Genomic DNA, 55,999 nt, shown 5'->3' on the forward strand with positions numbered 1-55,999 from the left:
CTCGCAGTCGGGCTACGGCCACCACGGCTGCGAGATCGACGTTGCAGAGCCAGCAGACCCACCGCGACGAACTCCGGGACATTCAGTTCGAACCGGCGCCGGTAAGCAACTGCTCCTGCGTGCATCGGCCCAGCCCGTCGACCGCGACCAGCACCGCCCCCGAAGACGCGCGGCCCGTCTCCCCAATGACGGGCCGCGCCTTCGACGTCGGCTACACGGTGAGCCGGAGGTGGTCGAGGTTGAAGCCGCCGGTCTCGCAGAACACGGTCAGCGGTCGGCCTCCCGCTGGCAGCGTCACCGGCACGTGCACGGACGGGAAGGTGGCCCAGCCGCCGGTCCGCACATTGGGAAGATCAGTCCCGGGGACTAGAAGCGATCAAGGCCGTGACCGGCATTTCGGCTGGTCACGGCCTTGATCGTGCTGCGCGCCCGAAGGGACTCGAACCCCTAACCTTCTGATCCGTAGTCAGATGCTCTATCCGTTGAGCTACGGGCGCTCGGTGCTCGGCCTAGTGTACACACCAGGTTTTGCGCGGAGGCTCCGGGATTCGAACCCGGGATGGGCTTTAAGACCCAAACCGCATTAGCAGTGCGGCGCCATAGACCGAACTAGGCGAAGCCTCCAGCAGCCCCCGTCACCGGGGACCGCCGTCCGAGGATACAGGCACCCCGCGCCGACCAGCAAAGCGGGTATGCGCCCGGGCGCGCCGCGGGGTGCGGGACCGGCCCCGCGCAGCACGGGTGCTCAGGGCCGTTGGCCATTACGCTCGTGCAATGGGAGAGGACGCGACTCCGCCGGGGCGTCGGAAACCGACAAAATCCACAAACCCGGAAGCGGTACCGCCAAAGGCTCGCCCCACCCGGGCCAAGGCGCTCGGCGACACGGCGCTGCGGTTCGAGCCGCCCCCGCAGGACGCGCCGGCCGACGACGCGCCGCAGGGGCCGCCCCGCCCGCCGACGCCCGCGCCGACCACCCCGTTCGCGCCGGCCCAGCCCACGGTGGCGTCCACCCCGTTGCGCGACGGGCAGCCCCCGGAGCGTTCGACGCAGCCGACGGAGCGACCGACACGGCCCGCGGAGCTGCCGAAACAACCGGCAGAGCAGGCGACACAACCCGCGAAGCCGCCGAAACAACCCGCGGAGCAGACACCCGCAGAACGGCCGACACGGCCCGCGGGGCAGGCGAGGCAGCCCGCGGAGGTGCCGGAGCAGCGGCCGGAACCCGACGAGGCGCCGCCGGTCATGGCCGCCCCCGCAAAGAACGCGAAGAAGGCGGCCCCGGTCAAGAAGACGACCCCGGCGAAGAAGGCGAGTCCGATAAAGAAGGCCGCGACGGACGCTGCCAGCACGGCGAAGGCCGCCGCCAAGAAGGCCGGCGCCGCGAAGAAGGCGACCGCAGCGAAGCCGGTCGCAGTGACGAACGCCACTCCGCCGGAATCCGAAGGAGTCGTGGCGGCCACCGAGCCCGAGCCGGAGCCGATCGTCGCGCCGTCCGTGGGTGGCGAATCGCCCGATGATTCACCCAGGGCACAAACAGACAAACCGGATGCGTCACCCGAGGTCAGCGATATCAGGTTCAATCCGGGCACCATCAATCCGGCGTTCCTTCCGGAGATGCTCGCGCTCGCGGCCGTCGAGCGGTTCGGGGGCGAGGCGCGGCGGCGCGTCGAGTGGTACCGGGTCACCTATCCGGGCGCGGACGGCGACGCCGTGTCGCGGGCCATTGCCCGGGAGTTCGTCCGGCGGGCGCGCCGGCAGGGCTTCGCGGCCGGCCTCGCGGGGTCGGCGGGGCTCATCGTCGAGGCGGCCGGCCTCGGCTGGCTGCAGGCGAAGCTGGTGCTGCACCTGGCCGCCGCATACGGCCATGACCCCGAAGACCGGCGGCGGGCGGCCGAACTGCTGGTCCTGCAGCGCGTCCACGGCACGGTCGAGACCGCTGAGGCGGCGGTGCGCGCGGCCGAAATGGACGGCGCCCGGCGGGCGGACCGGCGGGCTCGCGCCTCGCGCATGACAGCGCCGCTGGCCCGGGTGGTCGGCGCCGGGATCGTGCGGGCGGCGACGGCCCGGCTCGTGCGGCGGGTCGTCCCGGGTGCCGGGGCGATCGTGGGATATGTCACGGCCGAGCGCAGCACCGAACAACTCGCGGCGCGCGCGATGCGGTTTTACCGCAACATCCGACGCTGAAACCCCGCTTTGTGGACCCGGGGTAGAACTGGGTGCACAGGGAGTGAGGAGCGTAACCATGTCCGGGGCGAAATACAGGGCCTGTATAGCACCCGGAAACGAAATGGCAACGTCTAGGACTCGGATGATTACAACGAGGTGCAACCTGGAGGACAGCGATGTGAACTGGGCTTATGTATAGTGTCCGCCTGTGTCGCTCTCCCCTGACGCAATCGAATCACGCACCGTTGACGCGGACCACATCGACGTCGACGCATTCGACGAGGGACGGGTAGCGGTGACCGGAACGGTCGGTCAGCAGCCCGCCACAACGACGGACACGACAGTCAAATCGCCGGACAAAGCCGTCAAGACATCGACATCCAACAGAACGATCACAGCACCTAAAAAGCGATCATGGTTACGGCCATGGATGAGGCCGTGGATCCGGTCGGCGCGCGTCGCGGCGGTCATCTGGGTCGCGGCGGGGCTCGCGTACTTCATGGCGAGCATGTACGTCTGGCGCATCGCTGAACCCCAGCGGACGCTGCCGCACTTCACGGAACTGATCGGCACCTGGAACCGGTTCGACACGATCTACTACGTCCGGATCGCCCAGGACGGCTATCTCTTCAGCGAGTACGCCCCCGCGTTCTACCCCCTGTATCCCTTCCTCATCAAGATCACGGATCTGATCCTGCCCGGGCACGGGCTGGTCGCGGCGATGGCCATCAGCATCTTCTTCGCGTTCGTCGCACTGGTGATGCTGCACCGCCTCGTCGACGAGGAGTTCGGCGAGAAGATCGCCAGCCGCACGGTCTTCTACCTGGCCGCCTTCCCCACCGGATTCTTCCTGTTCGCGGCCTACAACGAGTCGCTGTACATCACGCTGGCGATCATCTCGCTGTACGCCGCACGCAAGGGCCACTTCTGGATCGCGAGCGCGGCGGCCGCCCTGGCCGGCTCGACGCGGCTCTTCGGCGTGCTGCTCGCGGCGCCGCTGGTGTACGAGTACATGCGGCAGCGCGGCTGGAGCTTCCGCAAGATCCGCTGGAACGCGGTCAGCTTCCTGTTCATCCCGAGCGGCGTGATCGCGTTCTCGATCTTCTGCAAGATCAAGCTGAACGACTGGCTCGCGTTCAGCCACGCACAGGAGGGGTGGCAGCGCAGGTACGGCTGGCCGGGCGAGCCGATCTGGAAGACCATCAAAATCATGAACGGGTCGCCGTTCCTCGAGAACTGGCGCCTGCTGGGTCTGTTCGAGCTCGTCACGATGCTGGGCGCGGTCGGCCTGCTGATCCTGGCATTCCGGGGCCCGTTCAAGTTCCGCCGCGACCAGTACTACCTGCTGGTCTACACCGCCGTGCCGATCTTCCTCTTCAGCTGCACCATGGCGGGCTGGCCGCACTATCTGATGTCGGCCCCGCGGATCGCGCTGGAGTGGTTCCCACTGTTCGCCGTGCTCGGCATGATGGGGGCGAGCCGCAGCTTCGAGCGGATATATCTGTTCATCGCCCTGATGGCCCAGGCGTTGATGCTCGCGCCGATCCTCCTGAAGATCCAGTTCGTAGCCTGAACACAAAGAACTGAAATTTCGGATAAGTCCGGACACGGAGTGTCCGGACTTATCCGCAACAAGGGACTTATCCACAACAAGGGCCGCGGCCCCCGACCACCACCGTCGTCCAGGCGCGCGCCGCCGCGCCGTTGCCGAACTCGATCATGCCGAGGTAGCGCTTCGCCGGGTCCAGGCCCTGCCAGGTCACGTCGAAGCTCCTCGGCTGGCCGGGCGAGACCGGGCGGAGTTTCGGGGTCACCGTGAGGTTGCCGGTCGGCGGGCTGCCGACCAGGAACAGGTGCGCCTTCACGACCTGCTCGGTGAGCGACTGCGGCAGCGAGGACTGCACGACGTACACCTGATAGGTCCCGGAACCGCCCGTGAGCGGCACCTCCTCGGTAGACGTACAGGTCGAGATCGGTACCGGGGGCGTGGTCGGCGTCGAAGGTCGAGAGCCGAGCGAGCTTGGTCGCGGGCGGCAGCGTGAACTCGAACGAGAAGATGGCAGAAGGCGGTGTCGATGTCGGCGATGATCATTCCCTCGCCGGCGCGGGCCGGGTCGCCGAACTGCGTCGGCCATCCGCCGTTGGCGCCGGCCAGGCCGAGGAACGACGGCGTGGAGATGGTGTCGACGGTGCGCCGCTCGTTCTTCCAGATCCGCAGGACGCCGGGCGTGCGCGCGACGCGCTCGCGCTGCCCGGGGTCAGCGCCGCGGCGAAGCCGTTGAAGACCGTCTCGTAGTCGCGGACGGTCCGCGAGACGCCGGCTGTTCGCAGTACGACATCCCGGTTTGCCCGAATGGCCGCCCGGGCGCTCTCGGTCCGCAGGGCGGGGCGCGCGGCGAGCTGCACGATGTAGAGCGCCGTGTCGGCCTTCGCAAGAGCCGGCGGCGGTACGGCGAAGGTGCCGGTCAGGGCGAGGGTGACGGCGAGGAGGATGCGACGCACATCGTCAGGGTAATTATCCGGATTTGTCCTAACTCAGGAATCCAAGATGATCCTTGAGCAGCGCATATCCGACGAACGAGACGATGTCGAGGATCGAGTGCGCGACGACGAGCGGCATGACCCGCCCGGTGCGCCGGAAGAAGTAGCCGAAGACCAGCCCCATCACGAAGTTGCCGATGAAGCCGCCGAAGCCCTGGTAGAGATGGTACGAGCCGCGGATGGCGGCGCTGGCGACGATCGCCGGCCGCGCGCCCCAGCCCAGGTCGCGCAGCCGGGTCAGCAGGTAGCCGACCATGACGATCTCCTCGAGCACGCCGTTCTCGACGGCCGAGAGGATCAGCACCGGCACCGACCACCAGTGCGTGCCGAGGGCCTCGGGCACGATCTGGGCGCTGATGCCGAGCTGCCGCGCCGCCCAGACCAGGCCGAGCCCGGGCAGGCCGATCAGCGCCGCCAGCGCCGCGCCGCGACCCAGGTCGGAGACGGGCCGGGCGGCGTCGAGGCCGATGTCCAGCGACTCGTGGGCACGGCGCAGCAGGTGTACGGCGAGGATCGCCGGCACCACCCCGAGCCCGATCCCGGCGATCTGGTACAGCAGGTCAAGCCACGGGCGATCCGCCACGACGGTCGGGTTGAGCGTGGCGGTCTGCTCGGACAGCGGTTTGACGTACGTGAGCCGGTTGACGATGTTGAGGATCGCGTATATCGCCGAGCTGCCCAGCGACACGCCGAGCACGAGCAGCACCTCGGCCCGCACGGCCCGCCTGTCGATCACCGCGCCAGCGTACTTCCGAACGCGGGCGGGCCGTCACCGCACATTCGACGGCCCGCCCGCGCTCAGCAGTCACCGAAGGCGTCGTACTTGATCCGGATCGCCGGGACCTGCATCTCGGCGAGGGAGCGCAGGGTCGCGCGGACCATCGTCGGCGAGCCCGACACGAAGAAGTCGTGGTTGTGCCACGGTCCGTAGCGGGTCACGATGTCGGAGATGTTGCCATGCTCGCCGGGGAAGTCCGGGTCGTCGCTCGTGGCCGCCACCACCGACAGCCACGGGTAGCCGGCCGCCAGGCGGTTGAGGCAGGCGAGGTCGTAGAGGTCGTCGCGGTCGCGGGCGCCGAAGAAGACGTGCACCCAGCGGGTGCGGTTGGCGCGGGTCATCTCCTCGATGAGCGCCTTGATCGGGGCGAGGCCGGTGCCGCCCGCGACGCAGACGATGTCGCGCGTCGAGCGGCGGTCCAGCGTCATCTGGCCCATCGGGGCGCCCAGGCGGATCGTGTCGCCCGGCCCGACGCGGCGTACCAGAGCGGAGGAGACCCAGCCGGCGCCCAGCGCGCGGACGTGGAAGTCGAGCGAGCCGTCCTTGCGGGGCGCGTTCGCGACGGAGTAGGCGCGCCACAGCCGCGGCTGGTACCTGGTCTCGACGCTGACGTACTGGCCGGCCTGATACTCCAGCGGCTGCATCGGCCGGCAGGTGAGCACGGCGATGTCGCGGCTGCGCCGCTCGTGGTGGAGGACCTCGGCGTGCCAGTAGGGCGGGTTGCGGGAGTCGGCGTCGGCACCCTCGATCATCTTGGCCGCGATGACGGCGTAGGCGTCCCGCCAGGCCTGGTCGAACTCGAGCGTCCACTGGTCGCCGGCCTGCGTGCGCAGGGCCTCCAACAGCGCGGCGCCGACGGCGTCGTAGTGCTCCGCTTGCACGTGGAACTTGCGGTGGTCCCGGCCGAGCGACTGAAGGTACTCCCCGAACCTGTCCGGGTCGTCGACCGTCTGCACGGCCGTGACGATGGCGCCCAGCAGCCGGGAGCGCTGGACATCCATCTGCACCGGAAACAGGTCCCGCAGCTGGGGGTTGTCGAGGAACATGCGCGCGTAGAAGTAGCTGGCGAGCTTGTCCTGCTGTTCCTCGACGAGGGTCCAACTCTCCTTCAGTAATCGCGACAGATTGCTCATCGGTGCCCTTCGCGGTCAAACGTAGGTGCCGTCTGCGAATCAGCGTCACCACCTGCGATGACCACGCATCGCACTGGATGTGCGACGAGGCGTGTCCGGGGCCGATATTCCACGTGCCGCGCCGGCGCCGGGGCCTGGACAGTCCGCCGGACGCCCCGCCTGACGGCGGGCGGCGCACAGGTTGTGCGGCTACCCCCCGCCACCGTGATACGACCGTGAGTGGCAGGCGTTCGCAGCATCCGGAGGTGCACCCCGAGCCGGACGACGAGCACGACTGCGGGAGGCATAACCTGTCGGCCGCCGGCGAACTGGGCTGACCGCCGCGCACTAAACGCGCTCTAAGCCGAAAAGAATCGCACACATTCATTCACGTTCAACGAGGCCTAAAGGGGTTCACACCCGGCTCACCGCCGCTCACACTGGGTGGATGGCTGTGAGCCGGGCCGTCGCATTTCCGTTTCTTCGCACCGTACGATTCTTCGCGCCGCGGTCCCGCCAGGCCGCGGCTTTTTGCACGCCTGGCTCGCGCCCTTTCACGTGGCGATTCGGCAACCCGCCCCTGAGGAGCAGCGATGACCAGTGACGTGGCCAGCGACCGAAAGATGGACCGGACGACGGACCGCAAGACCGCGCCGAATCAGGGTTTCGGCGCCCGCCGGCCGAGCGAGGTGATGGCGGCGCTCGGGATCGTGCAGCTGGGCGACCCGGTTCTCACGACGGCCACTCGCCCGTTCGTGCTGCCGGACGAGCGCGACGAGGTCCTGCGCATCCTGGACCGGCTCACGGCGATCGCCGACGCGGTCGAGCGGGTGCACGACTTCACCACCGGCGCGATGGGGCTGGCGGCGCCGCAGATCGGCGAGCCGCGCTCGATCGCGATCTTCCGGGCCGCGGGGGCGCCGCAGCTCGTGCTCATCAACCCGCAGGTCGTCGAGGTCGGCCCGGCCAGCACGCTGGACTGGGAGGAGACGACCGAGGGCTGCCTGAGCTTCTTCGACTTCCGCTGCGTGCTGCGCCGGCCGCGCACCGCGGTGATCAGCTACCGCACCCCGGCCGGCGACGGGGCGATCGCCACCTTCGACCGCGGCCGGCTGGCCCGTGACGTGCTACACGAGGTGGACCACCTCAGCGGCGTGCTGTGCGTCGATCACGTCGAGCCCGGCACCCCGGCGGTTTCGCTGGCGTAGCGCGCGGCGGATCTGCCCCACGCCCACCCGCTCCAGCGACGGCGCCCAGGCGTGCGCGAGATCGGAGCGCACCACCGGCGCCACGTTGAGCACCGCGCAGCCGGCCGCGTGCGCGCTCGCCACGCCGAGCGCCGAATCCTCCACGGCCACGCAGTCGGCGGGGCGCAGGCCCAGGGCGTCGGCGGCGGCGAGGTAGGGCGCCGGATCCGGCTTCGGGCGGTGCCCGTCGTCGCCGCAGATCACCGCGTCGAACGCGCCCGGGCCGGCCTCCGCGAGCACGTACTGCACGAGCTCGCGGTACGTCGAGGTGACCAGCGCGGTGTGCAGGCCGGCGGCGCGCGCCTCGGCCAGCAGCTCGCGGGCGCCGGGCAGCCAGTGCACGCCGCGCGCGTACGCCTCGCGGACCTGCCGCTGCACGAAGGCCACGTCGTCCAGGACGTCGTAGCCGGACCAGCCCAGCTGCCGGTGGATGTGGCGCATCGCGAGCGTCGCGTCCAGCCCACTCAGGCTGCGCAGCAGCTCATCGGTGACCTCGGCGCGGCGGGATCGCACCAGGCCGGTGTTCGCCGCGCCCCAGATCGGCTCGCTGTCGATGAGCGTGCCGTCGAGGTCGAACAGGACCGCAACCGCCACGCGGGCCATCGTAGCGACGGCCAGTGACATGCCTCGGACCGCCTCGGTTGCGGTCCTCACGCGGACAGTTGGTGGCCCACGTCGTGCGCGCCGGGCGACCCGTACGGCGGGTCGGCCCAGTCCTCCGGCTCCTCCACCGCACCCTCCGGCCGGCTGCCGCGGAAGCGCCACTCCAGCCGGTAGTAGTCGTGCAGCGTCGCCGCCTCGGTGTGCCAGGAGAAGACCGCGCGCCCGTCCTCCGACAGCTCCTGCGTGATCGGGGTGCGCAGCGGTACCTCCTCGGCCGACAGCGACGTCTGCACGCCCCAGACCACCGGGCGCATCCGGGCCGGGAACTCGACCTCGACGGTGAGGTGGCGGGTCGGCAGGCGGATCGCCCGCTCGAACCAGTTGCCCCACTTGTCGATGCCGATGTGCCAGGAGTACGCGATGGTGGTCCGCTGCCCTGGGTACAGCGGGAAGCGGCCCTGCGCGTTCTCGAAGAGCAGCCACAGCTCCTTGAGCGTGTCGCGGTCGGTCTTGGCCCGCCACTCCATCGGCTCGCCGGCGCACGAGGCCACCAGCGACAGCTCGTCGAGCGACAGCGGGTGGTCGTGGTGGTGGCGGTTGGAGCGCGCCGGGTCGTCCGGGTAGCGGTCGACCGAGATCCGGACGAGGTACCGCGTGATCGGCTCCGTGCCGGCGTTGTACAGCGCACGGCGGACCGTGCACCGGTACTTGCCGTCGACGTAGGAGAGCCGGGCGGTCTCCCGCTCGACTACGAGCCCCGTTCCGGGCGGCAGCCACTGATCCGGCACCGGCGGGTCACGCCCGGGCACGCCGACCCGGCTGCGCGCCGTGGCCCGCAGCTCGTCGTACTCCTTGTAGCGCTGCCAGACCGCGCCGCCGCTCTGCAGGATCGCCTCGGCGCGGCGCGCGAAGTCCTCGGTCGGGCGGTGCCGGCCGGCCTCGACGTGGCTGACATACGAGGCGTCGAAGCCCATCGCGGCGGCGAGCTGCTTCTTGGACATGCCGCGCTCCACGCGCCACCGCGCGAACTCCGCAACGAACGTCTCCGACGCCCGCTGCACGGGAGAAGGGTCGCTCGTGGTCATGTCCGGTCCAGCCCTACAGGGAGACGGCCCCTGTCCGATTAGTGTCCACGAGTCCGGCTGTCGACCAGGTCGGCCGGACAGATTCCTGACAAAGTGGTTGACAACACCGCCTCATCGGCATTGATCAACGTGCTTCGGTCACCACCCGCCTCCAGTACGTGACACAACGTCACGACGGCAAGATCGCGATGCCCGGCAACGGTAGGGTGGTTAGCCTTACCTAATAGCTGTATCGTGGGCGCTTGGCATGCACATCTGGGGGTACGCAACGGTGGTGAGCACCAACCGCACGCACAGGACGCGCACCGCGACGCGGTGCCGCCTCGTCGTGCCCCCGGCCCGCATCGGCGACCCAACGTGACCGCGCTCATCAGCCGCGAGGGCGTCGAGCCGCTCGCACCGGTGGTCGCGACGCTCGGCGCGCTGCGGACCAGGCACGGTGAAGATTCACTCCAGGGGCTGGTGCCCGGCCTGGTCGGCCCGGGCGGGCCGCAGTGGCGGCCGGCCGCCGAGCTCGACGTCACCGACCTGCTCGACACGGCGGCGCGCCGCTGGAGCGCCCAGCCGCACGCCGCGGCGGCGCTGGCCTGGAAGTGCTACTCGTACTGGCTGACCCTCCCGGCGGTGCTGGGCTTCGCCGCGTCCCGGCGGGTGCCGCTGATGACGCCGGATCACGTGCTGGTGCGGTACACCGACCGCCAGCCGTTCCTCACCCTCGCGCTGCGCGCCCCGGTGACGGCGGTGGTGGCCACCGACCCGATCGTGGCGACGGACGCCCCCGGCCTGCTCATCGTCGAGGACGAGGCGGAGCTGCTGGGCGTGCTGCGCCGGTCGCTGGTCGACGCGCACCTCGACCCGCTGCTGGAGGAGTTCCGCAAGCGGGCCCGCATCGGCCGGCGGACACTGTGGGGCTCGGTCGCCTCGGGCGTGGCGTACGGCCTGTCGCGCGCCGCCGACTCCCTCCCCGGCCCGACGATGGACATCGCCGACCGGCTGCTGAGGGCGCTCGACGCGGACGACCTGGTGGACCTGAGCCCGCGCCCGGGCGGCGGCCTCGACATCCAGCGGCGGACCTGCTGCCTGGCCTTCACGCTGCCGACGCCGAAGGTCTGCACCAGCTGCTGCATCCGCTCGCACTGACGCGGAGCGTCCTGGCTTGTCCGAGCGGTGTTTCACGGACCGCACGCCCTGGGTACAGCACGTGGGTTGAAGCACATCGGTGACGCGATCTCCACCACGCACCCCGGGCGCATCCGCCTGGGCGTCGAAGCGTGGCTCGGCCCGCGCGGCATCGACGGTGCGCTCGAGCCCTCGGACGAGTCGCCGTGACGCTGATCCACCAGGCCCTGCTGTTCGACTCGCCGTCCGTGTTCCTCGCGGCGGCGGTCCCGTTCGTGACCGAGGGGGTGCGCCGCGGCGACACCGTGCTCGCCGTCACCTCCGCGGAGCACGAGGAGCTGCTGCGCGAGCACCTCGACGGCGTGGCCGAGCGGATCACGTTCCTGCCGGCGTCGGGCTGGTTCGACTCCCCCGGCCGGACGCTCAACGCGCACCACCGGCGCATCGACGAGCTGCCGGGCACGACCGGCATCCTGCGGGTGCTCGGCGAGCCGGTCTGGGCCGGGCTCGACCCGCTCGAGACGTCGGAGTGGGGCCGGTACGAGTCGGTGATGAACGTCGCGCTCGCCGGCGCGCGGGCCTGGCTCATGTGCGGGTACGACAGCCGCACGCTGCCCACCGCGATCGTCGACGACGCCCGGCGCACCCATCCGGCGCTCACCGTCGGCACGCGGAGCGAGGTCAGCGCCGCGTACGCCGACCCGGTCCACTACTACGCCGAGCGCAACGCCCCGCTGCTGCCGCGCCCGGCGCAGGGCGTGGAGCGGCTGCCCCACTTCGTGGACATGGGGCCGGTACGGCAGTTCGTCGCCGTCCACGCGATCCGCCTCGGGGTGCCGGCCGATCGGCTCGACGACTTCACGCTCGCGGTCAACGAGATCGCCACGAACGCCGTGCGGCACGGCGCCGGCCACGGCGAGGTGCGGATCTGGGCGACCGGCCGCCGGGTGGTCTGCGAAATCACCGACTCCGGACACGCCACGGACAATTTCCTCGGATTCCTGCGCGCCGACCCGCACGCCGGCCACGGCCACGGGCTGTGGATAGCGCGACAGATCTGCGACCTGCTCGAAATGCGGACCGGCGAGTCGGGCACCACCGTCCGGCTGCACATGCGGAGGGTTCTTTAAAAGCCCCCGATTCGGTACGTCATGAGCCGTGAAAAGGCGGGCGACGAGACCCCGCGCGGACCGTGTCGCCCGCCTTTTCCGCTCGTGACCACCCCCAGGACACGAGGCGCATCTCCGTATCCGCATCACCCATTTCTCTCGCCTCAATGCACCTTGGCATCGCGCAAGATACGGACGCCATCAGCGGACCTGTCGGGTTCCGCGAACGGACCGGCGTACCCCATTGGATGGACGAACCGCCCGCCTGAGTAGTTGGATCGGGTGCGATGAGCGATTTCAGCGCGGACTTCGAACTCGACGGCGAGCCGGAGCGGGAGTTCCATGCCGGCGTGGCCAGACGGATGGCGCACAAGACGGTGGCGAGCGGCGCCCTGATCCGCGACCCTGGCGGGCGCGTCCTCTTCGTGGTGCCGAACTACAAGCCGTTCCTGGACATCCCCGGCGGGATCGTCGAGACGGGCGAGCCCCCGTCGGCGGCCTGTGCCCGGGAGGTCGGCGAGGAGCTCGGCCTCGACCTCGCCGTCGGCCGCCTCCTGGTGGTCGACTGGACGCCGGGCCGGGGCCCGTGGAGCGATCAGGTGCAGTTCGTCTTCGACGGCGGCGTGCTCGATCCCTCCGTGGCGATCCACCCGGCCGGCGACGAGCTGACCGGGTTTCGCTGGGCGACGCTCGCCGACGCCGGGCCCGACCTCCGGCCCTCGGTGTACCGCCGGCTCGAGCTGGCATTGACGGCCGTCTCGAGCGGGGCGACCCTGCACGCCGAGTTCGGGCACTTACTCAGCCCCGCGTGACCGACGGCCGAAACGAGGGAGGGGCGGCCACCCGGCCGCCCCTCCCGCTTCGTTCGCAGACCCGTCCGGTCAGTCGTCCAGCCAGTCCAGCGACCGGCGGTTGTTGCCCCGCTGGCGGGCGTCGTCGTAGTCCCCGCCACCGCCGCCGGCGCTCGGGCCGTAACCGCCGCGCTGGTCGTACTCGCCACCGCCGCTGTAACCGTTGCCGGCCCGCGGGGGCTCCGGACCGCGCTCGTAGCCGTCGCGCTCGTATCCGGCGGCCGGCTCGTAGCCGCCGCGCGGCTCGTAGCCGCCGCGGCCGGCGTAGGGGCCATCCCCGCCGCCATAGGGGCCGTCCCCGCCGCCGTAGCCGCCCGCGCCGCCCGGACCGCCGGAGGGCGGGCCATAGCCGTTGCCGGCGCTGGGGCCGTAGTCGTTGTCGCCGTAGCCGCCCGGGCCGCCCGAGGACGGGCCGTAGCCGCCGGCCGACGGGCCGCCGGGGCCGTAGCCGCCGCCCGCGGACGGGTTCTCGTAGCCACCGCGCTGGTCGTAGCCGCCACCCTGGGGGCCGCCGCCGGCCGACGGGCCGTCGTAGCCGTTGGCGCCGTAGCCACCGCCGCCGGAAGACGGGCCGTAGCCGCCGCCCGCCGAGGGGCCGTCGTAGCCGTTCCCGCCGCCGTAGCCGCCCGGACCGCCGGAGGAGGGGCCGTAGCCGCCGCCCGCGGACGGGCCGTCGTAGCCACCCCGCTGGTCGTAGCCGCCACCCTGGGGACCGCCGCCGTTGTAGCCGCCGCCGGCCGAGGGGCCGTCGTAGCCGTTGGCGCCGTAGCCGCCACCGCCGAAGTTGTTGTTGCCGCCGGCGCCCGGCTCGTATCGCTGGGTCGCCTCGTAGCCGCCACCGCCGCCGGCGTAGTCGGGCGAGTAGGGGTCGACCGGCGGGCGCGACGACGGGCCGTAGCCGCCACCGCCGCCCTGGGCCGCTGGGCCGCCCGAGCCGCCGTAGCCGCCGCTGGCGAAGCCCGCCCGGTCGTTGTAGCCGCCCGCCGACGGGTAGCCGCCGGCGCCGGGCGGGGGCGCACCGTACGGGTCGGGCGGGACGTCGTCGAACACGCGCCCTGGGCGCACGATCGCGGTCGCGTCGTTGGCGCCGGAGCGGTTGATCATCGTCGGGGCCGGCCCCATGGCGCCGACCATCGTCGGGTCGGCCTGCGGTGCGCGGTAGCCGGGGCGCTGCGCGGGCCCGCCGCGGCGCGGCCCGATGTCCTCGTCGCCCTCGTCATCGTCGTCGTCACCGCGCCGACGCAGCAGCAGCACGATGGCCACGATGCCGAAGCCCACCAGGAGCACGCCGAGCGCGATGAGGATCCAGGAGACCCCGCCGCCGCTGCCGTTGTTGGAGGCGTTGGTGGTCGAGTTGTTCTGCGTGACCACGCCGCCGCTGGACTCGTCGCTCGCCAGGTCGCCGGCGCTCAGCGGCGCTGGCGGCGACTGCGACTCGGCGAGTGCGGGCAGCCCGAGCCTCACAGTCGCGGGCTTGCCGGCGGTGCCGGTGACCTCTTTGGTGAAGTTGTCGTAGCCGGTCGCGCCGGCCTGGATCGTCAACGTCCCGGGCGCGATCGGGCTGGCATCGGTGCCGGTGAACCGGAACGCGCCGGTGTCGCTGGTGGTGACCTGCCGGCTCCGGCCGGCGCCGTCCGTCAGAATGACGGTCGCGCCCTTGATCCCTTTACCGGTGGCCGAGTCCGTGATCGTCCCGGAGACCTCGGTCACAGTCGCCGCCGCGCTCGCCGTTGTGGGGGGCGCCGCCTGGGCCTTGAGGGTGGCGTTGAACGACTTGGTGTCGGAGCCGCCGTCGGTGATGATCACCTGGCCGGAGCCCTGCTTGGTCTGCCCGGCGGGGATCGAGCTCTGCGCCGGTGGCGCGATGCCGACCGGCAGGTTCTTCGTCGCGCCGGCGGCGAGCAGGTCGATGGTGCAGCTGAGGTGCGTCCCGCTGCCGTCGCAGCCGCCGGGCTTGCTGGCGATGGATAGCTGCAGGTCGCCGGGGATGTCGATGGTCAGCTTGGCGCTCACCGCGGGGGCGTCGCCGCTGTTCTTCACCTGAACGTTGACGGTCTGCGTTCCGCCGCCTACGGTCAGTGTCACATCCGGGGCGCTGCTCACCACAACGTTGGGGTCCGCGGCGAATGCCGGTGTTGCTATGCCGACCAGAGCGCCCGCCGCCAGAACAGCCACCGCCCCCGCCCTGAGCAGCAGGGTTTGTCGGTGCGCAGTCACGTCACACCCCTCCGGATCTTGACTTTCACCCGAGCGTCGCTGCCGAGCACGTCCGTCTATGGTCCAACATGCGAGCGAGCCTCGCCTTGCATGGTGCGCCGCCGCAAACTATGCCCTGTCCGGAGGGGTCGGCGAAAGCCGCGTTGTGTTGCGACCGCCCCGGAGGCGGTCGTATCGTCCCGGTATGTCCACTGCGCACCGATATTCCGGCACGGTGCAAAGCGTCCTTGATGCCCTCGAAGAAGGGGTCGAGCCCGGCCGTCCCGCCCTGCGCGACGCCGTCCGGGAACTCCTCGCCGACCTGCGGACACGCGCGCCCGGACGTTCGGTGGAGGTGCGCGTTCCCCCGTACGGCGCGATTCAGTGCGTCGAAGGGCCGAGGCACACGAGAGGTACGCCACCCAACGTCGTGGAGACCGACCCGACCACGTGGATCGAGATCGCCACGGGTCGGAAATCGTGGCACGAAGCCGTCAGCGCCGGGAAGATCAGCGCGAGTGGAGTTCGGGCCGATTTATCGGCCTATCTACCCTTGTAACTCCACAAATCGTCGGGCAGACTGCTCACCAACGGCGCACGGAATGTGGCTCTGCGTCATGCCCGAAACCTCGCGTACACTGTTTCCCGCAAAGGCGACCCAGCGTGTGGCGTCGACCAGCAGCCGGCCCGCAACCAGCCATGCGGCCCGCGTCCACCTCGAAGCCATCTTGCAGCCATCTCAAACAGCCAACCGGCAACTGCGACGACAGGAGCGGCACGTGCCCCGAGGCGATGGCCGGTTGAGCCACGAGCTCGACCCCCAGCGTCCAGGTCCACAGGACAAGTGCGGAGTGTTCGGCGTCTGGGCGCCGGGCGAAGAGGTCGCGAAGATGACCTACTACGGGCTGTATGCACTGCAGCACCGTGGGCAGGAGGCGGCCGGCATCGCGGTGTCCGACGGATCCGGCGTCGTGGTCTACAAGGATCTCGGCCTGGTGTCGCAGGTCTTCGACGAGCCGACCCTGGCGAGCCTGCGCGGCCACATCGCGATCGGCCACGCGCGGTATTCCACCACCGGCGGCTCGACCTGGGAGAACGCGCAGCCGACGCTGCGCTCCACGCGCGGCGGCGACGACCGGGCCGGCACCACGATCGCGCTGGCGCACAACGGCAACCTGGTCAACACCGCCGAGCTGGCCCGCCGGGTCGCGGAGCTGCCCGACATCGAGCCCGACGCGATCAACTCCACCAACGACACCGCCCTGGTGACGGCCCTGCTCGCCGCGCGCCCCGACCTGTCCGTCGAGGCCGCCGCGCTGGAGGTGCTGCCCACCCTGCGGGGCGCGTTCAGCTTCGTCTTCATGGACGAGGACAGCCTTTACGCGGCGCGCGACGTCAACGGCGTGCGCCCGCTGGTGCTGGGGCGCCTCGAGCACGGCTGGGTCGTGGCGAGCGAGACCGCGGCGCTGGACATCGTCGGCGCGAGCGTGGTCCGCGAGATCGAGCCCGGCGAGCTCATCGCGATCGACGAGCACGGGCTGCGCTCCAGCCGGTTCGGCACGCCCGACCCGAAGGGCTGCCTGTTCGAGTACGTCTACCTGGCCCGCCCCGACACCACGATCTCGGGGCGCAACGTGCACGCGGCCCGCGTCGCGATCGGGCGCACGCTGGCCCGGGAGCACCCGGTCGACGGCGACCTGGTCATCCCGGTGCCGGAGTCCGGCACGCCGGCCGCGATCGGCTACGCGACCGAGTCCGGCATCCCGTTCGGCCACGGCCTGATCAAGAACGCCTACGTCGGGCGCACCTTCATCCAGCCGTCCCAGACGATCCGGCAGCTGGGCATCCGGCTCAAGCTCAACCCGCTGCGCGACAACGTGCGGGGCAAGCGGCTCATCGTCGTCGACGACTCCATCGTGCGGGGCAACACCCAGCGCGCGATCGTGCGCATGCTGCGCGAGGCGGGCGCGATCGAGGTACACGTGCGAATCTCCTCACCACCGGTCAAGTGGCCGTGCTTTTATGGCATCGACTTCGCCACCCGCGCGGAGCTGGTGGCCAACGGGCTCGACCTGGAGGGCATCCGCCGCTCGATCGGCGCGGACTCGCTCGGATACGTGTCGCTGACCGGGCTGGTCGCGGCGACCGAACAGCCCGCGTCGCGGCTGTGCAGCGCGTGCTTCGACGGGCAGTACCCGATCGAGCTACCGGCCGACAACGTGATCGGCAAGCACGTCCTGGAAGGTGTCGCGCGCGCCGCGGGGGCCGCGCCGACCACGACGGACGGTGGCGCGGTCAGCGTCGCCGCCAGCTTGGGCGGCTCCGGCGCACTGCTGCGACCGTGACCGCCCACCCGAGACAGACCGCGGTGCCGCCGCAAAGGCAATCAAAGGGGAGAAAGTGACGCACGTGGATGAGCGCGCCGACAGGGCCGGTGAGACCGGCCAGGGCAGCACCCCCGAGCGGCAGCTGTGGACGGCCGGCAACGGCCGGGGCCGCCGCAAGACCGTGACCTATGCGGACGCGGGTGTGTCGATCCACGCCGGCGAGCAGGCCGTCGAGCTGCTGCGCACCAAGGTGCACCGGACCCACCGGCCCGAGGTCATGGGCGACATCGGCGGGTTCGCCGGGCTGTTCCGGCTCGACCTGAAGAAGTACAAGAGCCCGATCCTCGCCTCCTCGACCGACGGCGTCGGCACGAAGCTGGCCATCGCCCAGGCCATGGGCATCCACGACACGGTCGGCATCGACCTGGTCGCCATGGTCGTCGACGACCTGGTCGCCTGCGGCGCCGAGCCGCTCTTCCTGCTCGACTACATCGCCTGCGGCGAGGTCGTGCCCGACCGGGTCGCCGAGATCGGCGCCGGCATCGCCGACGGCTGCCGCTACGCCGGCTGCGCGCTGCTGGGCGGCGAGACCGCCGAGCACCCGGGCGTGATGCGCCCCGACGAGTACGACATCTCCGGCACCGGCGTCGGCGTCGTGGAGGAGGACGCGATCCTCGGCCGCGACCGGGTCGAGGTCGGCGACGCCGTCATCGCGCTGCGCTCCACCGGCCTGCACTCCAACGGCTACTCGCTGGTCCGGCACGTGCTGCTCGGCGCCGGCCGGATGCGGCTGGACAGCGTCATCGACGAGTTCGGCCGCCAGCGCACCCTCGGCGAGGAACTGCTCACCCCGACCCGGATCTACGCCAAGGACTGCCTTGACCTGATCAAGGAGAGCGACATCCACGCGTACGCGCACGTCACGGGCGGCGGCATCCCCGGCAACCTGGTCCGGGTGCTGCCCGATCACCTCGACGCGGTCGTGGACCGCTCGACCTGGCGGCCGCAGCCGATCTTCGAGCTGGTGCGCACCAAGGGGCGCATCGAGGACTCGGAGATGGAGAGCACCTTCAACATGGGCATCGGCATGATGACCGTGGTCGCCCCCGAGGACGCCGACCGCACGCTGGCCTTCCTGGCCGGCCGCGGCTTGGACGCCTGGCAGGTTGGCGAGGTCATCGAGGGCACCGGCACGGTGCAGATGGTCGGATCGCACACTCGCGGCTGAGCGAAGCGAGCGAAATCGGGGCGGTCGCCGGGACAACCGGCGCCGCCCCTGTGTGCGTTCTTGAAGGACAGGTGTCGGAATACGCGGGGGTGGAGAAATCTCTCGCATATTCGATCAACTGGGACTTACCGCGACGCAGGGATGGACCTAGGCTGAAGCGACACGTCCCTACACCCAAAAGGAGGACGGGGCGGTGTCGTGGAGCGGCATGCGGGGCATCTCGCCGATCCCGAGCTATGTCGTGCTGCAGCCCACGACGTTGTGCAATCTGGACTGCACATACTGCTACCTCCCCTTCCGGTCGCGCAACGATCGCATGAGCCCCGCCGTGGCCGCGGCCGTGGCCGCTTCGGTCAACCCGTGGGCGGCGGCCGACGAGCGCTTCTCGGTCGTCTGGCACGGCGGCGAGCCGCTGGCCGCGGGGCGGGACGCCCTCGCCGAGCTCATGGCGCCATTCGAGGGCGTCGAGCACCACGTGCAGACCAACGCGACCCTGATCGACGACGCGTGGTGCGAGTTCTTCGCCGAGCGCGGCATGCGGGTCAGCGTGAGCGTCGACGGGCCGGAGGCCCTCAACGGGGAGCGGGTGAACCGGGCGGGCGCTCCGGCGTACCGAACAATCCTGCGCGGCATCGAAGCGCTGCAGCGACATGGCGTGCCGTTTTCGGCGCTCTGCGTGGTTGCCCAGCCCAGGCCGGGGCTGGCGGCGCAACTCTACGAGTACTTCCTCGGCCTCGGCTGCGACGTCCTCGGGGTCAACATCGAGGAGCAGGAGGGCGTCAACGCGCGCGTCAACGACTTCGCCGACGACGCCGTGCGGACGTTCTGGGCGGAACTGGTGGCCGCGTGGCGGCTCGACCCACGCATCCATGTGCGCGAGATCGAGTGGACGCTGCGGTACGCCGGGGCGGTGCTCGCCGGCACGGCCGACGGCATCCTCCCGGGCGCGCTCGACCCGATCCCGACGATCGCCGCGGACGGGCGGGTCTTCCTGCTCTCGCCGGAGCTCGCCGGGTTCACCGACGCGCGTTACGGCGACTTCTCCTCCGGCAACGTCCTGGACACCCCGCTCTCGACGATCCTGGCTGGCGCGGCCACCTCGGCGGGATGGGTGCCGGAGTACCTGCGGGGCGTCGAGGCGTGCCGCACGAGCTGCCCGTACTTCGGGTTCTGCGGTGGCGCACACGCGGCCAACCGCTACTTCGAGCACGGCAGGTTCGACGGCACCGAGACGAACCACTGCCGGAACAGCAAGATTCGCCTTCTGGAGGGAGTGCTGGACCATGCCGGAGCATGCTGACCCGGTCACCGAGCGCGTCAACGAGGCCGCGGACGGTCTTCGCGTGTTGCTCGACGAGGCTGCCGCGGCACGGGCCGCCCGCGCAGAGGCGAGCGGACAGGACGGCACGAGCGCCGTCTGCGCCTGGAACCACTTCGAGAACATCCCGACGTTCTACAACTGGAACAACCGTCCCCGTTGAGGGTTGTTCGCGTCGTAGCGGCCGGCCTGTCCGGTTCGGTCCGCATGAAGCCGACCGAGCCGGGCCGGGCCTAGCGCCCCGGGGCGAGTGGGAATCACTCCGGGGCGATGCCTACGCCGAGACACCCGCATGGCGGTCCGTCGAGAGAACGGCCACCATGCGGGTGCTGTGAACACGACTCGGGCACGTGGTTGTCCACGTGCCCGTGAGCCGGGTTGACCGATGGTCAACGACCCCGTGAGCGCCAATCACTGTCGCTAGAGGGGTCGTCGTAGTCGTCGTCCTCGTCGTCAGCCTCATCATCGACTTCGCCACCATACTCGGCGTAGTCGTCGCGTGACTTAGGGCTTCCCGTCGCGAGCTCGCGTTGCAACGCTTCGAGGTCGGTGTTGGGGGAGTGATATTTCAACTCCCTGGCCACCCTAGTCTGCTTGGCCTTCGCACGGCCGCGCCCCATGGCTCGACCCCCTCGCACAGAATTACGGGGCAGCCATTACCGGCAGGCCCCGACAACGTCAGGCATCTCTCGTGGCTCTTACGGTACATGTCGCGGGCACCTTTCGGCATCTCGCCCCTACCGACCATTTCGGTGGCGTTGCTTACCCGACCGGACCGGTCGGGTAAGCACCACGTCTAGGTCGGGGTCGTCACGCCCGCTCTGCGCCCCCGTGCATGGTTTATACCAAGATGGTACGGAGCCTTCCGACTTCGGCCATCCGCCGTTCGGCGAGACGGTCTGCGGCCAGCGCCGGCGGCACGCCCTCGGCGTCCGCCAGTTGCAGGATCTGACGGGTGGTGTCGTAGATCCGCCCCGCCCGTTCCTTCGCCCGGGCGAAGTTGAAGCCCTCGATCTCGTCGGCCACCTGGATCACCCCGCCCGAGTTGACCACGTAGTCGGGCACGTAGAGCACGTCGCGCTCGGCGAGAAGCTTCTCCACCCCCGCATGGGCCAGCTGGTTGTTGGCCGCGCCGGCGACGATCTTCGCCCGCAGGACGGGCACGGTCTCGTCGTTGAGGGCGCCGCCCAGCGCGCAGGGCGCGTAGACGTCGATCGCCGAGGCGATCAGGGCCTCGTTGCTGTCGACCAGGTCGACCTGGGGATACGTGGAGCCCGCCCAGTCCCGGGCGCGCTCGGAGACGTCCGTGGCGACCACGGCGGCGCCGTCCTCGAGCAGATGACGGGTCAGGTGCTTGCCGACCTTGCCGAGGCCGGCGATGCCGACCCGGCGGCCGGCGAGCGACGGGGTGCCCCAGCGGTGCTCGGCGGCGGCACGCATGCCCTGGAAGACGCCGTAGGCGGTCAGCACGGAGGAGTCCCCCGCGCCGCCGTGCGACTCGGAGCGGCCGGTGACGTACTTCGTCTCCTTGGCCACGATGTCCATGTCCTGCACGTACGTGCCGACATCACACGCCGTGTAGTAGCGGCCGCCGAGCGACTGCACGAATCGCCCGTAGGCCCGCAGCAGCGCCTCGCTCTTGTCCTTCTCCGGGTCGCCCCAGATCACCGCCTTGCCGCCGCCGAGGTCGAGACCGGCGAGGGCGTTCTTGTACGCCATGCCGCGCGACAGTTCGAGCACGTCGTGCAGCGCCTCGTCCTCGGAGGCGTACGGGTAGAACCGCGTCCCGCCGAGCGACGGCCCGAGGGCGGTCGAGTACACGGCGATGATGGCCCGCAGGCCGGATTGCGGGTCGTGGCAGAACACGACCTGTTCGTGGTTGCTGGTGAAGACACCCATGGATGCTCCTGAAGCGATGCGCGGCCCGTCCTCGTGAGACGGGTGCCGCAGACGGAGTGCGGTGAACTGACCCTAACCCCGACACGTGGCGGTCGGGTCGAGGGCAGCTTCGCGCCGTCCGGGCATTTCGTGCGACGATCGGGCCGTGCCGTCGCTCTTCGCGTCATACCTGCGGGTGTACGAGCCGCTGGCCGCCTTCGACCGCGACCACCAGTTGTACTGGCGTCGCTACGTCAAGGAGGGCCGAGCGGTGGCGCTGTCCGACGGCCCAGGCCGCCAGCGCACCGCGGTGCTCGAGGCCCTCGGCGCCGGCTGGACCCGGCTGCCGGCGCTGCCGGAGGACGCCTACGTCCTGGAGGCCGACGACACGCTGCTCGTCTGCCCGTGGAACCTGCGCATCCGGGTCGCCGAGGCCGCACTGACGGCGCGGGACGGGGTGCCCAGCATCATCGCGGACGCGTTCGTACCTCCCGTGCTCGCCGGCCTCGCGCAGACCATCGTGGACGACTGGCGCAGCGGCGACCACGTCCTCGAGCGCGGCCTGCCGCGCGTCCACGAACAGGTGGCAACCTGGGGGGTGCCGCTTCGCTGGTTCGTCTTCGTCGACCTGGAGGAGCGCGAGCTGTCGTTGCGCCCCGGCCGACGGGTGCTGCGCTACCGGACGGAGATCTCGAAGGCCCGACGGCGGGCGCATCGGGCTTATGCCGTTCTTCGGCGGGCCATAGGGGATGCGCCGATCACGGTCGCCGTCGAGGAGACGGCCCGGTGGCTCGAGGAGTTCCACTCGCGGTCGATCGTCGAGCTCGACTACGGCGGCCTCGTGAACCTCATGTCGGACGACGCCCTCGCCACGGACGACTCTCCCGGCCTGGTGTCGGCCGGCCTGTCCGACGTCGCGCGCGGAGACGCGGACGCGGCCACCGAGGTGTACGAGCGGCTCGTCGACCGGTGGCGGGCCGTGCAGCTGCTGGAGCGCTGCAACTAGGAGCGACCGCCAGTCGGGCCGTCGACATCCCGAGAATCGACGTCTGCGCGGCGCTGGCACGCGCCCGCGATCTGCACCGACCTTGCCAAGGCGGCCAGCACAACGTTTCCGCGATCATGCAGCACCCGCCGGCCGAGCACTCGGTTCGCCTTGATCACGGAGTGGACACGTACAAGGAGCAGCACGTTCACTCCATGATCATGGAAACCCCGGTCGGGCGGGGCGGGTGTCGCGGTGGGCGGCGAAAGCCGGAAATAGCCGGGCGGGCGGATGAAAGTTGCCGACGAACGGGTCTGTCGCGGCAGGAGGCCGCGGGTTCTTGGCACCGCGAGCATGGCAGGGAGGCGCGCCAGCGCGCTGCCGCCTCGCCCAGTCTGGCTCGATGAGGCTTCGCTCCGATCGACCCAGACCAGGCGCTCACGGCAGGAACGGTCGCGCGTTGCACGGACCGGAGTCATGAAGTTGATGAAGTTAAATGTCCGGTTCGTCACCCACCCGATCGGGTGTCACTCTTAGCAACCGAATCACACCCAATCGGTGCCCGTTATGCCTCATTGAATGAGATTTGTGGGCTACCCATCACCCCGGAGGGTGAGCTAGATTCGTGGTTAAGCACTCACCCTCCGTCGCCACCGGTCACCTTTTATCCCATTTTGGACCACCAAAATGGGAAAATTCACTTATTCATCATCCGTCCATACAGGGACCTTCAGCCGTTCGGCCCATGTCGGACATCGGGGACTAGCCGGACCATAGGAAACGCGTCGGCCGGCGGGACCCCGTCCGACGTTCCTGGGTACCTGTGGAGGAGTGACCGATGCCATCTCGCACGCATGAACCTGAGCCGTTGCTCACGCCGGCTGAGGTCGCGTCGATGTTCCGCGTCGACCCGAAGACCGTCACCCGTTGGGCGAAGGCGGGCAAGCTGAGCGCTATTCGCACGCTCGGCGGTCACCGACGCTACCGCGAGTCCGAGGTGCGGGCCCTGCTCCAGGGCCAAATTCCCCAGCAACGCCAGGGCGACTGACGCAGACAGTACCCCGCGTCACCCACAGGCGCCAAACGCCCAAGCTTGTTTCCGCGACGCGCTCGGATCGTCACCCCCCGGTGATCCGAGCGCGTCGCTTTGCTTGAGGGGTACGCGTTCACGCCAGCGTGATGCGAATGCCGATCGTGGCGTCGGCACCGCGGCGGAGGATGCTGGCCCACACGAACAGGCGGCCGCGGAGGCCGTACTTCTTCTTGATCAGCTCACGCGCCGCGGTGCCGCCGTCCGGGCCGAGCAGCGTCGCCCGGGCCTGGATCGGCTCGCCCTTCGGCACGCCCCGCACGTTGCACGGCGCGACGGTCACCGCGCCGTCGCGGCGGATGCGCTTGGCCTTGCCGGAGTCACCCACGGTCCACACGAGGAGTGCGTCTCCGTCACGCGCGGCCCAGACCGGGGTGGGCACCGGGGTTCCGTCCCGGCGAAACGTGGTCAACAGGAGATACTGTTCCTCGCCCAACTGCTCCACGGTGGCGGGAGTGTTCGTCATACGACACACCGTACGAGCAGCGCAACCCCCAACGGGGCCTTCACACGCCCGGGTGACGGGGAGCTAATCTGATGGTCCAGCCCAGACCCCCCGGAGATCATGATGAAGCTGTCGATCCTGATGCCGGTCTACAACGAGGAAGAACGCGTCGCCGACGCCGTGAAGCAGGCGCTCGACGTGAACTACCCGACGGAGATCGAGCTCGTGATCGTCGACGACGGCAGCCGTGACCGCACGGCCGAGATTCTCGGTGGGCTGAACGACGACCGGCTTCGCGTAATTGTGCACCCGCGCAACAAGGGCAAGGGCGCGGCGATTCGCACGGCGGTGGAGAACGCGACCGGGGATTACATGGTCATTCTCGACGCCGATCTCGAGTACGACCCGCAGGACATTCCGAAGCTGCTCGAGCCGGTGCTGGACGGCCGGGCCACGGTGGTCTACGGCAATCGGACGTTCGGGAGCCACAGCTCCTTCTCCTTCTGGTATGTCATGGGCAACAAGGCCGTCACGACCGCGGCCAACATGCTGTTCAACTGCTACCTCGGCGACCTCGAGACCTGCTTCAAGCTCATGCCGGTCGAGCTGTACCGGTCGCTGCAGGTGCGCTCGGCCGGCTTCGGCATGGAGGCCGAGGTGACGGGCAAGCTGCTGCGCAACCGGCACCGGCCATACGAGGTCCCGATCTCGTACCGCGCCCGCACCCGCGAAGAGGGCAAGAAGATCACTTGGAAGGACGGCGTCGAGGCGCTGTGGATCCTGTCCCGCGAACGCGTCCGCAAGCCGTCCCGCCCCGTTTGAGCCACCCGCCCGAGCTGCTGAGCATCGGAGAGCTCTCCGTGCGCAGCGGCGTCGCGCCGTCCGCCCTGCGGTTCTACGAGAAGATGGGCCTCATCCGGGCCACGCGCACCAGCGGCAACCAGCGCCGGTACGAGCGCACCGAGCTGCGCCGGGTCGCCTTCATCCGCATCTCCGCGCAGGTCGGCGTGCCGCTGGAGACCATCAAGGAGGCGCTGGCCTCGCTGCCGGCCAACCGCACGCCGACCAAGGCGGACTGGGCCCGGCTCTCGGCCGGCTGGCGCGGCCACCTCGACGAGCAGATCAAGCTCCTCGAGCGGCTCCGCGAAACGCTCACCGGCTGCATCGGCTGCGGCTGCCTGTCGCTCAAGACGTGCGGCCTCGTCAACACCGACGACCGCCTCGCGGCCAAGGGCCAGGGCCCGGTCATCCTCACCCGGCCCTGATCAGCGCGAAATGGTCAGCAGGATCTTGCCGAAGTGCCCGTTCGACTCGAGCAGCCGGTGCGCCTCGGCGGCCTCCCCCATCGGGAACCGTTCGTGGATCACGGGGTGCACCATGCCCTCCTCCACCAGCGGCCACACCTCTTCGCGCACCCCGCGGACGATCGCGGCCTTCTCCGCCGCCGGGCGCGCGCGCAGCGTCGTACCCGCCACCGTGGCCCGCTTGGTCAGCAACTGGCCCAGGTCCAGGTCGCCACGGCGCCCGCCCTGCAGCCCGATCACCACCAGCCGCCCGCCGACCTTGAGCGCGTCGACGTTCTGCTTCAGGTAGCTCCCGCCCATGATGTCGAGGATGACGTCGGCCTGTACCGACTTGCTGAAGTCCTCGGCCGTGTAGTCGATCACGCGCTCCGCGCCCAGCTGCAGCAGCCGCTCATGCTTGGCCGCCCGCGCCGTCGCGACGACCGTCGCGCCAAGAGCCTTTCCCAGCTGTACCGCGAACGTCCCGACCCCGCTGCCACCACCGTGCACAAGCAGCGTGTCCCCCGGCTTGAGCCGCGCCACGTCCACGACGTTGGAGAACACGGTCGCCGCGACCTCGGGCAGCCCCGCCGCGTCGACGACCGAGACCCCCTTCGGCACGGGCAGAATCTGACCGGCGGGCGCGACGGCGAGCTCCGCATACCCACCCCCGCTGATCAGCGCACACACCTCCTGACCCACGTGCCAGCCGTGGACCCCGTCGCCAAGCTCACGGATGCGCCCGGAGACCTCCATCCCGGGGTACGGCGGGGCGTCCGTCGGCGGCGGATAATTCCCCTGCCGCTGCAGCGCGTCGGCACGGTTGACGCCGGCCGCCGCCACCTCGATCAGTACCTCGCCCGCGGCGGGGGCCGGATCCGGCACCTCCGTCCACCGCAGCACCTCGGGCCCACCGGGCCGTTCGATCGTGATCGCATGCACGGCTCCATCATCGTCGGTCCCACCACGGACGCCACCCGTGGTGGTCCCATCCGCCTCGATGGAGCCCTGCGCCCCTGTCCTAGTCCTAGTCCTAGGCCGTGCCTTGGTCTGTGCCTTGGTCCGCGCTCGGTGGCCCGGCCGGGTCTTCGGTCGGCTGTTCGGGCGGCTCTTCGGGCGGCGGGGCCGTTGGCTTCGGGGTCGGCATCGTGGTGGTGCGCGCCGCGGCTCTGGGGCTCCACGATTCCACGACGGCGCGTTTAGCATCTTCGGGACCGTTGGCGCCCCCGAGGTCCAGCACCGGAACGGGGCGCGGCCGGCACGTTGCCGAAGGCGAGCGGCCCACCGACGCGAATCGACGGTGCCGCGGGCATTACCATGCCCCCGTCGCCGCTGGCCGGCGGCGAGGTCCCGACGTTTTGGTCGTACGCGGCCGCCCGGACCATCACCCCGAGCGCGGCGACACCAACCCCACCGGCGACGAGCCCGACCAACGAGGGCCAAACGACTCGGCGATGCTTGGTGACGTATGCCGCACGAGGATCGTTGAAGAAGAGGTGCACGGTCCCGTTCCCCCCGTCTGATCTTTCATAGACCCCGAGTCTGCGCAGCTCACCCCCTGGGGAGCGGGACATTTGCGACATCATGTCCGAGAAGTCATCAGCCCGCGTTCCCCCACCCAGCCACCCCACAACCACGAACGACGTCCCTCACGTGGGTGACGAGGCTAGGCGAGCGGGTATCTGGCACACTTAGCGTCGTTCCGCTGGAGGGCTCGCCTAGTGGCCGATGGCGCCGGTCTTGAAAACCGGTGAGGCGTTCCGCGTCTCCGTGGGTTCGAATCCCACGCCCTCCGCCAAAGATCAGCAGAAACGCCCGCTGAGCAGCAAGAACGCTACTCAGCGGGCGTCTTCGTCTGTTAGCCGGCTGTCCCGTTGGATCTCAGCGAACCTCGCTGTGGCCCACTGGTTGTGCATGAGCTGTGCATGGGAGTGGTCGTGGCGTATCGATCCAGCAGTTCCCAGGTACCCATGACCGATGCGGTCGTCCGGATGAGTGCTGTCAGCGCAACTCGTACGTGCGTATCAAGTGCGGCCTTTCGTTCAGCAAATATTCCAGTCGAGCGTCGTTCCAAAGTTCAATGCTCGGCCTGTTGCCGCGAGAGTTGTGACGCTCGATCCATGCGACGGCATCCGATGTAAATCGTCCACTGGTCGCGATAACGACTACGTCAAATGGTGGGTCTTGCCAGTGGCTGACGCTAACGATAGCTGTATTAACATCGACGTCCCGGATCGAGCGTGACAGCCAATGCTTGCATTGGATAGCTACCCTTTGTGAACTATGGCCGCTCAGCGGATCTCGCCGTAGGCGAACTGCACTCACATCCCTGCCATGGTCGGGGGCGTTCGTTTGCATTAGCCAGTCAACATTCTCGTAGCCCTCGGTTTCAACAACTAGCTGAAATATCAGACGTTCAAACGATTCCGAGTCGATGTTTGTCCAGGCGAGTTCCAGCCCTGCGCGCCTAACCGGCAGGTCGATGGGTGAGTACGCCATGGAATTGTCGAGTTTAAGGGCTCGTGAAAATAGAATGTGAGATAGCGTTGATAATGGCAGGCGGGCATCGCGTTGATAGACGTTAACCTGCCACCCTTGAGCATATGCGCGCTCGACGTCCGCCGAAATCCTGGTAATCGCACTGTTGGCTGCCTGCCTTGCTTGCACCTTCTCTCTTGCGAGATAGGCCGCGCTGTCCCTAGCTGCCCGCCAAATGAAGTAGTACATTTGCCCTATCGAAAACCACTTGAGGGCTTGGCGGAACACGTCGTCGGTCTTCTGGCCTGGTGTGAAGTCAAGACCGTGACGCTTTAGCAAGTGCACCAGGTAAGCCTTACACTCGGACGTCGCGACATCAAACCAGAGTTCAGAGAACTGTTCGACCCAATGGTCCGGCCAGGCTTCTCGGCTGATTACCTGCGTCAGGCTCGCTAGGTATGCGTCAATCCGGCCCTCGAGACTACCAGTCCCTGAGAGATAATAGGAGACGGCAGTAGGGTAGAAGCCTTCTAATGTGCCGTCGGGCTTCCAGGTGAAGGCTTGCGGTGGGGACGATGGATGCACCTGTATAAGTGCTTTGTCAATCAGCGCTTCTAGCAGTTTATGATCGTAGTCTGACGTCGGCGTGAGACGGTCAGTTCGATTCTCCAAAGCGGTGATGATACCGCCAGATATCTCCTCGGCGTCTTCCAGAAGGGCCGCCAGAGCCAAAGCTGTGGACAAATCGAGGTCTGCGGCGTCAGGCGTGATTCCGTCATTGCTGACCGCACAACATTCGAGAATCGAAGCTCTCTTGATGGCGTTTAGTCGCTCACGTTCCTCCTCTTGCTGACGCTTATCCGCCTCACTACACGTCCGGCAGCGAGTCGGGCCGAAGCGCGCGCCCGAAGTCCAGTCTGATCGCGACCTGTAAATGAAGCCCTTCTTACATTCACTGCAACGGCGGCTTCTTGACCGGGCGAAGCAAGCCTCGGCGACGATCTTGCTGACTTTGTGGGAGGGTTGGCCGAATTGCTCAGAAAGTGCCTTGACAGTGTATGTGAAAGATCCGTCATCACTTGTGGTCCAGTACATCGAACAAAGTTCGGCGAGGCGGGCATCGTCCGTACTGACCTCGACGTCAAACTCTGGCACAGGACCTCCCAGGCGCTGCGACGAACCTTCCACAGGCGTGACCCAACCGCGTCGGCCGAGCATTGTTCTCGGTATTGGAACGATCCGATACGGGCTCGGCGGCCATGTCGGCATAGCAGTCTAGCGCCCACCAAGAAGACTGTCGTACTGATGCAGTGCGGGTGACGTCCCGCTCACCGCCGCCAGGTGCCGCTCTTTTCGCCCCGGTTGTTGATGATCCAGTCTCTGATTCGACGGTATGTGCTACCCCGGAGGAGCCCGCTTCGGCCGCCCCAGCAACGGTTAGCGTGCGAAACCACTTGGCGCGTTTCCTAAGTGGTTGCTCGGCTGTTGCAGCGCTGCTTCGATGCGGCGCCGGGCTGCCTCATCTTGGCCGTCGATGGACTTGGCGTAGACCTTCAGCAGCACGTTGACGCTGTGGCCAGCCCACTCCGCGACCTGTGTCGCTGGAACGCCAGCGTTGAGCCACAGCGACACGGCAGCGTGCCGGAGGTGATAGGGGCACCTTCGCCAGCGGCGAACGCTGCTGCGCCTCCGTCAAGACCATTGCCCGCGCCTGTCGCCACACCCGGCTGTAGGTCTCCTTCGACACCGGCCCGTACTGGTAGTAGCGCCGGACGAATAGCCTCCCGTCTGCGGCCGCACCGTGCTCGTCAACATGCTGTCGCAGCAGACGCACCAGCTCCGGCACCACCGGAACGATGCGGGTCGCGCTGGTGGCGCGATGCTTCAACGCGCGGTCCTCCATAACCTCGCCGCTGTCGCTCCATTCCTGGCCGGCCCGCCAACTTCGAGCCGGAATCCTGACCAAGCGCCTCGGACCGGGCGAGAAGCTGCCGTCTCAGCCGGACCTCGCCAAGCACTACGGGGTTGCCCGGGAGACGGTCAAACGCGCGCTCGACGCGCTGCGCGCTGAGCGGCTCATCGTGTCGCGCCAAGGCAGCGGCGTGTTCGTCCGCGCGCAGACCCAGCGACCGGTCGAGCTACGGCCGCACCTGGAGGCCGCGTTCGAGCGCGAAGAAGTGACCATCGACTTCGCCGGCTTCTCCGGCGAGACCTTGCAAGGCGCGCTCGCCGAGGTGCTCGACCGCGTGCGCGCCGGCCAGTTGGCGCCCAAGCGCATCGCGCTGCGCGTCATGGTCTCCGACATGGGTGTACCCATGGCGCTGCCCGCACGGGCCGGTACCGGCGCTGATGACCCGACTGTGCGTGAGCGCATGGAGCGGATCACGCACCGCTCGCTTGACGCGATCATCGACCAGGTCCGCGAACTCGGCGACCTCGGCCTGGTCGAGTCCGCCAACGTCGCGGTACGGCTGCACTCGGCGTCGCCGCTGTTCAAGCTGTACATCATCAACAACACCGAGGTCTTCTTCGGCTTCTACCCGGTCACCGAACGCACCGTGGCCCACCGCGGCGAGCCGATCGCCATCTATGACCTGCTCGGCAAGGACGTGCCGCTGTTCAACTACCAGGTCAGCGAGGAAGACGCCTCACACGGCACGCAGTTCGTCGCCGCCTCCAAGCAATGGTTCGACTCCGTATGGAACAGCATCACTAGGGAGTACCAAGGATGACCGCCGACCTGACCGAGCTGCTCGACCGCAGCCGGGCGATCCTGCTCGACTTCGACGGCCCGGTGTGCAGCATCTTCGGAGGCCACCCGGCACCGCTGGTCGCCGCCGAACTGCTGAACCTGCTCGACGTCCGCGGGGTCGACCTCGCCGGCGACATCCGCGACGAGACCGACCCGATGGAGGTACTGCGCTGGTCAGCCACGCTCGGCAAACCCGAACTGACCCGCGAGGTCGAAGACGGCTTATGCCGCGCCGAACTGCTCGCTACACAGTCCGCGATCCCTGATCCGTACGGCCGCGAGGTCATCGTTGCCGCCCGCGGCGCCGGAAGGCCGGTCGCGATCGTCAGCAACAACTCGGCCCCCGCCATCGACGCGTACCTCCAGGCGCATCGGCTCGCCGGGCACATCGCCTACGTCGCCGGCCGCGCCTACGCCCAGCCCGAGCGCATGAAGCCCAACCCCGAGCCGATCTGGCGCGCGGCCAGCGCGCTCGACGTGGAGCCAGCGGCGTGCGTACTGATCGGAGACTCGCTGTTCGACATTGAAGGCGCGCACGCGGCCGGCGTGCCCGTCATCGCCTACGCCAACAAGCCACCCAAGGTCCAGCGCTTCACTGACGCTGGCGCCGACGTCGTGCTAACCAGCATGGCCGACATCGCCACCGCCCTACTGGCCTTGACCGCCGAGCGGTAGACCCAGCGGCCTGCTACGCCGCTGGCCGATCTACAACCGACCAGGCCACGCCCGCCCCTCGCACGGTTCGGGTGACCGCATCGAGCGCCGCCCGCAGTTGCTCGACCTGAGCAAGTGTCAAGTCATGCGCGTCGCTGACCCCGAGGTGCGTCACGAAGGTCAGCCCGACCAACGGTGTCGCACGGTTGTCGAGCAACTCGACGTTGACCCCGCAGCCCGCGCGGTCATCGAAGCGCACCGTGCAGTCAGGCGGAACCTCATCGGCCGCCATACGGGAAAGGACTTGGTCGACGGTCATTCAACGCTCCTCAGTGTGTGTTGATGGGACGGCCGGCGTTGGCAACCAGCCGAGAAACTGGTCGTAGAGGTCTGGAAGTTCGGTGACGCCGAGGTCTGCGGACGCCTCGGCGAGCCGCAGGGTCATCAGCACCGCGAGTGCGGCGGGATCGTGCTCGAACTCGCCCGACAATCGGCGTCGCACCGCCGCACACGGCCACGGGCGACTACGGCGCACACAGACCCACGCCGGCCGCGCCGGCAGGTGCGGCACCGCCGCACACGGCCACGGGCGACTACACCGCACACAGGCCCACGCCGGCCGCGCCGGTAGGTGCCGATCCCCGGTCTCAAGCTCAACCGTCCGCCCAAGCACGGCGGCGAGCTGGCGAGCATGCGCCGATGCACCGGCGGCGAGCCGCAACGCCCCTCGGATGGCGTCTACCGGCCGAGTGGCGTTGCCGCTTGTCAGGATCAGACGGCGTGCGTCATCAGCGACGACCAGGACCAAGAGACCGTCAAGGTGTTCGGTTCGGGCGACGACCAGGACCAAGAGACCGTCAAGGTGTTCGGTTCGGGCGACGACCGTCGGCAGATCCAGGCCAGTCAGGTCCGCAGACGTGGCGTCGCAATGCGGCGATGCCTGCTCACGCATCCGACCTCCCTAACGTCGCTACTGATGCGTCCGCCCACACCGCCGAGGTCTGGAGGCCTGAGCGTTGCCGCTGCTAAGAGGCGATCCCGTGGTGACGATGTGGGTGACAGCGGCGACGTTCGAACCGCCATCAAGCCCGCAAGCAGCAGGATAGTGCTGTACGTACCTGTACGTCTAGCTACGTAGTTGAAGGAACGCCCATGTACCTGCACATCTACGTTGCCGACATGGTCGATCCGGACGGCCCCACGCCCGTATACGTGCAGATCGCCGACATCATCCAGCAACGGATCGAGGCCGGCGAGCTACAGCCCAACCGTCCGATTCCAAGCGAACTCGCCCTTCAGCAAGAGTTCGGCGTAGCCCGAGGCACCGCCCGCCACGCCGTCGAGCTCCTCCGCGAACGCGGCCTTGTCTTCACCGTCCCTCAGCGCGGTACCTTCGTTGCAGAGCCAACTGAAGATTCGAACTGACGCTAGTCAGCGCCCTGCAGTCCGCAGCCGTCGAGCGTCGGAGCCAGCGACGCGACGGATAAGAACAACCCGAGGCATCCTTGATGCGCTAGGTTGATTCGGTCCGAATCGATGCGCTCCCACATCAGGTCGATCCGTCGCCTAGTGCGAAGCCGTCGAACGGCAGCGGAAGGAAGAAATGACACACGCATCCGAGCAACCATTCAGGCCACAGGCGGTCACATACTCCATTCCGCAGATCGTAGACTTCGCGTTGAAGGGAATTCTACGAGTACCCCGTTTTCAGCGGAGCTTTGTATGGGATGAAGAAGACGTTCGAGATCTATTTGATAGCGTGTGGCGAGGTTTCCCAATCGGAACCCTTCTCCTATGGAGAAGCGACGCCGATGCCGAGACGGTGAGCTTCGGACCGTTGGCGATTGCAGCACCGGAACGAACCGACGCGCTGTGGGTGGTCGACGGTCAGCAGCGAATAACCTCCATGGTCGGAGTCCTGAACTCCAGGTACCGGGACGTGGACAGGCGATTCGACCTCTATTTCGACCTACGCAAAGGCAGATTTGCAAATGCCAGCGGAAGATCCATACCGCCAACCTGGATTCCGTTGCATGAAGCGGTCGAGACCAGGTCGTTGCTGTCCTGGCTGCGTGACCACTCCGCAGATCTGGAGCCAGAGGACTTCGACGCAGCCGACGAACTTGGTGGCGTCCTACGCGACTACCAGGTTCCCGCATACATCGTGGTCGGAAACGATGATCGGTTGCTGAGAAACATTTTTGACCGTGTCAACTCGGCTGGCAAGCCGATCGGTCGTGCGGACGTATTTCATGCGCTATTCGCCAGCGATACCGAACCGGGAAGCCCGCAGACGGTCGTTCAGAGCCTGTCGAGGCTCGGATTCGGTCGAGTCGACCCCGACCGTGTTGTGCAAAGCCTCCTCGCGTTGAGGGGCGGAAACATTCAACGAGACTTGCATGACGAATTCTCAGAGGGCGAAGACCCAGCCGTTTGGTACGACAGAACAGAACAAGCGATGGCCCTTGCGATCGGGTTTCTGAGAAAGCAAGGCATTCCACACCTTCGGCTTGTGCCGTCTACCCTGCCGTTGCCCGTGCTCGCCGCCTACTTCCATCTCCATCCAGATCCTTCGCCATGGGCACAACGCCTCCTTGCCCGCTGGCTTTGGCGTGGATGGGTACACGGGTTTGGACGCCGAGGACAAACGCCAGCTTTGCGCCAGGCTATTTACTATATAAACCCGAAAAAGATGCAGCCGGAGTTAGCGCCGAGCGAGGACCAAGCTGCTTTGAGCCTTCTTAAAGCAGTCTCGAATGAAGAGTCATTCAGCTTACGACTGGATCCGTTTCGCACCGAGTCCTCACCCGCGAGATTGGCACTCATTGCTCTTGCTTCGCTTGGTCCGATGGATCGAGACGGAAATCACGTCGATCTCGCAGCACAGTTCGAAGAGTACGGCGAGAAGGCGATCTCAGAACTTGTCACCAATAGGAGAGGGCAACTCGGTGCCCGGGGGCTTTGGCCATACAGAACCGCGCGACCGACTGGACGTGAGAACTCCGATGTCTTGAGGAGCCATGCGATAAGCGGTCAGGCGGCGGCGTACCTGTCAGAGGGGAAGCTAGACGAGTTCGTTCAAGAGCGGGCGAAAGATATCGATACTCTCACGTATCGGTTCGTAACCGCGCGACTCGAATCGAAGAGTCCGGCAAGGCCTTCTATAGCTAGCTTGGTTGTTGAAGACGAGGAGGTGTAGCTATGGACATTCCTTCTCATCTCGTGGCAGACGTCCAACTGCGGTCTCCGACCGGTGACTGGCAACTCGTGGGACATCTCATCTACAACAATGAAACGACCCGTTTCGAGTCAGCGTCTGAGTACTGGGAACTCCCTCAACGATGCGTTCTAGGTCAGATCTTCGAGGACAACGAGCGAGACTGGCAGCCAAGTCAACGTGTGGCGATTCCAACCTGGTTCTCCCATCTATTGCCTGAGGGCTATCTAAGATCCGCGGCAGCGATGGCGACGAAGGTAAATTTGAAACGCGAATTCCCTCTACTCATGGCACTCGGCGAGGATGATCTCCCTGGCGCACTACGAGTTGTGGCGTCAGATAGCGACCGCGCCGGTCCTCCTACCGAAGATGCCCCTCCTCCTGAAGACGACCACGATGTCTCCGAGGATCCGGTGCTCAAATTCAGCTTGGCTGGACTTCAGCCAAAATTTTCGGTCCTTCTTCAGCAAGACAAGGGCCTAACCATTCCCTCCAAGGGGCAGGCTGGCGACTGGATAGCTAAGCTTCCAGACGGAAGGCCCGGGTTTGACGGTGTTCCAAGGGCCGAGATGGCGAGTCTCGAACTCGCGCGCCACGTCGGAATCGACGTTCCAGAAACGTTCTTGATAAATGTTAGTGAGATCTCCGGGCTGCCATTGTGGGCACGAGACCAGCCGGGGCAGGCGTTAGCGATAAAGCGCTTTGATCGCTTGCCAAGGAGCGGCAGGGTCCATGCCGAAGTATTTGCACAGATCCTTAATGTTCCGACTGCGAATGATCGACTGAAGTACAGGCGCGCAAATTTCGAGACGATAGGCTCCCTAACTGCGGCAATATGTGGCGATGCGGCAGCGTACGAAGTCATCGATCGAATCGTGCTGAACGTGCTGATCGGAAATGGAGACGCCCATCTTAAGAATTGGGCGATCATCTACCCCGACGGTGTTAATGCGGCTCTCAGTCCACTTTACGACGTAGTTCCTACAGTGTTGTACATCCCGGACGACGACCTAGGGTTGAAGCTCAACTCCTCTCGCAACTTTAAGGCCGTGAATCTTGAAAGCTTTGACAGACTCGCGCTTCGCGCCGGACTAGAGACAGCCGTAGTGCGACAGCGAATTTTGCGGATGATTGACGCAGTAGAAGCAGAATGGAACATTTTACGCGAGTTTCTTACGTCCGATCAACTTCTCCGACTCACCGCCTGGCGCGATAGCTTGCCCCTTTTTCGCGCCGGTGCTAGCGCGCGAGGTTGAACCACCGACGGGTAGCAGATGGTTGTCCTCTTGGCAGAGCGAAACCTGCCGACACGGAAGTGTGTTACTCCGAAGGCAAGCTTCAGTGATGGAGCGGTGCAGTCTGGGGCGTGGCCGCAGTCGGGGACGTGTGCCTGAGGCGTGTCATCGGTGCGCTCCCCGGCCGTGTTTTGGCAGATCAAGGCCTGTGTTCCCGGTCTTGAAAACCCGGTGAGGCGTTGGCGCGTCTCCGTGGGATCGAATCCCGCGCCCTCCGTTCAAGACCCGCAGAAACGCTGCAAAGCAGCAGAAACGCTGCCCTACTGCGTCTCCGCCTACCGGCCCGCCGTCTCGCTAGATTTCACCGAACCTCGCAGGGGCCAAGCCTCAGTGCGAACGCTCTGTGTCCGCACGCCGACGGCGGAGTGCGGGTGTACAACGGTGCCCGTCGCCGAGGGCTGGTCGGACGAAACTGGCGGGCGTTACAGAGAGCAGCAATCGCTTGGCTTACGCAGCTTCCCCCTGGTGCCGCTCCAGGTACTCCTCGACTGCAGCCCGGATGATGCCGGATCGGCCGGCCCGGTCGCGGCCGGCGGCGCTATCCAGCCTCGCAACCATGTCGCTTGGCATCTTCACCGTCACGACCCGCTCGACCGCCTCGCCGGCCGGGTCGACCTGGACGAAGGTCCCAGACGGGCTCGACGGCTTCGCCCATTCGCGCCAGGGAGTGATGTCGTCGGCCTCCAGCAGCCAGTTTGCGATCTCGTCCCTGCTCATCCGCTCGAAATCCGCCGTCCCGGTCATCGCTGATCTCCCCTCTGCGTCCACTGCTCACCATCGGCAGCGCTGGCCACGCGCGCGTTGTGCACCCGCCAGACGAACGAGTCGTCGTTCCGCACCAGCAACACCCGAACGAGCACAAGGGCGTCCGTCTCGGCCACCACGAGCAGCAACAGGTCGCTGTGCGCCCGGAGCTGCAGCCGCTCGTCGCGGTCCAGGGCCTCGGCGACGTCGGCCACGGTCAGCCCATCCCTCAAGGTCGCCTGCGGACTTTCATCCGGCTGCGGCATCCGCCACTGCAACTCGCTCACGGGAGCATCGTATTACCGGTAATACTCCGACAGCCATACGACCGTGAGATTTACACCGCCTGCCCCGGGGTCGGGTGACCGCCGAACACGCTGTACCCGGGCCGTCTAGGTCGAGCAGCTGAGATGGCAGCTGTGCTGGGACGACATCCGCGCCTGAGGAGTGTCATCGATGCCCTCGTCAGGTCCGTCAGGGCAGCTCAGCCGCGGTGCGTGCTCAGGTCTTGGAAAACCGGTGAGGCGTTCCGCGTCTCCGTGGGTTCGAATCCCACGCTCTCCGCAGCGATCAGCCAAACCGTCCACTGAGCGGCAAGAACACCGCCCGACGGGCCGCCTGTGTCGGCACACCGGCCTTTTACAGACACAGTGGTCCAGCGCATGTCAGTGAACTGCGACTTGTGTGACACGTAGTCTGGTGATGTTGCCGTTTACAGACACAGTCTTCGGTGCAGGTCCGCACGGACCCCCATGAGCCAGACCCAGCCAACGCTTGGTGGGGGTCAGGCGGCGGTGAAGGACTCGCCGTCGGTCATGACCGGGACTGTGTCGGAGGTGCCGTACTGGATGGCCAGGCGGACGTCCTCGGCGAAGCCCCGTTGTATCAGCTCCTGGCCGCTCACGCAGCGGCGTACCGCGGCCTCGACGTTGTGTACCGCGGCCAGGGCCGCCAGGGACACGGCGGCCTCCACTGAGAGGGGCGCGCCCAGCATCGAGAGGCCGTCCAGGACGGCGGCGGCGCCCAGGAGGTCCTCGACGCACGGGCGCAGGGTGCCGTCCGGCCACAGTTCGCCGGCCGCGATGACGCCCACGGCGTTCGTGGGGGTGCCGTAGCCGTGGGTGTGCAGCCAGTCGGCCACGGCGGGGGCGTTGCGCAGGCAGGCGGCCACCACCGGGACGCCTGTTGAGGCGGCGGCGGAGCAGATGGTCGCGCCGTTGGGTGACGGCAGGACCAGCTGGTCGACGAGTGGGGCGGACTGCAGGGCGGCCGGGGACAGGCTCCACGGGTGGTCGGCGTTGACCTGCTGGCGGCCCACGGCCACCGCGGCGCCCAGGCGGGTTGCGTAGGCGCGGGCCTGGTCGCTCCACGGGAACGGGTGCACGCGGATGCCCCGGCCCACGGCGATGTCGACGGCCGTCGAGAACGACAGTACGTCTACGACCACCAGGATTGAGCAGACGCGTGCGAGCTCGGCGGCGCCCGCTGGGCCCCAGTCGAAGCGGGCGCCAGAGCCTGGCTGGCTGTGGACACCCTCCGCCATGGGGTCAGGCTTCGTCGTCGTCGCGCGGGGCGTGCGGTACCTCCGGTGCCTCCACCGGCTCGAAGATCGCCGGCTGGGGCTCGTTGGGGGGCAGGTAGGCGGGCGCCTCCGTCGAGACCTTGCCGAACAGGGCCGGCAGGGTGCCGGTCCACGCGGCGCGCAGCTCGTCGAGCGAGATGGTGAACTGGCCGCGGACATCCAGGGCGCGGCTGCGGCCGTCGACGGTTCCGATGACGGTGGCCGGGAGGCCGTGCTGGCCGCAGAGGGCGGTGAACGCCTTCTCGTGGCCCCGGGGCACGGAGACGAGGGCCCGGGCCGTGGACTCCGAGAAGAGCGCCACGAACGGGTTCATGTCCTCCGGCAGGGTGATGTTCGCCCCGCAGTCGTACCGCAGCGTCGCCTCGACGAGCGCCTGGGCCAGGCCGCCGTCGGAGAGGTCGTGCGCTGAGGAGAGGTGGCCGCGCTCGCCGGCCTCGGTGAGGACCGAGGCCAGGATGCGCTCGCGGGTGAGGTTGACGCGCGGCGGCTGACCGCCGAGGTGCTCGTGGGTCACCCAAGCCCACTCGGAGCCGGAGAGCTCGTCGGTGGTCTCGCCGAGCAGCATGATGAGGTCGCTGTCGCCGCCGAAGCCCATCGGGACGCGGCTGCCGACGTTGGCCATGATGCCGAGGACGCCGACGACCGGGGTCGGGTGGATGGCCTGCGAGCCGGTCGAGTTGTAGAAGCTGACGTTGCCGCCGGTGACCGGGATGCCGAGCTCCGCGCAACCGTCGGCCAGGCCGCGAACGGCCTCGGCGAACTGCCACATGACCTGCGGGTCCTCGGGGGAGCCGAAGTTGAGGCAGTTGGTGACGGCGAGCGGGGTGGCGCCGGAGGCGGCCACGTTGCGGTAGGCCTCGGCGAGGGCGAGCTTGGCCCCGTTGTACGGGTCGAGGCGCGCGTAGCGGGCGTTGCCGTCGACGGAGAGCGCGATGCCGAGGCCGGTCTGCTCGTCGATGCGCACGACGCCGGAGTTCTCGGGCTGGGCGAGGATCGTGTTGCCCTGCACGTAGCGGTCGTACTGCTCGGTGACCCAGCTCTTGTCGCACAGGTTGGGGCTGGCGGCGAGGCGCAGCACGGTCTCGCGCAGCTCGACGCCGGAGCGCGGGCGGGGCAGGGTCTCAGCGCGGTCGGCCTGCAGCAGGATCAGGTCGGCCGGCTCGCGCATGGGCCGGGCGTACACCGGGCCGTCGTCGGCGAGCGAGCCCGGCGGCACGTCGACGACGGTCTCGCCGTGCCAGCTGATGACGAGCCGGCCGGTGTCGGTGACGTGGCCGATCGCGGTGGCGATCACGCCCCAGCGCTCGGCGACGCGGAGCACCTCGTCGAGCTTGTCCGGGTCGACGATGAGCAGCATCCGCTCCTGCGACTCGCTGGCGAGGACCTCCTGCGGGTCCATCGAGGCCTCGCGCAGCGGCACCAGGTTGAGGTCGACGTCCATGCCGGTGCCGGCCGCGGCGCTGGTCTCGGTGAGGGCGCAGGTGAGGCCGGCGCCGCCGAGGTCCTGGACGCCGACGATGAGGTCCCGCTCGTACAGCTCGAGGCAGCTCTCGATGAGCAGCTTCTCGATGAACGGGTCGCCGACCTGCACCGACGGGCGGCGGGCCGGGCCGTCGCTGTCGAAGGTGGCGCTGGCCAGGACCGAGACGCCGCCGATGCCGTCGCGGCCGGTCTTGGCGCCGAGGAGGACGACCGCGTTGCCGGGGCCGTGTGCCTCCTTGTTCTGCAGCCGGTTGACCGGCAGCACGCCGACGCACAGCGCGTTGACCAGCGGGTTGCCCTGGTAGCACGGGTCGAAGACAACCTCGCCGCCGATGTTGGGCAGGCCGAGGCAGTTGCCGTAGCCCCCGACGCCGGCGACGACGCCGGGCAGGACGCGCTTGGTGTCCTCGTGGTCGGCGGCGCCGAAGCGCAGCGGGTCCATGACCGCGACCGGGCGGGCGCCCATCGCGAGGATGTCCCGGACGATGCCGCCGACGCCGGTCGCCGCGCCCTGGTACGGCTCGACGAAGCTCGGGTGGTTGTGCGACTCGACCTTGAACGTGACGGCGATCTCGTCGGAGATCCGGATCACGCCGGCGTTCTCGCCGATGCCGGCGAGCATCAGGTCGGACTTGGGCGCCTTCTCGCTGAACTGGCGCAGGTGGACCTTGCTGCTCTTGTACGAGCAGTGCTCGCTCCACATGATCGAGTACATGGCGAGCTCGGACGTGGTCGGGCGCCGGCCCAGGATCTGGCGGATCCGCTGGTACTCGTCCTCGCGAAGGCCCAGCTCCTCGTAGGGCTGCTCCTCGTCCGGCGTCTTGGCGGCCTGCTCGACGGTGTCGAACGGGCGGTCCTCGGCGGGGATGGAAGTCATACACGGGCTCCCAGGTGTGCGAGCACGGACGTGAAGATGCCCAGACCGTCGATGGACGGGCCGGTAAGCACCTCGACGGCGTGCTCCGGGTGGGGCATGATCCCGACGACATTGCCGGCTGCATTGCTGATCGCCGCGATGTCGTGCAGCGAACCGTTGGGGTTTCCGCGGATGTACCGCGCGACGACCCGGCCCTCGGCCTCGAGCTCGTCGAGCGTCCGCGCGTCGGCCATGTAGCAGCCCTCGCCGTTCTTCACCGGGATCACGACCTCCTGGCGCGGCTGGAAGCCGACGGTCCAGGCGGTGGCGTTGTTCTCGATGCGCAGACCCTGGTCGCGGTTGCGGAAGTGCAGGTGCTGGTTGCGGGTGAGCGCGCCGGGCAGCAGGTGGGCCTCGCAGAGCACCTGGAAGCCGTTGCAGATGCCGAGCACGGGCAGCCCGTCGCCGGCGGCCTGGACGATGGAGTCCATGACCGCGGAGAACCGGGCGATCGCGCCGGCGCGCAGGTAGTCGCCGTACGAGAAGCCACCGGGCAGGATCACGGCGTCGACGCCGTAGAGCTCGGCCTCGGCGTGCCACAGCGGGATCGCCGCGGCGCCGGCGAGGTGCACGGCCCGGGCGGCGTCACGGTCGTCGAGCGAACCGGGGAACGTCACGACACCAATGCGGGCGGTCACTGCTCCTCGCCCTCCGGCTGCTCCAGCCGCTCCTCGACCCGCAGGGTGAAGTCCTCGATCACCGGGTTGGCGAGCAGCTTGTCGGCGATCTCGCGGGCGCGCTCGAGGTCGGCGGCGCCCTCGAACTCGATCTCGATGCGTTTGCCGATGCGCACCGAGGCGACGTCGACCACGCCGAGGCGCGGCAGCGCGTTCGCGACGGCCTGACCCTGGGGGTCCAGGATCTCCGGTTTGAGCATGACGTCCACCACGACGCGGGCCACGGGGCACTCCTGACGTTGAGTCGGGCGCTCGAGGGCGAGCGACACGAGCCTACCGGGCGGGGCAACGCCGCAGATCACCGGCCGTGTCACGGTTGGGTCGACAGGTCCGGCTGATCGGCGGCGAGGCCCGAGAAACATCGCCCGACACGCATCTTACCGGGCCGCGGCGGAGCCAAGATCCGCCGCGCGCCCGCTGCTCAGAGGATCGGCGGCGGGACGTACGCGCCGGCCGCCGGGTGCGCCGCAACGACCGCGCCGATCTCCTCGACCAGGGCGCTGACCTGCGCGGATGCGGCGCCGACGAAGGTCGACGGCGCCCCGATCAGGGCCTGGACCTCGTCCGGGGAGAGCCGCAGGCGCTCGTCGCCGGCCAGCCGCTGCAGCAGATCGTTGTCCTGGATGCCCTTTTCGCGCATGGCGAGCGCCACGGCGACGGCGTGCTCTTTGATCGCTTCGTGAGCATCCTCACGGCCCACGCCCCGCCCGACGGCGGCGACGAGCACCCGGGTGGTGGCGAGGAAGGGCAGGTACCGGTCGAGCTCCCGGGCCACGACCGCCGGATAGGCGCCGAACTCGTCAAGTACCGTCAGGAAGGTGGCAAACAGCCCGTCGACGGCGAAGAACGCGTCCGGCAGCGCCACCCGGCGCACGACCGAGCACGACACGTCGCCCTCGTTCCACTGGTCGCCGGCCAGCTCGCCGATCATCGACAGGTAGCCGCGGACGACCACCGCGAGCCCGTTGACCCGCTCGCACGAGCGCGTGTTCATCTTGTGCGGCATCGCCGACGACCCGACCTGGCCCGCCTTGAAGCCCTCGGTGACCAGCTCGTATCCGGCCATCAGGCGGATCGTCGTGGCCAGGCTCGACGGACCGGCCACCGCCTGGGCGAGCGCGGACACCACGTCGAGGTCCAGCGAGCGGGGGTACACCTGGCCGACGCTCGTCAGCACGTGGCGGAAGCCGAGGTGCTCGGCGACCTTCCGCTCCAGCTCCGCCACCTTGCCCGCGTCGCCGCCGAAGAGGTCCAGTTGGTCCGCGGCGGTGCCGACCGGGCCCTTGATCCCGCGCAGCGGGTAGCGCTCGAGCAGGTTCTCGATCCGGCGGTACGCGATGAGCAGCTCCTCGGCGGCGCTCGCGAACCGCTTGCCGAGGGTGGTCGCCTGCGCCGGCACGTTGTGGGACCGGCCCACCATGACCAGCTCGTCGTACTGCCGGGCGCGGGCGGCGAGCCGGGCCAGCGCGGCCACCGTGCGGTCGCGCACCAGCTCCAGGGAGAGCCGGATCTGCAGCTGCTCGACGTTCTCGGTCAGGTCGCGCGAGGTCATTCCCTTGTGGATGTGCTCGTGCCCGGCCAGCGCGGAGAACTCCTCGATGCGGGCCTTCACGTCGTGCCGGGTGACCCGCTCCCGCTCGGCGATGGAGGCCAGGTCGACGTCGTCGACGACCCGCTCGTACGCCTCCACGACCCCGTCGGGCACCGGCACGCCCAGGTCGCGCTGCGCCTTGAGCACGGCCAGCCAGAGCCGGCGTTCGAGGCGCACCTTCTCCTCCGGCGACCAGACGCCCACCAACTCGGGCGAGGCGTAACGGGCGGCGAGCACATCGGGAATCCGCGCTTTGTTCACACCGCCCATTCTGCCTGCCTACGTTCTGGGCGGGTGGTCGCGCTCGACAGCGCCGTGGTGCAGGGCGACCTTGTCCAGGTAGAACAGCTGGGCGGCCACGCCGGCCAGCAGGAGGAGCAACAGCAGCGGGATCGGGAGCAGCCGGCCGTACGGCAGGTGGTCGACGTCGCCGTACTGCAGGATCTGCAGCATCACGAACTGGGCCGTCGGGTGCTGGCTCGAGGACGTGATCAGCGGCCAGATGAGGTCCTGGGCCTGCACGAACCACGTGGCCACGTACGCCAGGGCCAACATCGGCAGGGCGGGCAGCACGACCGGCCACCAGGACGCCGGCCGGTTCTGCTGCATCAGCGCGTCGCGGCGCAGGGCCTGGCCGCGGAACAGCAGCGCCAGCACGAACAGCGCGGGGATCGCCAGGCGGGACGGCGGGATCAGGGCCAGAAACGAGTCGAGCCGGCCGGCGGTGGCGCCGGCGGCGAAGGCGCGCAGCGCGAGGGGCACGCCGCCGACGAACAGGAACAGCCCGAACGGCAGCAGGAGCCACTCACTGTGCCGGCCCAGCGGGCGCAGGCCGCTGATGCCGAAGGCGGCCAGCGCGGCGGCGGTGACGCCGACCAGGGTGGAGATCACCGGCGGGAGCCAGGTGTTCACCCAGGTGGACGGCACGTCGGCGCGCGGGGAGTCGCCGAGGTGCGACAGCCAGGGCCAGAGGCCGACGCCGGTGACGACGAGCACCACGACCAGCAGCGCCGCGGCGCCCGGCCGGGCGAGCCCGCGCCGGGAGTGCGCGGCGTCCGTGGCGGCCGAGATGTCCGCGACATCCGAGACAGCTGGGCGCGCCTCCAGCCGCAGGCCGGTCACGATCACGAGCAGCGTCGCGAGCAGGCCGAGCAGCAGCAGCGCCACCAGGAGGACCGCCGAGATCGCCGCGCCGGTGCCGAGGTCGAACCGGATCAGCGCGCTCTCGTACATCAGGGTCGCGGGGGTGGCGTGGCCATCCGCGACATAGCGGTACGACCACCCGAACGTGAAGTCCTGCAGGACCGCGGCGACCACGCCGAGCACGGCGAGCACGGCGAGCACCCCGCCGATGATCACCCCGGGCCACGGGCCGCGGCTGGTGCGCAACGCGGCGAGGTAGATCAGCACCGCGACGGCGGCGACGACGCCGAAGGTGCCCGCCCAGTAGGCCCAGCGCTGCCCGCGCTCCGACGAGGCGCTCGCCAGCGCGATGCCGAACGGCGCGAAGGCGGCCAGCGGGATCACCAGCGCGCCGCGGGTGACCCAGCGCATCGCCCGGCCGGACCTGTGCGCGGCCCAGGCGAGCGCCGGCGCCAGCAGCAGCACGATCAGCAGCGGCACCACGGCCAGGGTCAGGACGTATCCGAGCGCCCCGCCGAGGCCGCCGTCGAAGGCGCGGTTGTAGTTGTCCAGGCCGGCGGACGGGGCGTCGCCGGCCCCGGTCAGCCCACGGATGCCGGTGAAGCGCCCGAACGACGTTCGGATCGTCCAGATCGCGGGTTCGACGTACGTGGTGATGAGCAGGATCAGCGCGGGCAGTGGCAGGAGGAGGCCGACGACCACCTGCCAGGAGGGTCGCGGCGTGGCCGGGCGCAGCATCGTCGGCTGGACGGTCATGTCGTCTCCTCCGCTTCGCTCCGGCCGCGACACGACCTGAACCTGCGCTCCTGATGACCGGCCCCTCCGCTCCGCTCCGGACCGGTCATGCACACACGATATTGGCCGGGGCAGTTTTCAGCGCGTTTCAGCGTGACACGATGGCCGCCACACCCTGGCCGCCGGCCGCGCAGATCGAGATCAGGCCGCGCCCGGAGCCCTTGTCGGCCAGCAGCTTCGCCATGGTCGCCAGGATCCGGCCGCCGGTCGCGGCGAACGGGTGGCCGGCCGCCAGGGACGAGCCGTTGACGTTGAGGCGGTCCCGGTCGATCGCACCGAGCGGCTTGTCCGTCCAGTTCGGCAGGCCCAGGCGCTCCTTGCAGAACGCCGGGTCCTCCCACGCCTTCAGGGTGGCCAGCACCTGCGAGGCGAACGCCTCGTGCATCTCGTAGAAGTCGAAGTCCTGCAGGGCGAGGCCCTCGCGGGCGAGCATCCGGGGCACCGCGTAGGCGGGGGCCATGAGCAGGCCGTCGCCGCCGTGCACGAAGTCCACCGCGGCCGTCTCGGCGGTGGAGAAGTACGCCAGGATCGGTAGGCTGCGCGCCTTGGCCCAGGCCTCCGAGGCCAGCAGCACGACCGCCGCCCCGTCGGTGAGCGGGGTGGAGTTGCCGGCCGTCATCGTCGCCTGCGGGCCGCGGCCGTAGACCGGCTTGAGCGCGGCGAGCTTCTCCGGCGACGTGTCCGGGCGCATGTTCTGGTCGCGGGACAGCCCGAGGTACGGCGTGACGAGATCGTCGAAGAAGCCCCGCTCGTAGGCGGCGGCCAGGCGCCGGTGCGAGGCCAGCGCGAGCGCGTCCTGCTCCTCGCGGCCGATACCGAACTCCACCGCGGTGAGCGCCGCCGACTCGCCCATGGACAGGCCGGTGCGCGGTTCCGAATTGCGCGGGATATCCGGCTTGATCTGGGTAGGCCGGAACTTGCTCACCGCGCGCAGCCGGGCGCCGAGCGAGCGAGCCCGATTGAGCTCCATCATGATCCGCCGGGCGTCCTCGTTCACGCCGAGGGGCGCGTCCGAGGTGGTGTCGACCCCGCCCGCGACGCCGACCTCGATCTGTCCGAGGGCGATCTTGTTGGCGACCAGGATCGCCGCCTCGAGACCGGTTCCGCATGCCTGCTGCACGTCGTACGCCGGAGTCCGTGGGTCGAGGCGGGATCCGAGTACGGATTCACGCGTCAGGTTGAAATCGCGGCTGTGCTTGAGCACCGCACCGGCGGCGACCTCGCCGAGGCGCTGCCCGGCGAGGCCGAAACGTGCCACGAGTCCGTCTATGGCGGCGGTCAGCATGTCCTGGTTTGATGCAGTGGCGTAGGCGCTGCCCGAGCGCGCAAAGGGGATGCGGTTACCGCCGACGACTGCTACCCGGATCGGGGCTTTCGAGGGGGCCATCGGTGTCTCCTTCTCGACGCGTCAGGGCATCCTGGGCGTTACCCTACTCGCGAGTAGGTTAGCGCGTTTGTTGTGACTGGGGAGGCACCGCAATGACCGATCGCTACGCGACCTTCGCCCACTCGGGCGCCGGCCGGTTCTTCGTCAAACGACTGGGCCTGCCGGATCCACCAAAGCTGCGCAGATATGGGAAGGGGGCCGAGTTCGGGCCGGTCACCCTGGGCGGGTCGGGCCGGCTGGCCGAACCCACCCGCCACATCCTCGACAAGCTGCCCGTCGCGGCGGACGCCGACGGGCGCTGCGCGGCGCTCATCTTCGATGCCAGCGGCATCACCGGCAGCGAGGCACTGCGGGGACTGTACGAATTCTTTCACCCCGTGATCCGCTCGCTGCGCCCATCCGGCCGGGTGATCGTGCTCGGCAGCCCGCCGGAGTTGTGTACCAGCGCCCGCGAGGCCACCGCGCAGCGCGCGCTGGAGGGCTTCGTGCGCTCGCTCGGCAAGGAGGTCGGCCGCGGCTCGACCGCCCAGCTCATCTATGTCGCGCCGGGCGCCGAGGAGGCCACCGAGTCGACGCTGCGGTTCCTGCTGTCGGGGCGCTCGGCGTACGTCTCCGGCCAGGTGGTCCGCATCGGGCCGGCCGCCGTGGACGTGCCGGACGACTGGGACCAGCCGCTGGTGGGCAAGACCGCGATCGTCACCGGCGCCGCCCGCGGCATCGGCGAGGCGATCGCCCATGTCCTGGCCCGCGAGGGCGCGCACGTGGTCTGCCTCGACGTGCCGGCCGCCGGCGAGGACCTGTCCAGGGTCGCCAACGACGTCAAGGGCACCGCGCTGCAGCTCGACCTGACCGTCGAGGACGCGCCGCGCCGGCTGGCCGACTTCATCGCGACCCGGCACGTGCACGCCGACGTCTTCGTGCACAACGCCGGTATCACCCGGGACAAGACGCTCGGGCGCATGGAAGAGGGGCAGTGGAGCTCCGTGCTCGACGTCAACCTCTCCAGCCAGGAACGGATCAACGACGTGCTGCTCGCCGAGAACCTGCTCGGCGGCAACGGGCGGATCGTCTCGGTCTCCTCCGTCTCGGGCATCGCCGGCAACCGCGGCCAGACCAACTACGCCACGTCGAAGGCGGGCGTGATCGGGCTGGTGCAGGCCAGCGCCGGGGCGGTCGCCGAGCACGGGCTCACGATCAACGCCGTGGCGCCCGGGTTCATCGAGACGAGGATGACCGCCGCGATGCCGATGTTCGCGCGCGAGGGCGGCCGGCGGCTCAACAGCATGGCCCAGGGCGGGCTGCCGGTGGACGTGGCCGAGACGGTCACCTGGATGGCCCACCCGGCCTCGGGCGGGGTCAACGGCAACGTCATCCGGGTCTGCGGGCAGAGCCTGCTGGGGGCCTGATGAGCACGACCGTGCTCGACCGGCCGCCGCGGCTCGGGCCGCTGTACCGCGCCGCCGCGCTGCGCCGCTCCACCGGCACGACGCTGCCCGAGCGCGGGCTGCGCCTCGACGGCGTTCGGGTGGACCTGGCGCACCTGGCCGAGTACGACCGGGTGTGCGGGTTCCGGCTCGGCGACCAACTGCCCGCCACCTACCCGCACGTGCTCGCGTTCCCGCTGGCCATGGCGCTGATGACGGCGCCGGACTTCCCGTTCCCGCTGCTCGGGCTGGTCCACGTGGCGAACCGCGTCGAGATGCTCCGCCCGCTGCGGTCCTCGGACGCGTTCTCGCTGTCGGTGCGCGCGGAGGCGCTGCGCCCGCACGAGCGCGGCACCCAGCTGGACGTGGTCGCGACCGCGTCGATCGACGGCGAGACCGTGTGGACCGATCGCTCGACCTACCTCCGCAAAACCACCAAGTCGGATAAATCCGCTAAATCTGAAAGATCGCAAACCGTCGAGCCGCCCAACGCCACCTGGCGCGTCCCACGACGCACCGGGACCGACTACGCCCGCGTGTCCGGTGACCGCAACCCCATCCACACCAGCCGCATCCTGGCCCGGGCGTTCGGCTTCCCGGCCACGATCGCGCACGGCATGTGGACCAAGGCGCGCTGCCTCGCCGCGCTCGAGGGCCGCCTGCCGGACGCGTACGCGGTCGAGGTCGCGTTCAAGCTCCCGGTCCTGCTGCCCGCCACGGTGGGGTTCTCCGCGACCCCCGACGGCGCCGGGTGGCGGTTCGCGGTACACGATCGGAGGACAGGCAAGCCCCACCTGGCCGGCACGATCGTTGACCCCGACTGTGCAGACCCCGACGAGGGCGGCGCCGCCGGCTGAGCCCGCGCAGGCGGCGCCCGCCGGCCGTGTGGGCTCAGCCGGGCTTCGCGAACACCGGTACACCGGTACACCGGCCCGGCGCTGCTGCTGGCCGCCGCGTTCGCGCGCCCGCGCCGTGGCGGTGGGCGATGACCGCGCTCGCCGGGCTGACGCTGGTCTGGAGCGTCAAGTTCTACCGGGTGTACGGCCTGAGCTACCCCGCCAACGCCTCCCCCGACACCGACTCGACGTTCCACCTGGCGCTGGTCGGCGAGGCCCGGCACCACATGCCGATGCGCGCGCCCTGGATCGAGGGCGAGCCGCTGCTGTACCACTGGTTCGTCTACCCCGAGCTCGCCGCGACGAGCTGGGTCACCGGCATCGAGGCCAACGTCCTGCTGCTGCGCCTGCCCATGCTGCCGATGCTGATCGCGTTCACCGTGCTCGTGGCGGTGCTCGCCCGGCGGGTCACCGGCGGCTGGTGGACCGGCGTCGCGGCGAGCGCGGTGACGCTGCTGGTGCTCGCGCCCAACCCGTACCAGTGGCAGCTCAACGCCTTCTACCGCGATCTCGCCTTCAGCGGCCTCGACGACGGCGCCGCGCTGCGCCAGACGGTGTGGACCGGCCCGACGCAGACCTTCGGCGCGCTGCTCTTCGTGCCGCTGATGGTGGTCCTCGCCGACCTGCTGCGCGGCCGGGCCGGACGGCGCGGCTGGGCGCTCTTCGCGCTGCTGCTCGCGGGCGTGGTGGGCGGCAAGGCGACGTACCTGCCGCTGCTGGCCGCCGGCCCGGCGGTACACCACACAGATCGACGGCCGCGAACAGCTCGTGGTGTGGACGGAGAAGTCGCGTACAACCTGAGCGCCGCCCGGGCCCGTCTGAGGGTGGACGAAATCCCCGACGGGAGGGACGCCACGGATGGGCGACACTTCGGCCGACGACGAGTACGTCGAATACGTCACGGCGCGCCTGCCGGCCCTGCACCGTCTCGCGTACGCGTTCAGCGGCGACTCACACCGCGCCGACGACATCGTCCAGCAGACGATCACGAACCTCTACATGCGGTGGCCGAAGATCCGGGGCGTCGACCACCTCGACCGGTACGTCCGCAGCATGCTCGTCAACGCATTCATCGACGAGCGTCGGCTCGCGTGGGCGCGGGTGCGGCTGTTCGCCGAGCCGCCGGAGGCCGTCACGCCCGCCTCGGATGACGCGGACGACCGCACGGTCCTGCGCGCCGCGCTCTCCCGGGTGCCGCGCCGCCAGCGGGCGGTGCTCGTGCTGCGGTTCATGTACGACCTGCCGGTCGCCGAGGTCGCCGAGATTCTCGGCGTCTCGGCAGGCACGGTGAAGAGCCAGACCTCCCACGGGCTGACGGCGCTGCGCCGCCTGCTCGGCGAGCGGACCGTCGCCGCCCTGACGAAGGAGCGCTGAAGTGGTGGACCTCGACGAACACAACGCCGGCGACCTGCTGCGGCCCCTGCGCGACGACCCGCCCCGGCCGCCCGCGGTCGACGTCCGCCGTGCCATGCGCGATGGCCACCGGCGCCGCACGACCCGCCGGGCGGCGATCGCCGGCGCGGTCGGCCTGGCGGTGCTCGCCGTGGCGGCCGTGCCCGCCGTGCTGGCCGCGACCGGCGACGACCGCCTCGCGCCCCCGCCCGGCGGCACATCGCCGACCGGGGTCACGCCAGCGCCGCCCTCGACGTCCGGCACCGTCGACCCGCTCACCGCAACCCCGCGACCGATCTCGGGCGCCGGCGCGCCGCGGTCGTGCCGCGCCGAGAAGCTCCCGGCCCCGAGCGGCGCGCCGAAGACACTGGTCACGGCGGCCGACCCGACCGGCAAACTGATCTTCGGGTTGGCCGAGTACGGCGCCGACGTCAACCGCGTGGTCCTGTGGCAGGGCAATAAGCTCTCGATGATCGACATCCCCGGCGACGAGCCGCAAATCAACTCGGTCAACGAGGCCGGCACCGCGGTCGGATGGAGCATGGACAACGGAACGACCACGGCCCGCCTCTACCGCGACGGCAAGGTCACCACCCTGCCGGGCGGCACCGACGCCACCGCGGTCAGCATCAACGCCAGCGGCGCGATCGCCGGCAACCGGGGGCACGGCGGATTCGGCCCGCTTTCCCACCCGGTCGTCTGGCGCGACGCGACCGCCCCGCCGCACGAACTGCCACTGCCGAAGGACGCGCAGGGCGGCGCGGCGAACGACATCGACGACGACGGCACCGTGGTCGGCCTGATCACCATCGGCGTCCAGCAGTTCCCGTACGTCTGGGGCCCGGACGACGCCGGCCGCCAGCTCCCACTGCCGCCGGGCACCCCGGTGTCGCCCAACGGGGGCGGGAAGCCCGGTCCGAGCAGCACCGTGAGCCACGTGCGCAACGGCTGGGCGATCGGCTCGAGCGGCGCCTACACGCCGTCGGTGAGGCGGACGCGCTGGGACCTGCGCACCGGCGCGGTACAGACCCTCCCCGACCAGGACACGTCCCTGGTCAACGCACGCGGCTGGCTCGCAGGCACAGGCCCGGACGGCCACGCGATACTGGTAGCCGGCGACAAGCGGATCCAACTGCCCCACGCCTACCCACACCCGCAGAGCGTCCTGCCCATCACGATCAGCGACGACGCCCACACGATCACCGGCAACTCATACGACCAGTCAGGCGACATCCACCCAGTCCTCTGGCGCTGCAGCTGACCGCCGTCACTGCTATGCCTCGGAGCAGATGTCTCGCAGAAGCTGAGCAACCTGCGTCATGCCGTATCGACTCACCAGCGCATCAAGGACTTGATGCTCAGTCAGGGGTGGCCCTTGCTTGCCTGACCGCTCAGCGATGGCCGACACCGCGGCACGTGCGCGGACCGGGTCCAGTGAGACGGTGTTAGCCGCGAACTCGCTGGGTGGCAGGACCTCAACTCCCAGTGGGAGCCGATCGGACGGAAAGTGCTTCAGATTGTGCGTAACGATGGCGCCTGCACCAGCCACTACCGCCGCAGCAAGCACATGCTCGTCGTCCGGGTCCGGCAGACCGTAACTGCCGTCCAGCCCTTCCCATCCGTGCACCTCAGCGTCGTCGAACGCCGCTCGCATCTGCTGGACGAGGCGGTTGGCTCGCCGGCTCGCCGTGCCCTCCTCCTCACCGCGGCTGACGAGCTTCATCGCCTCGTGATATTCGAGTTCTTCGAGAATGGCGGCACTCCACACTGGGCGATACATACCCTCGACTGCAAGAGACAGCAGGAAGTCTCGCTGCAAACTAGGCCAGAGAACGCAGGTATCGAGGACCGCTGTGAACACGCGTGCATCTTCTCAGGGGCGCTCACATCGTGTCATTCTCGTACGCCTCGACGCCGAGCGGCCACAGCCCTCCGAGCCTCTCGGAGCTGCTGTAGAGCACTTTCGAGATCTTCTTCGTCATCAAGCTTGACGCCCGTCGCGTCAAGCGCGGCGTATTGCTCCGAGCGTCGTTGCTGGCGATACGCAAGCAAGTCTCGAAGCAAGATTCGACGGTGAGTGCCGGACCGTTCGAATGGAATCTTTCCTTCATCAAGGAGTTTGATGACCGTAGGTCGAGTCACACCCAGAAGGTCGGCAGCCTGCTGTGTCGTGAGCGTCTGAGTCTGCGGAACCACGGTGACGGCGAGTCCCTGCCTGAGCGCCTCCACAACCTGGCGAACCGCTCGGTAGACCTCGGCCGGCAACTCCACCTGGTCACCAGGCGTGGCTCCGGCAAGGAAGTAACGCGGCTCAGGGACGCCACGTCCAACCCTCTCATGGGCCTCCAGGAAGTCATAGATGCGGGCGACCTGGGTATCCGCCTCGGGCAGGTAGGTCTCCTGCTGCAACGTTGCGCCGGCCATGACGACTCCCTCCAACGAAAGGACCGTAGCATCTTTCGTTTCTTTCGCCCAGGTCATGACAGGCCGACGCGGCCAGTCTCATCCGGCTACTGGGTGGCCCCACCGGGCTCGGCTACGTCGCAGTAGATGGATACCTGGGTGCGGGTCAGGTCGGCGCCCGGCGGGACCGCGAAGGTGCCTAGCCCCTCCTCGAAGTGTGAGCCCACGCAGTAGCTCCCGTTCCGTGTGCCGCCGCTCGCGCCGCCGATGATCGCCCCGTCGGCGCCGCGGAACACGACGCCGGCGCCCTTTTCGGTGAGGCCGCCGCAGTGGGACTCGTTGTCGCCGCTCGGAGCGACCCACAAGTACATCTCCGCCGGGTTCGTCGTGTTCCCGGGGGTCGCGCCCGCCCGTGCGTCGAAGGACTGGAACAGCAGGTTTCCGCGGTCGACCGGGACCCAGTGGGTCTCGCCCAACTCGACCGACATCCCGGTCGCGGGGAACGCTCCCTCGACGGGGACGTTCACGCCGAGCCCGACCGCCAGCCGCTGTCCGGGCATGATCAGCGGAATCTCCTCGGACTCCCCGGACCAGAGCGGCAACCCGTCGGCGTCCCGCATCCGAAGCGTGAACCTGGTCCGATACGCGGCCTTCGGCGAGTTGTTGGCCACGACCGCCCCGAGGCTGTAGGACCACGGATGAAACTTGCTGAAGCCCTGCTCGGCGACGACGAGCCCGCCTTCGGCCGGCGCGGCGGGCCCGGTCTTCGGTGCGCGGGCCGGGAGGCAGTCCGAGGTGGCGGAGCCGCGCTTGAGCTCGGTCAACCCGAACGCCGCGAGCAGCACGCAGGCGACGACGGCCGCTCCCGCGAGCACGTTGCCGAGCCGCCGTTTCCTGGGTCGCGCCATCGAATCTCTCCCCCCGGAGCCTTGGTGCCAAGCCTTCCGCCTCGGCTGGGCGCGGACCAGACCCGATCGGCGCCTGTGGATAACTCAGGCGAGGTCGGGCAGGCGGCCCGGTGCCAGGCGGTCTTCGGGGTCGAGTGCCAGCTTGAGGCGGGCCGCGGCGGGCGGGAGCGGGGCGGGGCCGTCGCTCTCCACCAGCTCACGCAGGTCCAGCGGGGCCCGCAGCAGGCTGCAGCCCCCGCCGCCGCGGGCCAGCAGCACCGTGCGCGCCGCGGTCAGCATGCCGTCGAGGCGCTCGGGCGAGATCGTGCCGGGCAGGGCCACGTGCGCCACGCCGAGGCCGACCGAGCCGCGCACCGGCACCGGCATGCCCGCCGCGTCACGCAGGGCGTAAACGACCGCGAACAGCTCGCTCGGCCGGCCCCAGATCTTCAGCGCGACGTCGTCGACGTCGAACGGGTAGCGGCCCCACCAGGCGGGCGGCAGCTGCTCGACCGTCGCGCCGCCGCCGAGCAGTTTCGCGGCCGACTCGGCGCGCAGGGTCGCGGTGGCGCGGTCGCCCTCGAAGAGCGCGGCGAACTCGGCCGGGCGGCCGCCGGCGCTGCCGGGCAGATCGGCCTCGATCGCGACCGGGTCGAGCGGCGAGGCCACGAGGGCCTCGGTCAGCCGCTGGGCCTCGCGCGGGGTCGACACCGGGCGGATCACCCAGGCGCGGGTGGCCGGCAGCGGCTCGAGCCGGACGGTGGCCTCGGTGATCACGCCGAGCGTGCCGTAGGAGCCGCAGACGTGCCGGGCCAGGTCGTAGCCGTCCGTGGTCAAATCGCCGCGCTCCAGGCTGCCCTCGTCCAGCGCCACCTGCACGCCGACGACCAGGTCGCGCGGGGCGCCGAAGCGGTGCCGCAGTGGGCCGGCCTCGTTGGTGGCCAGCACGCCGCCGAGCGTGGCGGCCGGGGAGCCGACGTCCAGCGGCAGCCGGCGGTTCTCCTTGAGCAGGTATGCACGCAGCGCCCGCAGCGGGGTGCCGGCCGCGACGGTCGCGGTCATCGCGCTGGGGGCGTAGTCGAGCACGCCCGTGATCCGGCCGAGGTCGAGCAGCACGTCCACGTGGGTGGGCGGAGGCCCCCAGTCGAGCTTCGTCCCCGCGCCCGACGGCACGACGGAGAGACCCTCGGCGGCGGCGAACCGCAGCACCTCCGCCACCTCGCCGGAACTGCCCGGGGCGGCCACCCAACCGACAGGCACCCCGTCGACGGTGTCGGCGGGCCCCGCCTCCCAAACGTGCTCCGGGCCGCACGCGTCGGCCAACGCCTCGATCACCGTCACCGCAACTCCCGATTCCCTGGTCACCAGCCGGCATCGTCGCCGTGGGGAAGATCGGTCGATGGGAATCGCGGTAATCCCAATGACACGTCAACTTAGTCGAACATACGTTCGAAAGATTAGGCCCTCGCTACTTCAGCCGCAAGACCTGCTTGAAAAACGCCGTGCGGTCGGCGGTGGCGTCGGCGAAGCGGGCGAGGTCGTGGCCGGTGTCGTAGTCCTTGCGCTGCTTCGCGCCCGCGACGGCGGCGGCGAGCTCGGCGCGCTCGGCCTCCGGCACCACGGCGTCCCGCTTGCCGAACTGCAGCAGGACGGAGCGCTTGCCGCCCACCGCCACGTAGGGGCCGGCGTCGAACCGGGCCAGCGAGTCGAGGTACGCGTGCCAGTCCTGCGGCACCTTCTGCTTGACCATCCAGCGCGAGAAGCGGCTCGTCCCGGCGGACAGGACGGCGCCGGTGATGCGCGACTCCAGGCCGAGCAGGACCGCGCCGAGGGCCGCGCCCGAGTGGTGTCCGGCGTAGCCGACCCGGGAGCCGTCGCAGTCGGTGCGCCGGATCAGCAGGTCGAACGCGCGCCGCTGGGCGACGACCGCGTTGGCGACGACCTTGGCGTCGGCGGACGGGTCGCCGGTGGGCTTGATCGGCAGGCTCGTCACCATGACCAGCGTGCCCATCCGGGCCAGCGCCGTGGCCTCGTCGAGCAGCGTGTCGCGGTTGCCGTCGGGCCCGGTGCCGAACACGACGGCCGGCATCCGCAGCGTGTCGCCGGGAATGTCGGCACTGACGACGTACGCCGGGATCTCGTCGTTGCCGCGCGTGTCGGAGTACGTGATGTCCTCGAGGATGACCCCGTCGCCGCTGCGCTTGTCGGTGAGCTGCGCGTTGAGCGTGGATCCCTTGTCGTAGTTGTAGAGCTTCTTGAGCTCCGCGATCGGCACCGCCGGGGGAACGTACCCCGAGGGGTCGAACGTCGACCCGGCCTGTGGATCGGCCGTCAGCGACGCGGAACCGCTCCCCGCCCCTGGTGTCGTCGTCGACCCCTCGGAGCACGCCTGGACCAGCATCGCTGCCAGCCCGGTCACCCCGATGTGCAACACCCCACGACGCCGCACCGGCATCCCTCCGTGGTCTCGCCCGAACTTCGAGACATGACGGTACCGGCGTCGCTTCTCTCCTGATGGACAGACCACCGAACGACGCGCGTGGTTGCGTTCGGATGGGGGTAACGTCTGGACGTGTGACAACCGAGCAGCCGCCCACCGCGAAGCGGGTCCCGCACGAGCGGGTCCACCACGGCGACACCGTGGTCGACGAGTACTTCTGGCTCCAGAACAAGGACGATCCGGACACGGTCGCCTATCTCGAGGCCGAAAACGCGTTCACCACAGCGGCCACGGCCCACCTCGAGCCGCTGCGCCAGACCCTGTTCGGCGAGATCAAGACGCGGACGAAAGAGACCGACCTCTCGGTGCCGACCCGCAAGGGCGGCTACTGGTACTACACGCGTACGGAGGCCGGCAAGCAGTACGGCATCCACTGCCGCATCGCGGCCGAGGCCGGGCGGGCCGCACCGCCGGAGATCGGCG

56 protein-coding genes, 3 tRNA genes and 2 pseudogenes (1 of these 61 cut by a window edge) are annotated in these 55,999 nt (G+C 69.2%); 28 read left to right on the top strand and 33 right to left on the bottom strand.

Translation table 11 applies throughout. The annotated features are described in order from the left end of the window. Positions 1-211 precede the first annotated feature (211 nt). The 3 genes from ACGFI8_RS35310 to ACGFI8_RS35320 all read right to left on the bottom strand — a co-directional run bounded on the left by ACGFI8_RS35310 (position 212) and on the right by ACGFI8_RS35320 (position 624). Positions 212-343: a hypothetical protein gene (locus tag ACGFI8_RS35310; protein WP_392811275.1), complete on the bottom strand. Its 132-nt coding sequence runs from the start codon at positions 341-343 to the stop codon at positions 212-214. Between the two features lie 81 nt (positions 344-424). Then, a tRNA-Arg gene (locus ACGFI8_RS35315) sits at positions 425-497 on the bottom strand. A 36-nt stretch (positions 498-533) separates the two neighbouring features. Further along, a tRNA-Ser gene (locus tag ACGFI8_RS35320) sits at positions 534-624 on the bottom strand. A 390-nt stretch (positions 625-1,014) separates the two neighbouring features. Here ACGFI8_RS35320 and ACGFI8_RS35325 point away from each other — a divergent pair. Both ACGFI8_RS35325 and ACGFI8_RS35330 read left to right on the top strand, forming a co-directional pair. Further along, positions 1,015-2,184 carry an EcsC family protein gene (locus tag ACGFI8_RS35325; RefSeq protein ID WP_392811276.1) on the top strand — a complete coding sequence of 390 codons (1,170 nt, stop codon included), beginning with the start codon at positions 1,015-1,017 and terminating at the stop codon, positions 2,182-2,184. Between the two features lie 412 nt (positions 2,185-2,596). Beyond that, positions 2,597-3,739: a mannosyltransferase family protein gene (locus ACGFI8_RS35330; RefSeq protein ID WP_392811278.1), complete on the top strand. Its 1,143-nt coding sequence runs from the start codon at positions 2,597-2,599 to the stop codon at positions 3,737-3,739. 67 nt (positions 3,740-3,806) lie between these two features. Here the strand turns inward: ACGFI8_RS35330 and ACGFI8_RS35335 are convergent, their stop codons facing one another. After that, positions 3,807-4,070, bottom strand: coding sequence for a hypothetical protein (locus tag ACGFI8_RS35335; protein ID WP_392811280.1), 264 nt, complete (start codon positions 4,068-4,070; stop codon positions 3,807-3,809). Between the two features lie 134 nt (positions 4,071-4,204). On the opposite strand from ACGFI8_RS35335, the gene ACGFI8_RS35340 reads away from it, so the two are divergent. Beyond that, positions 4,205-4,462: a hypothetical protein gene (locus ACGFI8_RS35340; protein ID WP_392811282.1), complete on the top strand. Its 258-nt coding sequence runs from the start codon at positions 4,205-4,207 to the stop codon at positions 4,460-4,462. Between the two features lie 234 nt (positions 4,463-4,696). Here the strand turns inward: ACGFI8_RS35340 and ACGFI8_RS35345 are convergent, their stop codons facing one another. Together ACGFI8_RS35345 and ACGFI8_RS35350 are read right to left on the bottom strand one after the other, a co-directional pair. After that, the gene (locus ACGFI8_RS35345; protein WP_392811283.1) at positions 4,697-5,443 is read right to left on the bottom strand and encodes a CPBP family intramembrane glutamic endopeptidase; all 747 of its coding nucleotides are present in this window, start codon (positions 5,441-5,443) and stop codon (positions 4,697-4,699) included. A gap of 62 nt (positions 5,444-5,505) precedes the next feature. Further along, positions 5,506-6,618 carry a globin domain-containing protein gene (locus ACGFI8_RS35350; RefSeq protein WP_392811285.1) on the bottom strand — a complete coding sequence of 371 codons (1,113 nt, stop codon included), beginning with the start codon at positions 6,616-6,618 and terminating at the stop codon, positions 5,506-5,508. A 572-nt stretch (positions 6,619-7,190) separates the two neighbouring features. Here ACGFI8_RS35350 and ACGFI8_RS35355 point away from each other — a divergent pair. Further along, complete coding sequence (locus ACGFI8_RS35355; protein WP_392811286.1) at positions 7,191-7,805, top strand: peptide deformylase; 615 nt, start codon at positions 7,191-7,193, stop codon at positions 7,803-7,805. On the opposite strand, the gene ACGFI8_RS35360 is transcribed toward ACGFI8_RS35355, so the two are convergent. Together ACGFI8_RS35360 and ACGFI8_RS35365 are read right to left on the bottom strand one after the other, a co-directional pair. Beyond that, a complete protein-coding gene (locus ACGFI8_RS35360; protein WP_392811288.1) occupies positions 7,725-8,438 on the bottom strand; it encodes an HAD family hydrolase in 714 nt (237 codons plus the stop codon). The genes ACGFI8_RS35355 and ACGFI8_RS35360 overlap by 81 nt on opposite strands. 107 nt (positions 8,439-8,545) lie before the next feature. Further along, positions 8,546-9,532: pseudogene (locus tag ACGFI8_RS35365) on the bottom strand (multiprotein-bridging factor 1 family protein); the annotation flags it as partial. A 357-nt stretch (positions 9,533-9,889) separates the two neighbouring features. Between ACGFI8_RS35365 and ACGFI8_RS35370 the strand changes: the two are divergent. From ACGFI8_RS35370 to ACGFI8_RS35385, 4 genes are all read left to right on the top strand, one after another. Further along, positions 9,890-10,672 carry a hypothetical protein gene (locus tag ACGFI8_RS35370; RefSeq protein ID WP_392811290.1) on the top strand — a complete coding sequence of 261 codons (783 nt, stop codon included), beginning with the start codon at positions 9,890-9,892 and terminating at the stop codon, positions 10,670-10,672. A gap of 66 nt (positions 10,673-10,738) precedes the next feature. Next, positions 10,739-10,861, top strand: a complete 123-nt coding sequence (locus tag ACGFI8_RS35375) for a hypothetical protein (protein ID WP_392811292.1) — start codon at positions 10,739-10,741, stop codon at positions 10,859-10,861. After that, positions 10,858-11,781: an anti-sigma factor RsbA family regulatory protein gene (locus tag ACGFI8_RS35380; protein WP_392811294.1), complete on the top strand. Its 924-nt coding sequence runs from the start codon at positions 10,858-10,860 to the stop codon at positions 11,779-11,781. Before ACGFI8_RS35375 ends, ACGFI8_RS35380 begins: the two co-directional genes overlap by 4 nt. A 266-nt stretch (positions 11,782-12,047) precedes the next feature. Further along, positions 12,048-12,572: an NUDIX domain-containing protein gene (locus ACGFI8_RS35385; RefSeq protein WP_392811296.1), complete on the top strand. Its 525-nt coding sequence runs from the start codon at positions 12,048-12,050 to the stop codon at positions 12,570-12,572. Between the two features lie 69 nt (positions 12,573-12,641). Here the strand turns inward: ACGFI8_RS35385 and ACGFI8_RS35390 are convergent, their stop codons facing one another. Further along, positions 12,642-14,696 (bottom strand): carboxypeptidase-like regulatory domain-containing protein, encoded by a 2,055-nt coding sequence (locus tag ACGFI8_RS35390; RefSeq protein ID WP_392811298.1) that lies wholly within the window; start codon positions 14,694-14,696, stop codon positions 12,642-12,644. 316 nt (positions 14,697-15,012) lie between these two features. Here ACGFI8_RS35390 and ACGFI8_RS35395 point away from each other — a divergent pair, with 316 nt between their 5' ends. From ACGFI8_RS35395 to amcA, 5 genes and pseudogenes are all read left to right on the top strand, one after another. Next, on the top strand, positions 15,013-15,366 hold the full coding sequence (locus ACGFI8_RS35395; protein WP_392811300.1) for a sterol carrier family protein: 354 nt from the start codon (positions 15,013-15,015) through the stop codon (positions 15,364-15,366). A 220-nt stretch (positions 15,367-15,586) separates the two neighbouring features. Next, positions 15,587-17,152, top strand: coding sequence for an amidophosphoribosyltransferase (gene purF / locus ACGFI8_RS35400; protein WP_392811301.1), 1,566 nt, complete (start codon positions 15,587-15,589; stop codon positions 17,150-17,152). A 55-nt stretch (positions 17,153-17,207) separates the two neighbouring features. Continuing rightward, positions 17,208-18,362 carry a phosphoribosylformylglycinamidine cyclo-ligase gene (gene purM, locus ACGFI8_RS35405; protein ID WP_392811302.1) on the top strand — a complete coding sequence of 385 codons (1,155 nt, stop codon included), beginning with the start codon at positions 17,208-17,210 and terminating at the stop codon, positions 18,360-18,362. Positions 18,363-18,570: 208 nt separating this feature from the next. Continuing rightward, positions 18,571-19,672, top strand: a pseudogene (amcB, locus tag ACGFI8_RS35410) (cyclophane-forming radical SAM peptide maturase AmcB); the annotation flags it as partial. Between the two features lie 33 nt (positions 19,673-19,705). Then, positions 19,706-19,843: a multiple cyclophane-containing RiPP AmcA gene (gene amcA, locus ACGFI8_RS35415; RefSeq protein ID WP_392811456.1), complete on the top strand. Its 138-nt coding sequence runs from the start codon at positions 19,706-19,708 to the stop codon at positions 19,841-19,843. A 226-nt stretch (positions 19,844-20,069) separates the two neighbouring features. Here the strand turns inward: amcA and ACGFI8_RS35420 are convergent, their stop codons facing one another. Beyond that, a complete protein-coding gene (locus ACGFI8_RS35420; protein WP_392811304.1) occupies positions 20,070-20,300 on the bottom strand; it encodes a DUF3073 domain-containing protein in 231 nt (76 codons plus the stop codon). Positions 20,301-20,520: 220 nt separating this feature from the next. Next, complete coding sequence (locus ACGFI8_RS35425) at positions 20,521-21,579, bottom strand: Glu/Leu/Phe/Val dehydrogenase dimerization domain-containing protein (RefSeq protein WP_392811306.1); 1,059 nt, start codon at positions 21,577-21,579, stop codon at positions 20,521-20,523. A 145-nt stretch (positions 21,580-21,724) separates the two neighbouring features. On the opposite strand from ACGFI8_RS35425, the gene ACGFI8_RS35430 reads away from it, so the two are divergent. Continuing rightward, positions 21,725-22,564, top strand: coding sequence for a hypothetical protein (locus ACGFI8_RS35430; protein ID WP_392811308.1), 840 nt, complete (start codon positions 21,725-21,727; stop codon positions 22,562-22,564). Here ACGFI8_RS35430 and ACGFI8_RS35435 read toward each other — a convergent pair. After that, on the bottom strand, positions 22,561-23,055 hold the full coding sequence (locus tag ACGFI8_RS35435) for a hypothetical protein (RefSeq protein ID WP_392811309.1): 495 nt from the start codon (positions 23,053-23,055) through the stop codon (positions 22,561-22,563). The genes ACGFI8_RS35430 and ACGFI8_RS35435 overlap by 4 nt on opposite strands. Positions 23,056-23,381: 326 nt before the next feature. Between ACGFI8_RS35435 and ACGFI8_RS35440 the strand changes: the two genes are divergently transcribed. Then, a complete protein-coding gene (locus ACGFI8_RS35440; RefSeq protein ID WP_033365012.1) occupies positions 23,382-23,591 on the top strand; it encodes a BldC family transcriptional regulator in 210 nt (69 codons plus the stop codon). A gap of 118 nt (positions 23,592-23,709) precedes the next feature. Here ACGFI8_RS35440 and ACGFI8_RS35445 read toward each other — a convergent pair whose 3' ends face one another. Then, positions 23,710-24,099 carry a PPOX class F420-dependent oxidoreductase gene (locus ACGFI8_RS35445; protein ID WP_392811311.1) on the bottom strand — a complete coding sequence of 130 codons (390 nt, stop codon included), beginning with the start codon at positions 24,097-24,099 and terminating at the stop codon, positions 23,710-23,712. 102 nt (positions 24,100-24,201) lie between these two features. Here ACGFI8_RS35445 and ACGFI8_RS35450 point away from each other — a divergent pair, with 102 nt between their 5' ends. Continuing rightward, positions 24,202-24,900, top strand: a complete 699-nt coding sequence (locus tag ACGFI8_RS35450) for a glycosyltransferase family 2 protein (RefSeq protein WP_392811312.1) — start codon at positions 24,202-24,204, stop codon at positions 24,898-24,900. Further along, positions 24,897-25,343, top strand: coding sequence for a redox-sensitive transcriptional activator SoxR (gene soxR, locus ACGFI8_RS35455; protein WP_392811313.1), 447 nt, complete (start codon positions 24,897-24,899; stop codon positions 25,341-25,343). Before ACGFI8_RS35450 ends, soxR begins: the two co-directional genes overlap by 4 nt. Here soxR and ACGFI8_RS35460 read toward each other — a convergent pair whose 3' ends face one another. Next, entirely contained in the window at positions 25,344-26,303 is a 960-nt protein-coding gene (locus ACGFI8_RS35460) for an NAD(P)H-quinone oxidoreductase (protein ID WP_392811315.1), read from the bottom strand. It lies immediately after the preceding gene. A 765-nt stretch (positions 26,304-27,068) separates the two neighbouring features. On the opposite strand from ACGFI8_RS35460, the gene ACGFI8_RS35465 reads away from it, so the two are divergent. Beyond that, a tRNA-Ser gene (locus ACGFI8_RS35465) sits at positions 27,069-27,159 on the top strand. Between the two features lie 203 nt (positions 27,160-27,362). On the opposite strand, the gene ACGFI8_RS35470 is transcribed toward ACGFI8_RS35465, so the two are convergent. Together ACGFI8_RS35470 and ACGFI8_RS35475 are read right to left on the bottom strand one after the other, a co-directional pair. Then, positions 27,363-28,994, bottom strand: coding sequence for a restriction endonuclease (locus tag ACGFI8_RS35470; RefSeq protein ID WP_392811317.1), 1,632 nt, complete (start codon positions 28,992-28,994; stop codon positions 27,363-27,365). A gap of 282 nt (positions 28,995-29,276) precedes the next feature. Then, positions 29,277-29,402: a hypothetical protein gene (locus ACGFI8_RS35475; protein WP_392811318.1), complete on the bottom strand. Its 126-nt coding sequence runs from the start codon at positions 29,400-29,402 to the stop codon at positions 29,277-29,279. Positions 29,403-29,695: 293 nt separating this feature from the next. Between ACGFI8_RS35475 and ACGFI8_RS35480 the strand changes: the two genes are divergently transcribed. Together ACGFI8_RS35480 and ACGFI8_RS35485 are read left to right on the top strand one after the other, a co-directional pair. Next, positions 29,696-30,571: a GntR family transcriptional regulator gene (locus ACGFI8_RS35480; RefSeq protein ID WP_392811319.1), complete on the top strand. Its 876-nt coding sequence runs from the start codon at positions 29,696-29,698 to the stop codon at positions 30,569-30,571. Further along, positions 30,568-31,266 (top strand): HAD family hydrolase, encoded by a 699-nt coding sequence (locus ACGFI8_RS35485; protein ID WP_392811320.1) that lies wholly within the window; start codon positions 30,568-30,570, stop codon positions 31,264-31,266. Before ACGFI8_RS35480 ends, ACGFI8_RS35485 begins: the two co-directional genes overlap by 4 nt. 13 nt (positions 31,267-31,279) lie before the next feature. On the opposite strand, the gene ACGFI8_RS35490 is transcribed toward ACGFI8_RS35485, so the two are convergent. Next, a complete protein-coding gene (locus ACGFI8_RS35490) occupies positions 31,280-31,564 on the bottom strand; it encodes a hypothetical protein (protein WP_392811322.1) in 285 nt (94 codons plus the stop codon). Beyond that, positions 31,565-32,197 carry a hypothetical protein gene (locus ACGFI8_RS35495; RefSeq protein WP_392811324.1) on the bottom strand — a complete coding sequence of 211 codons (633 nt, stop codon included), beginning with the start codon at positions 32,195-32,197 and terminating at the stop codon, positions 31,565-31,567. It lies immediately after the preceding gene. A 227-nt stretch (positions 32,198-32,424) separates the two neighbouring features. Here ACGFI8_RS35495 and ACGFI8_RS35500 point away from each other — a divergent pair, with 227 nt between their 5' ends. The 3 genes from ACGFI8_RS35500 to ACGFI8_RS35510 all read left to right on the top strand — a co-directional run bounded on the left by ACGFI8_RS35500 (position 32,425) and on the right by ACGFI8_RS35510 (position 35,718). Further along, a complete protein-coding gene (locus ACGFI8_RS35500) occupies positions 32,425-32,670 on the top strand; it encodes a GntR family transcriptional regulator (protein ID WP_392811458.1) in 246 nt (81 codons plus the stop codon). A 178-nt stretch (positions 32,671-32,848) separates the two neighbouring features. Next, the gene (locus ACGFI8_RS35505; RefSeq protein WP_392811325.1) at positions 32,849-34,444 is read left to right on the top strand and encodes a DUF262 domain-containing protein; all 1,596 of its coding nucleotides are present in this window, start codon (positions 32,849-32,851) and stop codon (positions 34,442-34,444) included. Positions 34,445-34,446: 2 nt separating this feature from the next. Beyond that, positions 34,447-35,718 (top strand): type II toxin-antitoxin system HipA family toxin, encoded by a 1,272-nt coding sequence (locus ACGFI8_RS35510; RefSeq protein ID WP_392811327.1) that lies wholly within the window; start codon positions 34,447-34,449, stop codon positions 35,716-35,718. Between the two features lie 486 nt (positions 35,719-36,204). Here the strand turns inward: ACGFI8_RS35510 and ACGFI8_RS35515 are convergent, their stop codons facing one another. The 9 genes from ACGFI8_RS35515 to ACGFI8_RS35555 form a co-directional block, all read right to left on the bottom strand. Further along, complete coding sequence (locus tag ACGFI8_RS35515; RefSeq protein WP_392811328.1) at positions 36,205-36,501, bottom strand: ribbon-helix-helix protein, CopG family; 297 nt, start codon at positions 36,499-36,501, stop codon at positions 36,205-36,207. Further along, positions 36,498-36,788: a hypothetical protein gene (locus tag ACGFI8_RS35520; RefSeq protein ID WP_392811329.1), complete on the bottom strand. Its 291-nt coding sequence runs from the start codon at positions 36,786-36,788 to the stop codon at positions 36,498-36,500. Before ACGFI8_RS35520 ends, ACGFI8_RS35515 begins: the two co-directional genes overlap by 4 nt. Positions 36,789-37,285: 497 nt before the next feature. Then, on the bottom strand, positions 37,286-38,044 hold the full coding sequence (locus ACGFI8_RS35525) for a 2-phosphosulfolactate phosphatase (protein ID WP_392811331.1): 759 nt from the start codon (positions 38,042-38,044) through the stop codon (positions 37,286-37,288). A gap of 4 nt (positions 38,045-38,048) precedes the next feature. Then, positions 38,049-40,442: a phosphoribosylformylglycinamidine synthase subunit PurL gene (purL, locus tag ACGFI8_RS35530; protein WP_392811333.1), complete on the bottom strand. Its 2,394-nt coding sequence runs from the start codon at positions 40,440-40,442 to the stop codon at positions 38,049-38,051. Further along, a complete protein-coding gene (purQ, locus tag ACGFI8_RS35535) occupies positions 40,439-41,119 on the bottom strand; it encodes a phosphoribosylformylglycinamidine synthase subunit PurQ (RefSeq protein ID WP_392811334.1) in 681 nt (226 codons plus the stop codon). Before purQ ends, purL begins: the two co-directional genes overlap by 4 nt. After that, entirely contained in the window at positions 41,116-41,382 is a 267-nt protein-coding gene (gene purS, locus ACGFI8_RS35540) for a phosphoribosylformylglycinamidine synthase subunit PurS (protein ID WP_392811336.1), read from the bottom strand. The genes purQ and purS overlap by 4 nt, the downstream gene beginning before the upstream one ends. 197 nt (positions 41,383-41,579) lie before the next feature. Then, complete coding sequence (gene purB, locus ACGFI8_RS35545) at positions 41,580-43,010, bottom strand: adenylosuccinate lyase (protein WP_392811338.1); 1,431 nt, start codon at positions 43,008-43,010, stop codon at positions 41,580-41,582. An 18-nt stretch (positions 43,011-43,028) separates the two neighbouring features. Further along, positions 43,029-44,648 (bottom strand): sugar ABC transporter permease, encoded by a 1,620-nt coding sequence (locus ACGFI8_RS35550; RefSeq protein WP_392811340.1) that lies wholly within the window; start codon positions 44,646-44,648, stop codon positions 43,029-43,031. 127 nt (positions 44,649-44,775) lie between these two features. Beyond that, a complete protein-coding gene (locus ACGFI8_RS35555; RefSeq protein ID WP_392811342.1) occupies positions 44,776-46,074 on the bottom strand; it encodes an acetyl-CoA C-acetyltransferase in 1,299 nt (432 codons plus the stop codon). Positions 46,075-46,166: 92 nt separating this feature from the next. Here ACGFI8_RS35555 and ACGFI8_RS35560 point away from each other — a divergent pair, with 92 nt between their 5' ends. Together ACGFI8_RS35560 and ACGFI8_RS35565 are read left to right on the top strand one after the other, a co-directional pair. Continuing rightward, positions 46,167-47,480: a 3-oxoacyl-ACP reductase gene (locus ACGFI8_RS35560; protein ID WP_392811343.1), complete on the top strand. Its 1,314-nt coding sequence runs from the start codon at positions 46,167-46,169 to the stop codon at positions 47,478-47,480. Then, positions 47,480-48,355, top strand: a complete 876-nt coding sequence (locus ACGFI8_RS35565) for a MaoC/PaaZ C-terminal domain-containing protein (RefSeq protein ID WP_392811345.1) — start codon at positions 47,480-47,482, stop codon at positions 48,353-48,355. The genes ACGFI8_RS35560 and ACGFI8_RS35565 overlap by 1 nt, the downstream gene beginning before the upstream one ends. A 322-nt stretch (positions 48,356-48,677) precedes the next feature. Here the strand turns inward: ACGFI8_RS35565 and ACGFI8_RS35570 are convergent, their stop codons facing one another. Continuing rightward, positions 48,678-48,887 (bottom strand): hypothetical protein, encoded by a 210-nt coding sequence (locus ACGFI8_RS35570; protein WP_392811347.1) that lies wholly within the window; start codon positions 48,885-48,887, stop codon positions 48,678-48,680. Positions 48,888-49,252: 365 nt separating this feature from the next. Between ACGFI8_RS35570 and ACGFI8_RS35575 the strand changes: the two genes are divergently transcribed. Both ACGFI8_RS35575 and ACGFI8_RS35580 read left to right on the top strand, forming a co-directional pair. Next, entirely contained in the window at positions 49,253-49,768 is a 516-nt protein-coding gene (locus ACGFI8_RS35575; RefSeq protein ID WP_392811348.1) for a SigE family RNA polymerase sigma factor, read from the top strand. Between the two features lies 1 nt (position 49,769). After that, on the top strand, positions 49,770-51,047 hold the full coding sequence (locus ACGFI8_RS35580) for a hypothetical protein (protein WP_392811349.1): 1,278 nt from the start codon (positions 49,770-49,772) through the stop codon (positions 51,045-51,047). 12 nt (positions 51,048-51,059) lie between these two features. On the opposite strand, the gene ACGFI8_RS35585 is transcribed toward ACGFI8_RS35580, so the two are convergent. The 5 genes from ACGFI8_RS35585 to ACGFI8_RS35605 form a co-directional block, all read right to left on the bottom strand. Continuing rightward, positions 51,060-51,647 carry a PIN domain-containing protein gene (locus ACGFI8_RS35585; protein WP_392811351.1) on the bottom strand — a complete coding sequence of 196 codons (588 nt, stop codon included), beginning with the start codon at positions 51,645-51,647 and terminating at the stop codon, positions 51,060-51,062. Positions 51,648-51,679: 32 nt separating this feature from the next. Further along, on the bottom strand, positions 51,680-52,210 hold the full coding sequence (locus ACGFI8_RS35590; RefSeq protein ID WP_392811353.1) for a helix-turn-helix domain-containing protein: 531 nt from the start codon (positions 52,208-52,210) through the stop codon (positions 51,680-51,682). A gap of 86 nt (positions 52,211-52,296) precedes the next feature. Further along, the gene (locus ACGFI8_RS35595; RefSeq protein ID WP_392811355.1) at positions 52,297-53,097 is read right to left on the bottom strand and encodes a hypothetical protein; all 801 of its coding nucleotides are present in this window, start codon (positions 53,095-53,097) and stop codon (positions 52,297-52,299) included. A gap of 84 nt (positions 53,098-53,181) precedes the next feature. Next, positions 53,182-54,441, bottom strand: coding sequence for an FAD-binding oxidoreductase (locus tag ACGFI8_RS35600; protein WP_392811357.1), 1,260 nt, complete (start codon positions 54,439-54,441; stop codon positions 53,182-53,184). A gap of 103 nt (positions 54,442-54,544) precedes the next feature. After that, positions 54,545-55,525 (bottom strand): alpha/beta hydrolase family protein, encoded by a 981-nt coding sequence (locus ACGFI8_RS35605; protein ID WP_392811359.1) that lies wholly within the window; start codon positions 55,523-55,525, stop codon positions 54,545-54,547. A gap of 125 nt (positions 55,526-55,650) precedes the next feature. Between ACGFI8_RS35605 and ACGFI8_RS35610 the strand changes: the two genes are divergently transcribed. Further along, on the top strand, positions 55,651-55,999 hold the 5' portion of the coding sequence (locus tag ACGFI8_RS35610) for a S9 family peptidase (protein ID WP_392811360.1). 1,730 nt of this gene lie beyond the right edge of the window; the window shows 349 of its 2,079 coding nt (coding positions 1-349); it begins with the start codon at positions 55,651-55,653; its stop codon lies off the right edge, out of view.

Origin of the sequence: Dactylosporangium sp. NPDC048998 (assembly GCF_043197855.1) — a bacterium.
In the GTDB taxonomy this organism is placed as follows: Bacteria; Actinomycetota; Actinomycetes; order Mycobacteriales; family Micromonosporaceae; genus Dactylosporangium.

Coding starts and splice junctions, on each gene's coding strand:
- ACGFI8_RS35575 (WP_392811348.1), top strand. CDS start 49,253: ATGGGCGACACTTCGGCCGACGACGAGTACGTCGAATACGTCACGGCG.
- ACGFI8_RS35445 (WP_392811311.1), bottom strand. CDS start 24,099: ATGACGAACACTCCCGCCACCGTGGAGCAGTTGGGCGAGGAACAGTAT.
- ACGFI8_RS35555 (WP_392811342.1), bottom strand. CDS start 46,074: ATGGCCCCCTCGAAAGCCCCGATCCGGGTAGCAGTCGTCGGCGGTAAC.
- ACGFI8_RS35330 (WP_392811278.1), top strand. CDS start 2,597: ATGAGGCCGTGGATCCGGTCGGCGCGCGTCGCGGCGGTCATCTGGGTC.
- ACGFI8_RS35505 (WP_392811325.1), top strand. CDS start 32,849: ATGACACACGCATCCGAGCAACCATTCAGGCCACAGGCGGTCACATAC.
- ACGFI8_RS35560 (WP_392811343.1), top strand. CDS start 46,167: ATGACCGATCGCTACGCGACCTTCGCCCACTCGGGCGCCGGCCGGTTC.
- ACGFI8_RS35550 (WP_392811340.1), bottom strand. CDS start 44,648: ATGACCGTCCAGCCGACGATGCTGCGCCCGGCCACGCCGCGACCCTCC.
- ACGFI8_RS35495 (WP_392811324.1), bottom strand. CDS start 32,197: ATGCGTGAGCAGGCATCGCCGCATTGCGACGCCACGTCTGCGGACCTG.
- ACGFI8_RS35515 (WP_392811328.1), bottom strand. CDS start 36,501: ATGACCGGGACGGCGGATTTCGAGCGGATGAGCAGGGACGAGATCGCA.
- ACGFI8_RS35525 (WP_392811331.1), bottom strand. CDS start 38,044: ATGGCGGAGGGTGTCCACAGCCAGCCAGGCTCTGGCGCCCGCTTCGAC.
- ACGFI8_RS35565 (WP_392811345.1), top strand. CDS start 47,480: ATGAGCACGACCGTGCTCGACCGGCCGCCGCGGCTCGGGCCGCTGTAC.
- ACGFI8_RS35590 (WP_392811353.1), bottom strand. CDS start 52,210: ATGGCCGGCGCAACGTTGCAGCAGGAGACCTACCTGCCCGAGGCGGAT.
- ACGFI8_RS35480 (WP_392811319.1), top strand. CDS start 29,696: ATGCGGGTCGCGCTGGTGGCGCGATGCTTCAACGCGCGGTCCTCCATA.
- ACGFI8_RS35485 (WP_392811320.1), top strand. CDS start 30,568: ATGACCGCCGACCTGACCGAGCTGCTCGACCGCAGCCGGGCGATCCTG.
- ACGFI8_RS35385 (WP_392811296.1), top strand. CDS start 12,048: ATGAGCGATTTCAGCGCGGACTTCGAACTCGACGGCGAGCCGGAGCGG.
- ACGFI8_RS35395 (WP_392811300.1), top strand. CDS start 15,013: ATGTCCACTGCGCACCGATATTCCGGCACGGTGCAAAGCGTCCTTGAT.
- ACGFI8_RS35450 (WP_392811312.1), top strand. CDS start 24,202: ATGAAGCTGTCGATCCTGATGCCGGTCTACAACGAGGAAGAACGCGTC.
- ACGFI8_RS35500 (WP_392811458.1), top strand. CDS start 32,425: ATGGTCGATCCGGACGGCCCCACGCCCGTATACGTGCAGATCGCCGAC.
- ACGFI8_RS35595 (WP_392811355.1), bottom strand. CDS start 53,097: ATGGCGCGACCCAGGAAACGGCGGCTCGGCAACGTGCTCGCGGGAGCG.
- ACGFI8_RS35510 (WP_392811327.1), top strand. CDS start 34,447: ATGGACATTCCTTCTCATCTCGTGGCAGACGTCCAACTGCGGTCTCCG.
- ACGFI8_RS35440 (WP_033365012.1), top strand. CDS start 23,382: ATGCCATCTCGCACGCATGAACCTGAGCCGTTGCTCACGCCGGCTGAG.
- purL (WP_392811333.1), bottom strand. CDS start 40,442: ATGACTTCCATCCCCGCCGAGGACCGCCCGTTCGACACCGTCGAGCAG.
- ACGFI8_RS35425 (WP_392811306.1), bottom strand. CDS start 21,579: ATGGGTGTCTTCACCAGCAACCACGAACAGGTCGTGTTCTGCCACGAC.
- ACGFI8_RS35355 (WP_392811286.1), top strand. CDS start 7,191: ATGACCAGTGACGTGGCCAGCGACCGAAAGATGGACCGGACGACGGAC.
- ACGFI8_RS35490 (WP_392811322.1), bottom strand. CDS start 31,564: ATGACCGTCGACCAAGTCCTTTCCCGTATGGCGGCCGATGAGGTTCCG.
- ACGFI8_RS35420 (WP_392811304.1), bottom strand. CDS start 20,300: ATGGGGCGCGGCCGTGCGAAGGCCAAGCAGACTAGGGTGGCCAGGGAG.
- ACGFI8_RS35350 (WP_392811285.1), bottom strand. CDS start 6,618: ATGAGCAATCTGTCGCGATTACTGAAGGAGAGTTGGACCCTCGTCGAG.